This window comes from Mycobacterium sp. (assembly GCF_025965855.1).
Taxonomy (GTDB): domain Bacteria; phylum Actinomycetota; class Actinomycetes; order Mycobacteriales; family Mycobacteriaceae; genus Mycobacterium.
Window position 1 is genome coordinate 1 of the sequence record NZ_JAOPWB010000301.1, and the last position, 55,711, is coordinate 55,711.

Sequence of the window (55,711 nt, forward strand, 5' to 3'; positions counted from 1 at the left end):
AGCGTCGGGAACCGGTCGAAGACGCCGTCGAAGATCAGGCTCATGACCTGGTTGGCGGCGAGCAGCGCGTAGGTCACCATGAAATCGTGGTTGTAGCTGGGCAGACCGACCGGCGGCGTCGGCAGCATCTCGTAGTTGCTGCGCGACAGGTGACAGCTCACCGTGATGTCGTGCTTGGTGGCGGCCTCCCAGATCGGGTTGTACTTCGGGTGGCCCCATGACGGCCGCGGCTCGGCTTTGATCAGGATCTGCGCCATGTATGGATGGCCGGCCCACGTCTCGATCTCTCGGGCTGCGCCCTCGGGATCCTCGACCGCGGCGCAGATCGAACCGCGCCAGCGCTCATGCCAGTTGTTGTGGCTGTCGAGCCAGTGGTTCGCCTGCCAGTGATTGAGGGCGGTCGAGAACGCCTGGTGAGCCTCGGCCAGGCGCGGTGTGCGCCCACCGGGTTCCAGGATCGCGATGTCCGAACCCGCTTGCATGATCAGCTGCCGGAATGCCATGTCCGGGTCGCTGCCGGGGAACTCACCGTCGGGGGGGAAGGTGTCGGTGCGCATCGCGAAGCTGTGTGCGTAGTCGGGAGCGTCGTAATAGATCAGCTCGCCGACCCGGTGGTCGAGGAAGAACTTGCTGCGCCAGGGCTCGGGAATGTACTGGGTGATCTCGCCCCGTTTGGGCACCGGGTGGACATCCGAGTCGACGCACCGGACGGCTATGCGTTCGGCGGCGGGAACACGTTCCTGCATATGAGTCAGCGTCATCTCTGTCTCCTCAGTCTCCCTTGTCCTAATTCTGCGACTAGCCGGCTGCCAGGTCGACCGAAACGTCGATCCCGTACAGGTTGGCCGCGTTGCGCCAGCACAATTTCTCGCGCTGTTCGGCGGACAGCGCTTTGGGCACCTTCGTGATGTCACCGCATTGCCAGTGCGGATAGCTGGAGCCGAACATCACCATGTCTTCCTTGCCGGTGAAGCCGAACCACGCGCCGGCGAACTCGGTATCGCCCGGACCGTCGAGGCTGCCCTGCACGAAGTACACGTGCCCGGGGATGTAGTCGCTGGGGATTCGCGGTGCCCACGGCGTCTGTTCCAGGTGTGGCCGGCCGAACGTGTCCATCCGCCAGATGAATGGCGTGAGAAAGTCCGCGGCGCCGTCGGCCCAGACGAACTTCAGGCTCGAGAAGCGCTCGAACACGCCCTCGGCGATCATGTTCATCAGGTGATACAGGTAGTTCAGCGCCATGAAGCTGACGTATTGCTCGTAGGTCAGGGTGTGCCCGGACGGCGTCGGAGGAAAGCCGATGCCCTCGCCCGTTTCGATGTGCACGGCGACCGGAAGGCCCGCGTCCGCGGCGGCCTCCCACAGCGGCCAGAACTGGGGTTTGCCGTACAGCTCGCGGGATTGCAGCGGGACGCCGATCTGGACCACGCGCGGGTGGGCACGCCATTTCTCGATTTCGCGCAGCGCGCCGGCGATGTCGTCGGGGTTGACCCGGATGGTGCCGCGGAAACGCTCGCCGAACTCGGCGGACTCCAGCCAGCGCGACACCATCATTTCGTTGTGGGCGGCATGCAACGCGGTGCCCAGGTGGCGGTCGGGCATGATGCCGCGTCCCATCGGATGCAGGATCGCCACGTCCACGCCGCGCTTCGAAAAGAGTTCGTTGGCAACGAATTCCGGATCCGAACCCGGATACTGGCGGTCCGGCCCCTCGGTATTCGGCGCGTATTCGCCGCCCGGCGCGCCGTACCAGTCCATCTCGTAGTCGGGGAAACCGCGGCTCTTGAAGGGCTCGCGCAAGACGGAGCGCAGCTCCTTGTTGGACGGAAAGAAGATGTGCACGCTCGCGTCGATCATCGGCGTACGTGAACCGTCAGCCTGTTCGATCACGAAAGCCACCCCTCGGCTCGGCAAGCCAGAGTGAGCCCTGTGAGGGCATCTGATAGATAATCTAACATTCTCGTCGGTCGCCAATCAACGGTGTTTCGGTAAGCGTTTCGGTTAATCATCGGCCCTGGTAGCCATCGATATTGCCGCCACTCTGGTAAGTAGCGTTCTTGAAAAGGATAATAGCATTCTCCATCTTGGCGACGGACGCTGACCGTGTCCAAGCAGAAGGCCGAACCGGACCCCAGCGGACGTCGGTCTGACCACCTCGCCGGTACGATTCGTCGCGTGATCGCCGGATCGGGACGCACCTCGTGCATGCCCGTGTGTGCCAGATGCCGAGTCCGATCCCGGGTGAGTAACACGACCGCCGACTCAGCCGTTGCCAACGCCCGCAACGCCGCGCAATGAGGAACACGCGCGGACCGATGCCCAGACGTCGTCGCTATTTGTCTCACTCGATGGCCCCCGCGTCGTGAGGGCCGTGCACGCGTCCATGGTCCGCTGGGTCGGCCTCTTGTTCGTGGTCGGCGCGGCGCTGTTCGTGCTCGGTGTCCTGCTCTCGCTGCTACCCGCATTGCCGCCGCTGCTCTCGGCGGTGACCTACGCGGTTGGGGCGGTGTTCTTCACGACCGCCGCAACCCTTCAGTTAGTCCTCGCTCGACGAGAGCTGCCCGAGGCCGAGCGGCGCTCACTCCCTTTGCGCGCTCGCACGACCGACTGGCTGGCCGCGGCCATCCAGTTGATAGGGACGGTGCTGTTCAACGTCAACACGATGGACGCCGCGGTAACCATCGGTGCGCGCCCGGAGCTCATCGACGTCGAGGTGTGGGTGCCTGACATCGTCGGCTCCGTCGCGTTCCTGGTCTCCTCGGCCATCGCGATCGTTCCCGAGGTCCGGGCCCGGCGCCATTCCCACGTTGCAAACGCCTCGCAGCGCATCGCTTTCCTCAACTTCGCTGGATCCGTCCTGTTTCTCGCCTCGGCCGCGGGCGCACTGGTGCTGCGCTCGGGAGCCGACGTCAGTCTCCTGTGGGCCAACATCGGTACATTGTTCGGCGCCTTGTGCTTCCTGGTGGCCGCGTGGCTTTTCGGTTGGCCCCCTCCGCGGCCGCACCGCGCGCGGCGCCAGCTCAATTGCGAGGCACCTCCATCGTGAGTCGCGCCAAAAGCACAGAGCACGAACGTGATTCACGACCGATAATGAGTTACTAGCCTGGCGGCGGCGGGTCCGCCTGGTCCACCGTGACGCCGGCGGCCCTCTCGAACGGTTTGATCACCGTCGTGAAATCGGAATCCGGGCCTTCATCGCGGGCGGCGGCCTCCCTGGATGAGGCGACTTGCCATGGGACTGCCCATGTTCGCCAGCCCGATGACCATCGCGAACTCCTAGTCCTGGTCCACTTCGGCGAACGCCTCACGCGCGATGCGAAAGCTGTCGACCGCGGCCGGTACACCGGCGTAGATGGCGACCTGGAGGACTATTTCGCGAATTTCATCGCGCGTGACGCCGTTGGTCAGGGCCGCCTTGATGTGCGTCCGTAATTCGTTGGGGCGGTTCAGGACCGAGATCATGGCCAGGTTGAGCATGCTGCGAGTCTTGAGGGCCAGACCGTCGCGTCCCCAGACCGCGCCCCAGCAATACTCGGTGATGAGATCTTGCAGCGGCTTGGTGAAGTCATCCGCACCGGCTAATGCTTGGCTGACATACGCGTCACCCAGTACTGCCGAGCGAATCTCGAGTCCTCGTTGGTATGTGTCGTGATCCAATGGTTTTCCTCCTTTGGTGACCTGCGGCGCTGGGTTCGTTGCGAGGACGAATCGTACGCGTGCGCCGGTGCGTCACCGGCGCACGACGACGGTCTGGGTGGCGGTGAACATATCGAGCGCCCGGTTCCCCTCTCGCGGCCAAACCCCGGACTTCTTGCAGCCTCCGCACGGCAGCTCCACGCCGCCGCCGGCACCGTACGTGTTGACATAGACCTGGCCGGCACGGGTCTCGGCCGCGAGTCGGTGTGCGCGGGCAGGTCGGTGGTCCACACCGCGCCCAGTAGCCCATACTGTGTGCGGTTGGCCGGCCGCGCCGCTGGCCGATTGCGGCATCCGCCGCAGCGCCGAAGAAGGAGCGCCACTTGCAGCACGCCGTCAATCTGTTCCTTCGGGGCATCCTGCCCCGCGACTGAACCGCCACACAGACACCACCCGCAATGGCATTGCCCAGCCTCGTCCTGGTACACGGCGGCGCGCATGCCGCCGACTGCTGGGATCTCACCGTCGCCGAGTTGGCCAGCCAGGCACCCGAATTGCAAGTCCTCGCGGTCGACCTGCCCGGCCGGGCGGGCAGGCCGGCGGATCTGGCAACGGTCACGATCGCCGACTGGGTGGAGTCCGCGGTCGCCGACGTCGAGGACGCCGGGCTCGACGACGTTGTGGTCGTTGGGCATTCGATGGCCGGGCTGACCGTGCCGGGCATCGTCGCCAAGCTCGGGGCCGCGCGGGTGCGCGAGATGATTCTGCTGGCGGCGTTCGTCCCGCCGCAGGGAATGTCCGTAGTGGACACGCTGCGCGGACCCCTGGCTCCCCTGGCGAGATCGGCCGGCAGGGTCGAAAGAAGGTCGTTCCCAATGCCTGTCGCTCTGGCGCGATTCGCTTTCTGCAACGGCATGACGCGTGACCAGCGCAGGTTGACGTTATCCCGGCTGTGCATGGAGTCGCCAAACGTGATATTCGAATCTGCCGATCGCAGCGACCTGCCCGATGAGGTGCAGCGCACCTGGATCATGACGCTGCGCGATCGGGCCCTGTCGGTTCGGCAGCAGCTCACGGCAATCGAATCCCTCGGTGGCGTCGACACGATGGTCTGCGTCGACGGCTGCCACGACGTGATGTTCAGCGAACCCAAAGTGGTGGCCGCAATTCTGGCCGATCGCTGCCGGTTGCAGGCTGACAGCTAAGCCGTCGCCCGCTTTCCGAGTTCGTCAACCTCGACCTGGTGGGACGAACCGGCCGACCGGCTGCTGGCCACCAGCTAACCAGGGCGAACGCGCTTGTCGCACGCGGGCACACCCCAATAGCCGGTTCGGAGATTATTACTTCCGCGATAGAGAATGCTATTCTCGCGGTGGCGGTGACGACAGGAGGCGGCCCGGATGCTGTTGGAGTTCGATGCTGATCAGCGGCTGTGGCAGAAGACCGTTCGCGACGCCGTCGCCAAGCAGTGCCCGCCGTCGCTGGTGCGCAGCGTGGCCGAGGACGGCGTCGACCCGAGCCCGCTGTGGAAGTCCTATGTGGACCAGGGCTGGACGGAGCTGAACGACTCGGCCAGCGCCGTGGAGCTGGCCATCGCGCTCGAGGAGTTGGGGCGCGCGACTGATCCCACCCCCTTCCTGGCGACGATGAGCCAATTCGCGCCGCTGGCCGCGGATCGGTTCGACCCGCACGAGGCCGGAACGGCCGTGCACAGCGGGGTATCGGCGCACCGAGATGCCGACGGGTGGGTGCTGGACGGCACGGCACGCCACGTCCTCGACGGCGATCGTGTCGACCGGTTGGCCGTGGTAACCGACGCCGGCGTGTTCGTCGTCGCGGCCAACCAGGTGTCGGCCCGTCGCTCGGCGGTCTTCGACCCCGTCCTTCACATCGCCGACCTGTCGTTCGGCGAAGTCCGGGTGCCCGACAGCGCCCGGCTCACCGTCGACGCGGAGCGTGCGCAGCACGTTGCGTTGACGGGCATGGCGATCACGATGGTCGGGGCGTGCCAACGCATCCTCGACCTGGTCCTCGACCACGTCCGCAGCCGTCAGCAATTCGGTGTGCCGATCGGTTCGTTCCAGGCCGTCCAGCACAAGGCCGCCGACATGCATATCGCGGTGGAACGCGCCCGCGCGCTGGCCTACTTCGCCGCGTTGACGATCGCGGCCGACGATCCCCGGCGCCGGCTGGCGGCCGCGATGGCCAAGGCATCGGCGGGGGAGTGCCAGTCGCTCGTATTCCGCCACGGCCTACAGCTTTTCGGTGCCATGGGCTTCACCTGGGAGAACGACCTGCAGTTCGCGCTCAAGCGGGCCAAGGCGGGTGAGCTCATGCTCGGAGGCGCCGCGCAACACCGCGCGCGAATCGCAGAGGAATATCGTGCAGCTGACTTTTGACCCCGACGTCGAGGCGTTCCGGGCGGAGTTCGCCGCGTTCCTTGACGAAAACCTGCCTGACGCAAGCGAAACGCTGGAGCGCCCACGGTCGGTGTCGCATATGCCGCGGTGGGCGCGTCGTTGGCAGCGGCTGCTTTTCGAGAACGGCTGGCTGCTGCCGGGTCAGCCCCCGGAATACGGTGGGCGCAACGCGACGGTCATTCAGCAGTTCGTCTACCTTGAGGAACTAAGCCGCCGCCGGATCTACCACAGCTTCAACCCGCAGGGCGTGAATATCGTTGGGGCTTCGCTGTTGTCGTTCGGCAGCGACGAACAGAAGCAGCGCTGGGCGGTGCCGATCCTGCGAGCCGATATCACCGCTTCACTCGGGATGAGCGAACCCAGCGCGGGCTCCGACCTGGCGTCGTTACGCACTCGCGCGGTGCTCGACGGTGATCACTTCGTGGTCAATGGGCAGAAGGTTTGGACTTCGGGCGCCCACGATGCCGACGTCTTGCTGACATTCGTGCGCACCAATCCAGATGCGCCGAAGCACAAGGGAATCAGTGCGCTAATCATCCCCACCGACACCCCGGGCCTGGTGCGCCGGCCGTTCCCGTCGATCTGCGGTGCCGATGATCTGGATTTCAACGAGGTGTTCTTCACCGATGTGCGGGTACCGGCGGAGAACCTGCTCGGTGAGCTCGACCAGGGGTGGCGGGTGGCCAACGGGTCGCTGGGGCACGAACGCACGATGATGTGGTTGGGTTTCGCCGATCGACTAGACAACGTGATCGACGACTTCCACCCCAGCACCGAAGTCGAGCGCGACCAGTACGCCAGCACGATCATGGACAAGCAAGCGCTGCGCTTGTTGGGTTCGGTTGCCTTGGCGCGTGCCTCGCGCGGCGAAGACGACGTGGCCGCGATCTCGGTGCTCAAGCTGCTCGGGTCCGAGGCCGAGCTGCGTGGCATGGAGCTTGCGTTGACGTCCGCGGGATCCGACGGGCTGATCCACCCGGGGCAGACCGGCCCCTACGCGCCGATGAACCTGGACCACTATTTCGCCAGCTGGTTCGAGCGTTACGCCCGAAGCTTTTCCGGCACCATCGCCGGCGGCACCTCGGAGATTCAGCGCAACATCATCGCTCAGCGAGTGCTCGGCCTGCCCCGCGGCTAGCGCTGGTCGTGACCCACCACCTCCGTGCGGTTCGTGTGCGCGGCATCGGTCCCCGCGCGGTCGGAGCCCGCGGGCGCAGACGGCACGCCGGGCAATGGAATCCGGGCCAGGTCCGGAGTGCGCAGCTGGCCGGCCAGCCATGGCAACGCGGTGGCGAAAGCTGTGCCGGCGGTGGGCCAGTCGTGCTTTCCGGGCTGGGCGACCACCGCGCAGTCGATGCCGTTTGCCCGGCCCAGCGCGCACAGGGATGCGGCGGCCGCGGCCTGGTTACCCGGGTCGGCGCCGGCGCCGCGGCCGGCGAGAGCCATCGCGGCGGTATCGACAACCGTGATATCGCGATGCGGCATCGGGGAACTACCCGGCGAGATCGCGAACCAACCGGACACTCCGGTGTAGCGGCGATGGCGGCTGATCACCGTCGTCGGGTCAAATGCCGCCCACGCGTCGGCATTGCCGCCGAACAAGCCGGCGATGGTTTGTGCCTTGGTTCCCGTGTTAGGGGTCAAGTCGCCTTCGATGTCGACGAACGTGCTGAACAGCGTGGGATGCATGACGGTCAGATCCACCGCGCAGGTCCCTCCCATCGAGAAGCCCACGATGCCCCAGTGCGACGGGTCAGGGTTAACCCCAAAATTCGAGATCACATAGGGCACTACGTCTTTGGTCAGGTGGTCAGCCGCATTGCCACGGCTTCCGTTGACGCATTCGGTGTCATTGTCGAAGGCCCCGCCCGGGTCCACGAACACCAGCACCGGCGCGCTGCCGCCATGCGCGGCCGCGAAGGCGTCGATAGTGTCCACTGCGTTGCCGGCGCGCACCCAGTCGGCCGGTGTATTGATCATGCCGCCGATCATCATCACCGTCGGCAACTGTGGCGGCGGAGAACTCGCGAACCATGCCGACGGCAGGTAAACGAGTTCCTCGCGGTGCTTGAAATGCGATGCGTCGGAGGGGATCAGCACCGGCACCAGGCGGCCACGGGACGGCCTGGCGCCCTTCGCCGCCATCGCGGTAACGGTGGCCTTGTCGGTCTGGTCAGGCAGCGGAGCGGAGGTGAGCTGATCCCATGCGCTCTGCACCGTCTGCACGTACCCGACCCACTGGTTGAGCACCAGCAGCGAGCAGAGCAGACACAGCGGCAGGCACAGGATCGATACTCCGCGCCGCCACCAGCGCGCACCGCGCCAGCCCAGGATCAAGACAGCCGCGGCCGTTCCGGCCAACGCGATCCACACATAAAGTGTTCGCGGCGCCGGTTGGCTGGGCAGTCCGGCGGCGGCGATGTACCAGTGTGCCCCGCCCGCCGCCACGCCTCCCATGAGGGCAGCCAGGGGCAGCCATAACAGGCGCCAGCGGTGCGATCGCCATCCGACGGCCAGGCCGAGCGCGATCGCGGTGACGGCCTCGACCGTCATCGGCACCCAGCCGTTCATCAACGAGATGTGGTTACTCAGCAGCTGCATCGTGATTCCTCCTCCCAGCGGCTAGCGAGCCGTACGTGTGAGAAAAGGATTCAATGCCGGCCTCTACGAAGCCTCTACGAATTCTTGGAGCCTCGGCGCGTGGAAAGCGCCACGCTCCTAGACCGGGTCGAACTTGGTGATCAGCCAGCTGCCGTTGACGCGGGTCATGCTCACCAGCACGGTGCTGGCCGCCAGCGTGGGATCGGGCCGGTCCTTGCTTGTCGTGCTCTGGTCGACGTACACCAGAACCAAGGCGGAATCCGGATGCAACTCCTGCACCCCCGCCCCCATGATGTGCGCGGTGGTCTTGAGCGACTTCTGTTTGGCCGCTGGAGCCACGATCTGGTCGGTGAACTGGGTGTAGTACGACAGGAAGTCCCCCGACAGGTGCGACTTGGCGGTGGCGAAGTCCTTGTCGAGGGACTCGGGTGAGTAGGACAGCAACGCAACCGTTCCGTCGGTCGCCGCATTGACCACCGCCCGGGCGACGCTGGGGTCGGTGCGTTGCTTTGGCTGGTACCGCTCGAAGTACATCCACGCCGCCACCCCGCCGGATATCAGTAGCAGCACGACCAGGATCACGGGAACGACTGCCACGTGGCGCGGGATGCGGGGCAGGCCACGTCGCTGGCGCACGGTCCGCTTGGGTGACTCCTCAACCGCCGCGTCAGCTGCGTCTGCGTCCTTGGCTTGTTCGTCGGTCTCGGTGGTTTGAAGGTCGCGATCGGTCACGCTACGAAGTCCACTTTCGACATCTTGTACTGTCCGCCGTCTTTGGTCACGGTTACCCGGAGCCGAAACACGCGCGGTTCGTCCTTGGCGCCTGCGGCATTGGTGATCTTGGACGTCGCCGAGACCAGTACCGATGCGGAATTCCCGTCCATGGACTCGAGCGCCGCCGCGTTGACCGCCCCCTGGGTAGTCACTTTGGACTGCTCGACCACCGACGCGAAATCCTTTGCCCGCTGCTGGAAGTCGTCCCTGAACTGACCGGTGGAGCTGTCGATCACTCGCTGGACGTCTTCCTTGGCTCGGTTGAAGTCGAGGGAGGTCATGTTGATGACACCCTGCCTGGCCCCGGCCACGAAGTTGGCGGCGCGCTCCTCTCGATCGGTGGCTTCATGGTATTGCCACGCCATGTATCCGGTGACGCCGACAAAGACGCCGATGAGGACGATGGCCGCCACTTTGAGAGTTGCCGACAATGACGGGAACCGTAGTCGCCTTCTCGCCCGCCTGGATTCCGGTGCTGCGGCTGCGACGGTCTCCTCAGGGGTGTTCTCATCGGTCTCCGTACCGGAATATTCGACGGTATCGTCGGCGTCCGTGTTGTCCGCGTCCGAAGGTGACTTTTCGGTCTCGTCGGTCTCGGCAGCCTCGGCCTCGGCCTCGGCCAGCGCTTGACGCCGGAGCATGGCGGCGCGGGCCCGGGCACGCGCCGCGGCGGCCAGTGCCTCGGCTTCGGCGGCTTCTGCCTCCGCCTCTTCGAGCAACGCCTTCGTGTCGGCTTTTGATGTGGCCGAGTCTTCCGGCGGTCGTTTCGCCTCAGCCACCCCGCGTACCACCCGTCACCATCGTCATCGACCGAACTCCGATATCTCGTACTGTACTGACCAATCCTGATAGCGGAGTGGCCGGCGAATTGGTGCGCGAACGATTGGTTCCTACGGGCAACGGTGGTCGCGGCTACCATCGCACGAGCGAGAAGGGGTACGTGTTGGAGCCCCCGGGTGCGCCGCCGCATCCCGTGTCGAAGGTGGAGACCACCTCACCGCTCAGTGAGACCGCATCCCACGAATAGACATCATGTGAGGGAAAGAACTGGACCACGCAGCGCACACCGTCGGGAACGTCGACGGTCATGGTGTACCGGCCGTTGGACAGGTGAGCGTCTGCTTTGTAGGGCGCCGCTTGCCCGTTGGGTTGCGGAACCGCTTGGACGGTTAGGCATTCCGGCCCTTCATCATATCTGCACGCTCGAATCGCCCAAATCCAGCTGTGGCCAGGATCCCGGTTTGTGTCCAACCTGTAGTTGCCAATCAGCATGTCCGCGCGGGCGGTCGGCGTGAGGGTCAGCGCGGCCGTGGCAAGCGCAAGGCTCACAGTGAAAGTCTTCACCGATGCGTCTCCCATCTCTGCCAAGCGCTTGGCCCAAATATAAGGCGCGGTCACGCTGAACATGCCTACTCGGAAAAATTGCGGCGGTCAACGGCTCCTTTCAGGTGCGTAGCGTGACGCTGAGCTGCGAGCGGCTCAGTCGATGACCGCGGCTTCCTTGCGTTCGGTGATCGGCCTGGCCAGCTCTTGCTCGTCGCAGACGCGTTGCAGTTTCTCCAGCGTCTCGTCCAGGCCAACTCCGACCTTGCGGCCCGGCGTGAAGGTGGCCGGCAACTTCCGCATGCCCTGGATGACGCCGATGGTCTCGTAGTGGACCGTTCCTTCGCGGTCGCACGCGTAGTCGGGCATCCGGTCGAGGACCGCGGTCAGCATGGACTTGAACACCGTGCGCGCCACATTCGATCCGGCGCATCGGTGAAGGCCGAGTCCAAAGCTGAAGTGCCGGTTCCCTTTACGATCGAGAAGGATCTCGTCCGGGTCGTGGAACACCGCGGGGTCACGGTTGGCCATGGCCCACGAAATCCAGAGCCGCTCGCCCTCTTTGAAGTTGTTACCGTCGAGCTCGACATCATCGGAGAAGGTCCGGCCATCACCGGGTGCCGGGGTGAAGTAGCGCAGGAACTCTTCGGTCGCGGGATCAAGCAGCGTCTCGCGCTGCTTGCTGAGCAGCTCGCGCTGATCTGGATTCTGCGAAAGCCATTCCAGCGAATGGGCGGTCAGCGCCGTGGTGGTGTCGAAGCCGCCACCGATGATCAATCCGAGATTGCCGATGATTTCCAGGTCGGGCGCGGGCTCACCGTCGATCCGCATTTCGAGCAGGGCAGTGACCAGGCCGGGCCGCGGATTGTCGCGAATCTCGATCATGTTGTTGATCAGGTCGATCCCCATCTGCCGGTGCATCTCGGTGACCCGTTGGATGTCCGGGGAATGCTCCGGGGTGTACACCGCGGCATGGGTTGGCTCGCTGTACATCTGCCAGTTCTTCAGCGGGATACCCATCATCGCCAGTGTCAGCACGGCCGGCACGATGTTTGCCAGGTCGTCGACGAAGTCGATGCGGCCTTCCTCGATCCTCTCGTCGAGGCAGGCGCGCGTCACGTCGTGGATGAACGGCTCCCAGCGCTTGACGGCGGCCGGCGACAGGTAGGGGTTGAGCACGGAGCGGTAGGTTTTGTGTTCGGGGTTGTCCATCTCCAGGATGCCGCCCCGGATACCGTTGATGCGGCTGGCCGTCGGGATCGAAATGCCTTTGTAGCCACGGCGCACGTCATTCACGTCGTGATCGTTGGAGACCGCCGGGCCGCGGGCGAGTTCGAAGACCTCGTGGCTGCCGGCCGCCACCCAGTGTCCGCCGTAGGTGTCGCTCCAGGCCATCGGGCACTGGGCGTGCATCTCCTCGGTGATGTCCTTGAACTGCGAGCGGTACTCCGCGGAGTGCCGATCGAAGTGATACCAGTTCGGCTTGCGGTCGCTGTCGCTGACGACGTCGTCGACACTCAAGGCACTGTCTCCCTTTATGTTTCATCCGTGATGATGATGGCCTGCTCCGGACAGGAGTGGGCGGCCTCGCGGACCTGGTCCTCCTTGTCGGCCGGCACCAGCTCGTCGATCGCCGACGAGCTGCCGTCGATGTCGCTGAGCTGGAAAGAATCCGGAGCGATCATCGAGCACAGGGTGTGGCCCTGGCAGCGTTCTGAATCAACCCAGACCTTCACGGTGTCTCCTTGCGAGCTTCTGTGTGGCTCAACTGCGGTGGTCGTACCACTTGAGGTAGCCGCCGGCATCGACGCGCAACTGCACGCCGGTGACGTACCTGGCCTCGTCGGAGGCCAACCACAGGACGGCGTTGCTGATGTCCTCGGGTTCGATGTAGGGGATTCTCATCGCCTGCTGCACGCCGAAAACGGGCTCGGCGTCGGCTCGTGTCGGGTGTTCGAGGTCCGGCCGGAAGGAGCGGTACATCGGCTCGCTCTGCAGCATCGGGGTGTTGGTGTTCGTCGGGTGAATCACGTTGGCGCGAATGCCCAACGGCGCCAGCTCGGTTGCCAGGTCGTGGACGTAATGTGACAGCGCGCGCTTGGAGTGAATGTAGGCCATGCCCCCCGGGTCGTTGCCGGGATTGTCCTTCTTGGCGGTGTCCATCAGCGCGGCGGTGGATCCGGTGGCGACGATCGAGGCGCCTTCGCCCAGGTGCGGCAACGTGACCTGGATGGCGTTGATGGTGCCGATCAGGTTGGTGTTGATGACGTCGCACCACGCCTGGAGGGGCGGCTGGCCCTTCATGCCGGCGACGCCGGCCTGCGCGACCACGATGTCGAGCCTGCCGAACTCCGCAACCCCTTGCTCCAGCGCGGCGCGGAGTTGCGCGACATCGCGCACGTCGGCCTGGGCGATCACCGCGCCCTGGCCGGTTTTCTCGATGAGCCGGGCGGTCTCCTCGAGATCCTCGGGTACCGCCATCGGGTAACCGATGGTGTCGAGGTCACGGCACAGATCGACGGCGATGATGTCGGCGCCTTCTTCGGCCAGCCGCACCGCGTGGCTGCGGCCCTGCCCGCGCGCCGCGCCGGTGACGAAGGCGACCTTTCCCCTAACGCGCCCCTGTGCGCCGTCTCCCACCGCTTCTCCTTCTCGGTTGGTTACCAAGCATCGCCGACTGCCCGCCGGTGCCTAGGTGTTTCGTCCGCCGTTGACGCCCAATATCTGACCGGTGATGTAGCCGGCCTCCTCGGAAATCAGGAAAGCGCATGCGGCTGCGATGTCTTCCGGTCTGCCCATCCGGCGCACCGGGGTCCGGGCGATGGTCGCCTCGATGTCGCCGAGGTATCCGTGTTGTTCCGCGGCGCGCAGCATCGGGGTGTCGATGAACCCCGGCGGTACGGCGTTAACGGTGATGCCGCTGGGCCCGTACTCGAGTGCCAGCGACTTGGTGAGGCCGTTGACCGCGGACTTGGCCGCCACGTAGTGGCTCATGTAGGGCGCACCGGAATGAGTGCTCGACGACGAGATGTTGACGATCCGTCCCCACCCGGCCTCGACCATGTCGGGCAGCACCGCCTGGGTCACGTGAAAGACGCCGTTGAGGTTGACGTCGATCACCCGCTGCCACTCCTCCAACGTGATGTTGGCGAAGCGCTTGAAGCCGTCCAGGCCCGCGGCGTTGACCAGGACCGTCACCGGCCCCAGCTGCGCGCGGATGGCCGCAAGCGCGGCATCGACCTGCGCCCGGCCGGTGACGTCGGCGGTGAAGGCGAAATCGGTTTCGGACGGTCTGAGGTCGATCGTGGCGACATCAAGACCGTCGGCGCGCAGGCGTTGCGCGACTGCTTGACCGATGCCGGATCCGCCTCCGGTCACCACCGCGGTCTTCATGTTGAGACCTCACCTCCAAAGGTTGCCGTCTCGGCCAGAAAGAATCTCCCTTGCAATTATGAGAACCTTACTCTCGGCCCGAAGCGGCGTGCAACATCGTCGCGAAACCTCGCACGGCCTGCGCCGAGGGGCTTGCCGCCGCAAGGTCCGAGCCCTTGCACCGCTGGTCAGCAGGTCCATCCCATTCCTGAGACTTTCTTGAAATATCGAGACCCGAATGTAAGATTCCCCGGGGAAGAGAATGAAATTTTCGTGACCGTCAGCACATGAGGGAGTAGGCGATGCCAGTGCAGGACACGGCAGAGACCACCGCGGAGACGATCGCGGATGCCGCGCCCGAGTCACAGGTCGATCGCCGACTGCTGATCGACGGCCGGCTCGTCACCGTCGACAAGACGTTTCCCTCGATCAACCCCGCCACCGGTGCGGTGATCGGGCATGCTGCCGATGCCGGCACCGAGCAGGCCCAAGCGGCGATCGCGGCGGCCCGGCGCGCGTTCGACACGTCTAGCTGGTCGACCGACGTCGAGTTGCGGATCCGCTGTCTTGACCAGTTGCACCGGGCGCTGCTCGAGCACGCCGACGAGCTGCGTGAGCTGACCATCGCCGAAGTCGGCGCGACCCGCGCGCTGACCCAGGGCGCTCAACTCGACGACCCGATCAAGATCGTGCGTTTCTACGCCGACCTGCTGCGCACCTATCAGTTCTCCGAAGACCTCGGCGAGGTCGAATCGCGCGGCATGCGGCATCACCGCTGGGTGGAGAAGGAAGCCGCGGGGGTGGTGGCCGCCATCATCGCCTACAACTATCCGAACCAGCTCGCGCTGGCCAAGCTGGCCCCGGCGCTGGCCGCAGGATGCACCGTGGTGCTCAAGGGGGCACCCGACACCCCGCTGATCACGCTGGCGCTCGGCGAGTTGATCGCCAACCACACCGATATCCCGCCCGGCGTGGTGAACGTGCTCACTTCGTCGGACGCGTCCGTCGGGGTCGCGCTGACCACCAGTCCCGACGTCGACGTGGTGACCTTCACCGGATCGACCGCCGTCGGCCGCAAGATCATGGCCGCCGCGAGCGAGACCGTCAAACGCGTCTTCCTGGAATTGGGTGGCAAGTCGGCCGTGATCATGCTCGACGACGCAGACTTCACGGCAGCCAGCATGTTCGCGGCGTTCAGCATGGTCATCCACGCCGGGCAGGGCTGCGCGCTCACGTCCCGGCTGTTGGTGCCCACGTCGCACCATGACGAGATCGTCGAGCTGATCGCGCAGAACTTCGCCAAGGTGCGCCACGGCGACCCCGCCGATCCGAAGACGTTCATGGGGCCGCTCATCAACGAGCGCCAGCGCGACAAGGTCGACGGCGTGGTCCAGCGGGCCGTCGCCGCGGGGGCGACCCTGGTCACCGGCGGCAAGCGGTTGGATCCCGGCTACTTCTATGCGCCGACGCTGCTCACCAACGTCGACCCCGACAGCGAGATCGCCCAGGACGAGGTCTTCGGGCCGGTGCTGGTGGTCATCGGATTCGACGATGATGACGACGCGGTACGCATCGCCAACAACTCGATCTACGGACTGGCCGGCGCGGTCTTCAGTCGCGACCAGGACCGCGCACTGGCGGTGGCGCGCCGGATCCGGACCGGATCGTTCTCCATCAACGGCGGCAACTACTTCGGCGCCGACAGCCCGTTCGGGGGCTTCAAGCAGTCCGGTGTCGGACGCGAGATGGGTGTCGCCGGCCTGGAGGAGTTCTTGGAGGGCAAGACCTTCGCGGTGCCGGCCAACAGGAGCGGCGCATGACGCCGCTGGAGGGCATCCGCGTCCTGGAAGTCGCCATGTACGGGTTCGTCCCGTCGGCGGGTGCCGTGCTGGCCGAGTGGGGGGCCGACGTGGTCAAGGTGGAGCACGCCGTGACCGGCGACCCACAACGCGGGCTCCGGCAGACCGGCATGTTGCGCGTCGAGGGTGACCCCAATCCGAACATCGAACACGCCAACCGCGGCAAGCGCAGCATCGGACTGGACATGTCGGTGCCCGAGGGCAAGGAAGTGCTGCATGAGCTGGCCCGCCGGTCCGACGTCTTCTTGACCAGTTTTCTGCCCGATGCCCGCCGCAAGTTCGGCATCGATGTAGACGACATTCGGGCGGTGAACCCGAAGATCGTCTACGCCCGCGGGAGCGCGCTCGGCCCCCGCGGCGAAGAGGCGGCCAAGGGCGGCTACGACATGACCGCCTTCTGGTGCCGGGCCGGAACCGCCGCGACCATCACGCCGTCGGGAATGCCCGGCATGATCGCGCCGCCCGGACCGGCATACGGCGACACCATCTCCGGTACGAACCTCGCCGGCGGGATCGCGGCGGCGTTGCTCAAGCGCGAACGCACCGGCGAGCCGTCGGTCGTCGATGTGTCGCTGCTGGGTAGTGGCTTCTGGTCGATGGGACATACGGTTGCTTTGACGAAGCATCTGGGCCAGCGGCTGGAAGCGCCGCCGCCCGGTGTGCACGGCGCGCCGAATAATCCGTTGGTCGGGCTATACACCACGTCCGACGGCCGCTACATCTCCTTCGTGATGATGCAGCCCACCAAGTTTTGGGCCGACGTGTGCCGGCACGTCGATGTCCCGGAGCTGGCCGACGATCCCCGCTTCGCCACCGTCGAGACAATCGCCGCCAACACCGCGGATGCGGTCGAGATCTTGACCAAGGTGATCGCAACCCGCACGCTTGCCGAGTGGAGCGAACGGTTTGCCACGCTGGCCGGGCCATGGGCGCCCGTGCAGGACACCTTGCAGGCGGTCGACGACGCGCAGATTCGAGCCAACGAGTACCTGGTTCGCGCGGGTGAACTGGATTTGGTCGCCAATCCGGTCCAGTTCGATGTCACCGCGCCGCACACCGGCCCGGCGCCGGGATTCGCCGAGCAGACCGACGAGATCCTGATGGAAATCGGACTCGATTGGGACCGCATCATCGAACTCAAGACGGCCGGCGCCGTCACCTAGGGACCGGAGTTGCCTGAGATGTCCAAGTCGAACACGGACTGTCCGATAACGGTTTTAAATTTTTCGTTCCACCGGGACGCGGCATGAGTCATAATCGCCGGACGCTTCAAGGCGTGGGGCCCCTCGTTTTGGAGCGCCAACTCACGCGACAGAACGGAGGTGTGGCGTGGGGATGGTAGCGGTTGTCACACCGGAGGTGAATTCCGGAATGTGGCTGTCCGCTACGCATTTCGCGGTCGACTCTACGAATTCGTGGCCGGCTCGGCCGATTTTTCAGACTGTCGGTCTCGTGATGCCAGGAGGATTCGAGACACATGGCAGATAAGAGTGCCGACCACTGGTCACCGGGATTGCCTCCGCTGAAACTGAAATTGGACCTGTCTGGGCCCTTGCAGGCGGTCGGGGGTTTATTTGCGATGTCGGCGGACGCGATCAAGTTCGCGTTCCGCCGGCCCTTCCAAGGGCGCGAGTTCCTGGAACAGGCTTGGTTTATCGCCCGAGTTGCGCTGGCGCCGACATTGTTGGTGGCCATCCCGTTTACCACGCTGATCAGTTTTACGCTCAACATCCTCTTGCGTGAACTCGGTGCTGCCGACTTGTCGGGTGCCGGGGCGGCGTTTGGTGCGGTCACCCAGGTCGGCCCGGTAGTGACCGTGTTGATTGTCGCCGGTGCGGGTGCGACGGCTATATGCGCGGATCTGGGCTCGCGTACCATCCGCGAAGAAATCGACGCTATGGAGGTGCTGGGCATTAACCCGGTGCAACGCTTGGTCACGCCTCGAATGCTGGCCTCCGGGCTGGTGGCGTTGCTGCTGAATAGCCTGGTGTGCATCATCGGCATTGTGGGCGGCTACGTCTTTTCGGTGTTCGTCCAAGACGTCAATCCGGGTGCGTTCGCCGCGGGGATCACCCTGCTGACGGGCGTACCCGAAGTAATCATTTCCTGTGTCAAGGCAGCGCTTTTCGGCCTTATCGCGGGATTGGTCGCCTGCTATCGCGGCCTGATCATCAGCGGCGGGGGCGCCAAGGCCGTCGGCAACGCGGCGAACGAAACGGTGGTCTACGCCTTCATGTCGCTGTTCGTGGTAAACGTCTTGGTCACCGCGATCGGCATCAAGATGACGGCGAAGTGACGGCGGGAAGACGCGAATGATAACGCTGCGAGCCACCTATCCCAGGCTCTTCGGTCAACTCGAGCGGCCTGTCGGCACGTTAAGCCGAATCGGCGATCACACGCTCTTCTACGGGAAGGCGCTAGCCGCTGCACCATTCGCGGCGGTGCACTACCGCCGCGAAGTGATTCGGTTGATCGCCGAGATCAGCATGGGCGCGGGCGCTTTGGCGATGGTCGGCGGCACGGTGGTGATCGTCGGGTTTTTGACTCTCGCCACGGGCGGCGTGCTGGCGGTGCAAGGGTATTCGTCACTGGGCAATATCGGCATCGAGGCGCTGACCGGCTTTTTGGCCGCGTTCATCAACGTGCGGATCTCGGCGCCGGTGGTCGTCGGGATCGGGCTGGCGGCAACCTTCGGGGCCGGGGTGACGGCTCAGCTCGGTGCGATGCGGATCAACGAAGAGATCGACGCGCTGGAAAGCATGGCTATTCGCCCGATTTCGTACCTGGTCAGTACCCGAATCTTGGCCGGGATGCTCGCGATCACGCCGTTGTACAGCATCGCTGTCATCCTGTCGTTCGTCGCGAGCCAGTTCACCACGACGTTTTTGCTCGGGCAGTCTTCCGGTCTGTACGAGCACTACTTCGACACGTTCCTGAACCCGATCGATTTGTTGTGGTCTTTCCTGCAAGCCATCCTTATGGCACTCACTGTCTTGCTGATCCACACTTATTACGGCTATTTCGCTTCCGGTGGACCAGCGGGTGTCGGCGTGGCGACAGGAAACGCGGTGCGCACCTCGCTCATCGTCGTGGTTTCGGTGACGCTACTGGTCTCGCTGTCTATTTACGGTAGCAACGGCAACTTCAACCTGTCGGGATAGGCGACGATGGAAACAGGAAAGTGACGCGAAATCTCGGGCCGGGTCCCATCCATCGGTCCGAAACCACCAGTGCGGCAGGGCCGATCCGCGCCAGGCCGGGGCAGCACTTCGGTGCCCGATCATACGCACGCCCGTTGGCCGGCCTGGCCACCATTGCGGTGATCGCGGCCATCTTCGCGCTCGCGGTGGGCCTGTTCCAAGGCAGCTTCAACGACACCGTGCCAGTGACGGTGTTGTCGCCGCGTGCCGGCCTGGTGATGAACCCGGATGCCAAGGTGAAGTTGCGCGGGGTGCAGGTGGGCAAGGTCGCCTCGATCGAATCGCTGCCGAATGGGCAAGCGGCTCTTCACCTGGCTATGTACCCGTCGGAGTTGCGTTTCATTCCCGCCAACGTGCTCGTCGACATCACGTCATCAACGGTGTTCGGCGCCAAGTTCGTCGAACTGTTGGCACCCGCCGAGCCCTCGGTCCAGCGGCTCCACGCCGGCCAGACGCTCGAGGGCCAGCACGTCATGGTCGAAATCAACACGGTGTTCCAGCAACTGGTGTCGGTGCTGGCCCAGATCGACCCTGCGAAGCTGAACGAGTCACTGGGCGCGTTGGCGCAAGCGTTCAGTGGACGGGGCCCACAGCTGGGCCAGTCGCTGAGCGACTTGGATTCTTTCCTGGCCAGGCTGGAGCCGAGCCTTCCCGCATTGAGGCATGACCTCGCGGTCCTACCGGCGGTGTCCAACGCCTATGCCGACGCGGCGCCGAACCTGGTGAAGACCGCAGCTAACGCGACCCGGATCAGCAAGACGATTGTCGATGAGCAGCACAACCTGGATGCATTGCTGATCAGCGCGATCGGCCTGGCCGACATCGGCAACGATGTCTTGTCGACGAACCGCGAACCGCTGACGAATGTGCTGCATCTGCTGGTGCCGACCACCGATCTGACCAGCGAGTACCACGAGGTGTTCACCTGTGGTTTCGGCGGGCTGATAAACGTAGCGCACGGTCCGCCGTTGTCGGAACCGAGCATCAACATATCGGCGAGTCTCACTTGGGGCGGCGAGCGTTATCGGTATCCGACGAACCTGCCCAAGGTTGCCGCGACCGGCGGCCCGAGGTGCATGGGTCTGCCGAATCTGCCGTTCAACTCGGCTCCGCAGCAACTGATTACCGATATCGGCGCCGACCCGGTGGGGTACGGAAACCCACAGCTGCTGATCAACTCCGATCTCCTCAAACAGCTGTTGTACGGACCGATCGCCGGCCCGCCACGCAACTCCATTGGGATCGGACAACCCGGATGAGAACACGCGCCACGCTGATCAAGTTCGCGATCTTCGCGGTCGTGATGACGATGCTGACCGCCTTTCTGTTCTTCATCTTCGGCCAGTACCGGACGGGTTCGACGACCGGGTATTCGGCGGTGTTCACCGACGTGTCGCGTCTCAAGCCGGGGCAGTCGGTGCGGGTCGCCGGGATCCGGGTGGGCACGGTCAATAGCGTTTCGCTGCAGCCGGACAAAAAAGTCGTGGTGAAGTTCGACGCCGACCGCAACGTCGTCCTCACCGAGGGCACCAAGGCGGCGGTTCGCTACCTCAACCTGGTGGGCGATCGCTACCTCGAACTCGTCGATGGTCCGGGCCCGACCAAGCCTCTGCCGGCCGGCGGTCAGATTCCCGTCAATCGCACCGCGCCGGCGCTTGACCTCGATCTGCTGCTCGGCGGACTGAAACCCGTTACCCAGGGCCTGAATGCGCGCGATGTCAACGCGCTGACCTCAGGATTGTTGCAGGTCTTGCAGGGTCAAGGCGGGACCCTCGAATCGCTGTTCGCCAAGACGACGTCGTTTTCGAACGCCTTGGCCGACAACGATCAAACCGTGCAGCAACTGATCGACAACCTCAACATCGTGGTCGGCACGATCTCTAAGGACGGCACCAATTTCTCCGGCGCGGTCGATCGCCTCGAGCGGCTTGTCAGCGGGCTTTCCGACGACCGCAACACGATCGGGTCCGCCATCGACGCCCTGGACAGCGGAACCGCCTCGCTGGCGGATCTGCTGAGCAGCGCGAGACCGCCGCTGTCCGGCACCATCGATCAGTTGAATCGCCTTGCGCCGATTCTCGATAACGACAAGGACCGCCTCGACGCCGCGATCGGGAAGGCGCCACAGAACTACCGCAAGCTGGTCCGGCTCGGCGCGAACGGCGCCACCATCCCGTACTACCTGTGCATGTTGGAACTGCGCGGCACGGATCTTCAGGGCAAGACGGTGAAAGCCCCCATATTTAGGTCAGATGCGGGAAGGTGCACGGAACCCTAATGCTTAGGTATCGCGGAGCTGGGCTCGTCAAGGCCGGACTCATCGGTGCGGCCCTGATAGCACTCGTCATCCTGGTCGGCCTGTCGCCTGACCGGTTCATCTCGTGGGCGACGATGGTCAGGTACCAGGCGCTGTTTTCGGAAGCCGGCGGCCTTGCGACGGGCAACCCCGTGACTGTGTCGGGGATGAAGGTCGGCACGGTGTCGGATGTGAAGCTGCGCCACGGTGATGCTCTGGTGACGTTCGTGGTGAAGGGCAACATCCTGCTCGGGTCGCAGACTTCCGCGCACATCCGCACCGGCACGCTCCTAGGCGAGCGGATGGTGACGTTGGAGTCCGCCGGCACCGGCACGATGCGTCCGATGGCTCTGATTCCCGTCTCGCGCACGTCTTCGCCTTACTCGCTGACGGAGGCGGTCAGCGACCTGACAACCGACACTGCCGGAACCAACACGACGGCGCTGAACCAGTCGTTGGACACGCTGTCGGCGACGCTTGACCAGATCGCACCCCAAATGGGGCCGGCCTTCGACGCACTCACCCGGCTATCGCGCACCCTCAACAGTCGTAACAAGAACCTGGGCGAGCTATTCAAGAGTGCCGGCGACGTCACCGGGGTTCTTTCCGAACGCAGCCAGCAGGTCAACAAGCTCATCCTCAACTCCGACGATCTGCTCCAAGTCCTGGTGGCGCGCCGACAAGAGATCGTGGACCTGCTGGCCAACACGTCGGTGGTGGCCAAGCAGCTGACGGCATTGGTGCACGAGAACGAAAGCAAATTGGCACCGACGCTGGAGAGGCTGAATTCGGTGACCGCGATGCTGCAAAAGAACCGCGACAACATCAGCAAAGCGCTGCCGGGTCTCGCCAAATTCGAGATCACGGTCGGTGAGGCGATCTCTAGCATGTACGCCTATTCGGCGTTCGTCCCGAACTTCCTTGCCCCGCAGATCTTCCAACCGTTCCTCGACTACCTCTGGGGATTCCGCACCTTCGACACGACTCGCGGTCCGGGCTATCCTTCGCCGGTACCTCGGTCGCTGATTCCCTGGCCGTACAACGGTATTCCGGTATGCCCTGGCTGTACCTTGGGCGGCCGGGTCGGAGGATCGCAGTGACGTCCGGGATCCCCCGCAACAGGTTGACGGCCGTGGCGGCGGTTGCCCTGGTCGCGCTCATCGTTGCCGGCGCTGCCGTGCTCATCCGCAATACGTTCTTCGGCTCACAGACGATTACCGCATATTTCACCACCGCCACCGCGATCTACCCCAATGACGAGGTGCGCGTCTCGGGTGTCAAAGTCGGCCGTGTCAAATCGATTCAGCCGCAGGGCACACACGCCAAGATGACCCTCAAGGTCGACCACGGCGTGCCCATTCCGGCGGATGCGAAGGCGATCATCGTCGCATCGAATCTGGTGTCAGCCCGCTACATCCAACTCTCGCCGGCCTATCGAGACAGTGGGCCGGTCATGCGCGACGGGGCAGTCATACCGGTCGAAAGGACCGCAGTGCCCGTCGAGTGGGACGAGGTCAAAACCCAGTTGATGCGGCTGGCAACGGATTTGGGACCCAAGAGTGGCGTATCGGGCACGTCGGTGGGCCGGTTCATCGACAGCGCCGCCAATGCGCTCGACGGCAACGGCGAGAAGCTCCGGCAAACACTCGGTCAACTGTCAGGAGTGGGCCGGATCCTCGCCAACGGTAGCGGCAACATCGTCGACATCATCAAGAACCTGCAGACCTTCGTCGGCGCGCTGCGCGACAGCAACGTACAGATCGTGCAGTTCAACGACCGCTTGGCCACGCTCACCGGCGTGGTCGACGACAGTAAATCCGACCTGGACGCGGCGCTGACCGATCTGTCGACGGCGGTCGGCGAGGTGCAGCGATTCATCGCCGGGACGCGCGACCAGACCAGCGAACAGATTGCCCGATTGGCCGATCTCACGCAGGTCCTGGTCGACAAGCACATGGCTCTGGAAAATATTCTGCACGGCGCGCCGAACGCGCTGGGCAACTTCTTCAACGACTACAACGCCGACACCGGAACCATTGTGGGCGGGTTCGGGATCATGAACTTCGCGAATCCCACCTTTTCGGGGTTGCTGGCTCCCATACCCGTGCCCGGCTGCACGGCGGTCGGCGCCATCGAGAACGTCACCGCGGTTGAATCGGGCAAGCTGTGCGCCCTGTTCCTCGGTCCCGGGCTGCGGGTGCTCAACTTCAACAGTCTGCCGATTCCCATCAACATCTTCCTGCAGAAGTCGATAGACCCTTCCAAGATCCTCTACAGCGAACCGCGCCTGGCACCCGGCGGCGAGGGCCCGAAACCCGGACCACCCGAGATCCCGCCCGCGGTATCGGCCTACACCGGCTTGCCCGGTGATCCCGTGGGACCGCCCGGGGCGGTGCCACCCGCGCGGATACCGGGCGCCGCGATGCCGCTGCCGCCCCCGCCGTCGACACCGATGCCACCACCACCGCCCCCCGCGGCGAGCGTGTCAGACATGCTGCTGCCAGCCGAAGGGCCACAACGATGATCGCCAGGGTTGCGGCTCGGCGCGTGTTCGCCGTCGGCTGTTGCGTGGTGTTGACGGCGACGGGATGCGCATTCCACGGCCTTAATTCGCTACCACTGCCCGGCGCGGTCGGACGTGGGCCGAGCGCCAACATCTACCACGTCGAACTCCCGAATGTCGGTACGATGGAGTCGAATTCGCCCGTGATGATCGATGACGTCATCGTCGGCAGTGTCGGCGCGATGAGGGTGCAAGGCTGGCACGCCGACGTCGAGATCTCGATAAAGCACGATGTCGTCGTCCCGGCCAACGTGGTAGCCACCGTCGGTCAGACCAGCCTGCTGGGGTCGATGCATGTGGAGCTCAATACGCCACTCGGCCAACAGGGAAGCGGACGGCTGCAGCCGGGCGCCACCATCCCGCTCAGTCGGTCATCGGCATACCCGTCGACAGAGCAGACGCTGTCGTCGCTCGGGGCGGTCGTCAACGGCGGGGGACTGGGACAGATCGGGGAGATCATTCACAACTTCTCCGCCGCCCTGTCCGGGCGTGAGGGCGCCGTACGCGATCTGCTTACTCGCCTCGACACGTTCGTCGGAACACTGGACCAACAGCGGGACAACATCGTCGACTCCATCCAGGCGCTGAACCGGCTCGCCGGCGCATTCGCCGACCAACGCGACGTTCTCACCCAGGCGCTGCAGAAGATACCGCCCGCGCTCGATGTGCTGATCAAGGAGCGGCCGCGCCTGACGGCCGCCCTGGACAAGCTTCGCGTCTTCAGCAACACCGCCACCCGGTTGATCAACGACTCTCAGGCCGACCTGGTCAAGAATCTCCAAAACCTGGAGCCGACCATCCGCGCGCTCGCCGACGTCGGACCGGAGCTCGGCACGGCGCTCGCGGCGGGATTCGTGTTCCCGTTCAACCAGAACTTCGTCGACCGAGCGGTCCGAGGAGACTACTTCAACCTGCATGTCGATTTGGACCTGTCGATTCCACGGCTCAAGCGAGGACTGCTGCTGGGGACTCACTGGGGGCAGCTGGACCAGCCGTTGGTACCGGCGCCCGGGGACCCGTATTACTTGAATTACACACACGATCCGATGCATGACTCCGTTAGGCCACCGTGGGTCGACCCGGCGAGCCTCCCTCCGCTGCCCGGGCCTCCGCCGGGTGTCGCCCCGCAGCCTGCCGCGGGTCTCGGTCAAACGCCACCGCCCGCAGAGGCACCTCCGATGGGGGCGGGTGGATAGATGCTGACGCGCTTCGTTCGGATTCAGCTGGCGATCTTCACGATCGTCGGGGCCATTGGTGTGATCGCGATGGTCCTCTACTACATCCAAGCGCCCACCCTGCTGGGCATCGGTCGTATGACGGTGACGCTGGAGCTGCCGGCCACCGGTGGCCTGTACCGATTTTCCAACGTGACCTACCGTGGGGTTCAGCTCGGAAAGGTCACCGCGGTGGGTTTGACGCCGACGGGCGCGAAAGCGACGCTGTCGCTTAGCACTTCGCCGAAGGTCCCCGCGGACCTGACGGCGGAGGTGCTCAGCGTCTCGGCCGTGGGTGAACAGTACGTGGATTTGCGGCCCAAAACCGATTCGCCGCCCTACCTGCACGACGGCTCGGTCATCGCGGTGCGCGACACGACGATTCCGCAGCCGGTCGGGCCGATGCTCGATCAGGTCAGTGCCTTGGTCAACAGCATCCCGAAGACCAAACTCGGCCAATTGCTTGACGAGTCCTTCCAGGGCTTCAACGGTGCCGGCTACGACCTGGGGTCACTGATCGATTCGTCACAGACGTTGTCCCGCGACGCCAACGGCGTCGTCGATCGCACCCGAACCCTCACCGAAGACACCGGGCCGCTATTGGATACCCAAGCGCGCACCACTGATTCGATCAGGAAGTGGGCACGTAGCCTCGCGGGGATTTCGCAGGTGTTCCAAAACGACGATTCAAACGTCCGCACCATCCTGCAAAACGGACCCGAGGCGGCGAACGAGGCTTCTCGGCTTCTCGAACAAATCAAACCGACGCTACCGGTGCTGCTCGCCAACCTGACCACCATCGGGCAGATCGGCGTCACCTACCACCCCTCGCTGGAGCAGCTGCTGGTGTTGCTGCCGTCTGCGGTTGCCATCGAGCAGGCCGCCGCGGCGCCAAACCATCCCGAGGGCACGGCCCAAGGCGACTTCGCACTCACGATCGACGATCCGCCGATTTGCACGGTCGGCTTCATGCCACCCAACACGTGGCGATCCCCGGACGACCTCACCGACATCGACACGCCGGACGGGTTGTATTGCAAACTCCCGCAGGATTCGCCGCTCTCGGTTCGCGGTGCCCGCAACTATCCCTGCATGGGTCACCCGGGCAAGCGCGCGCCCACCGTCGAAATCTGCAACAGCGACAAGCCGTTCATGCCGCTGTCGATGCGCCAGCACGTCCTCGGTCCCTACCCCTTGGACCCGAACCTGCTCTCCCAGGGCATCCCGCCCGATGACCGGGTTACCGTGAACGACAGAATCTTCGGCCCGGTCGAGGGAACGCCGCTGCCGCCGGGGGCGGTGCCGCGCGGCACACCGCCGGGGCCGCGGGGAGAAAGTCCACCACCGGGCACGGTTGGAGCAGCGGTTCCGCCGGTGCCGTCGTCGGGACCCCCGCCCCTGGCGCCCATGTCGAGAATGTCGGCCGACCTTCCGCCGATAGCACCACTCGACGTCCCTTCAGGGGGCGAACTTCCCCCTCCGCCCGCCGCGCCTGCACCGCCCAGTCCTCCCGACCCCGCACCATCCGACGCGGCCGGCGGCGGAGGCCCGCAGGCGGCTCCAAGCTCATTCGGTGGTAGGGCCGGTAAGCGGGTGCCGTCCGTCACGATCGCCCGGTACGACCCGCGTACGGGTCGTTATGTCGGTCCGGACGGGAAGTTGTACCAGCAGTCGGATCTCGTTGCGCCCAATGCGCCCAAGACGTGGAAGGACATGCTTCCCACCTGAAGCAGCCTCGCGACGGAGCGATCTGAGAAGCAGCGGGAAAATAAAGCTACGAACGCCCGGTCAGCTCACCTTGTCTAGGCGTAGCGGCATCGCGATATCAAGCCATTGGTTCTGCCCGCAGGCACCGGTCGGGCCGATGGTCTTGTCCTTTCCGGCAAAGGTAGCCGACCCGAGTTGATATCCGCCGTATTCGTTCACCGGATAGAAATAGAAGGTCTGCTGTCCGGTGAACGCGGTACCGTCTTCGCACCGCTCCCAGTCCGGCACTTCGCGTTTGACCTTCCACATCTCCCCATCATTCATATATAGGGGCGCGCTCCATCCCTGGTCGCTGGTCACCATGCCGTGGCATTCCTGAAACGTGACGCACGACGAGCTGATGGTCCATATCTGGACGACTGTCGGCTCGCCGAAATACTGATCATTCCTCTGGGCCCAGTCGCCGATCGACGTGGCGCGGAACGTCCCGTTGACGGCCACTTCTTCCTTGGTTGTTGCCCGGGCTATGGATGCCGTGCTCAAGCCAAATACGGTGGTAGCCACCAGCGTTGCGGTAGTGAGCGTTCGAACTGAACGCATCAGGCGCTCCTCCACCCGCTGCAATTAACCGACATTGTTATGCGGTTTTCGACATTGCTTGCGGCTTTTCGTGCAATGAGATTAACACCGCTTCGGCTCCGACAAAATGCCGACTGAACCAAAAAGGCAGCGGTCACGACAGCGGATCCAACTTCGAGATCAGCCAGGAACCCTTGACTTTCGTCAACGTCACGCGGGCGCTGCTCGCGGTTGTCTGCGGTTCTGGCTTCTCCTTGCTTGTGGCGGTCTGGTTGATGAACACCAGTACGACGGCTGAACCCGGGTGCAACTCTGAGACGGCGGCCCGAACCACCTTGGCTGTCTCCGTGACTTGCTTCTGTGCTGCCATCGCCGCGATCTGTTCTGTGAACTTGGTGTAGTAGGCGAGAAAATTACCGGTGAGATATGACTTCGCCTTGGTGATATCACGGTCCAGGTTTTCGGGAGCGTACGACAGGACCGCGACCGCACCGTCTGACGCCGCCTGGATTGCACGGTACGCCGCCGCATCGCCGACCTGCTGATCGGGGCGGTACAGAATGAAGTACAGACCGGCAGCGACGCCCACCGCGGTAGCGACCAACACTGTCGCGACTATGGAACGCCACCGCGCCAAACACCGGCGGGCCCAGCGCTTGATCGTGGCCAGTCCGTCGGTGCGAGCCGATCCGGGGCAAGCGGGTGGCGACCCCATCTCATCGGACGGCGGGGTTTCCATGCCGTCCAGCGCCGAGTCATGCTCGACAGTCATTGCAGGAAATCGACTTTCGACATTTTGAGCTGACCGCCGTCCCGAGTGAGGCCGACGCTGAGCCGCCACACAACAGGTGGCCGCTTTGTGTTGTCTGGATTGGTGACATCGGATTTCGCCGCGACAAGCACGACCGCCGAATCATCGCTCAACGACTCGACGGCTACAGCTTCCACGGTGGCCTTGCTGCTGACCTTCGATTCCTCGGCCTGCTTGGCCATGAGGCCCGACATCACTGACAGTTGGTTCTTGAAGTCGCCCGTAGCGTCGTCGAGGATGCGTTGGATGTCGTCCTTGGCATGGTTGGCGTCAATCGACATCAGCGACGTGACCCCTTGCCGGGCTGCCGCAGCGAACTCAGCGGCGAGCTGCTGTTTGTGCACGGCGGTGCGGTGCTGCCACACCATGTAACCGCTCGCGCCGAGGGAAGCGGAGGCGAGCACGATGCCGACGCCGGCGGCTATTGTTTTCCGCCCTGGGCGTCGGAGCCACCGTGGTCGCCCGGGACGCCGCGGCAACCGCAGTCGTGCCCGGGTCGATTTTGCGGGGCGCTGCTCGGCATCTTGGGAAGCGTCATCCGGGTCCCTGGTCACGGCTGCCTCGCGCAGCCTTAAGAGGCGTGCGCGAGCCGCCTCGGCGCGCGTTTCAGCCTTGGCAACTTCGTCTTCTGCGTCCACTTCGGAGGCGGGCACCATGGCGTCGGAGTCGACCCTTGAGCACGACTGTGGTTCGTCGGGATCGGACATGGCCGCCGGGTCATCACAATGGTCGGCGTCAGGCCCATACGGATCGTGCACGGAGAAGCAGCTTATCACTTCGGTCCGGGCTCACCGCGTCATCGGGCGGCTGCCTTCGTGGCTCCTACATGCGGAAATGGTGGCTCGCCGGGGGATGGGTGAAGGGGATTGATTTGGGTTGATTTGGCGAGAAGATCGTTTTTGCTCAAACGATCTTCTCGGTAGTGGGTCAGTTCGAACGCGAGTAGCGTTAAGCGATCGTGTGCGACGTGGCTACATGACGTTTTGGGAGAAGACCACCATGCAGATCCCGAATCTCAGCAGCGGCCAGCGAGTAACTCGCCCCAGCTGTCAACGCCGTTCCATCTATGTCGCTGCGGTGGTCGGCATGGCCATCGCCGTCCTGCTCATCGCGCCGGTCGTGCTGATGGGGGCGTCGTCTGCTCACGCTGACACCGGCGTCAATGGATACGCTCGTTGCCTAGGAGGCGACGCCAAGCCTCCGCCGCCGGGGGTAAGTGCAGAAGATTGGTTTCCCAGCGTTCATGTGATAGCGACGGATCTCGATTCTGCTGTGCCGCCCGCCCAAGTAGCTCAGAGATTAGTGGAAATGGGAGTCAACCCGAACGATGCCGTTACCCGAGTGCAGTGTTTTCTGGCTAACCAGCCGCGCGGAGAAGGGCATTGACGCGGTCGAGACATGGCGTGGGCTGCGCGTGGCTGGGAAGTTCAAACCGACCCGCTACCATCTTCTCTAAGTAGGAGAATTTTCTTCTCAAGTGTGGCAAAGTAATCGAGTGCGATCAATCGTGGCCCTATTTGCCGCGTTAATCGGCGCTGGTGTGCTAGCGGCACCGCCTTCCTTCGCCGGGCCCACCGTCTGCGACTACCCCGAATGCACTCCGGGCATCATGGCGCATCAGGTCCTAGGCGCGCCGTGCGACAACACCACCTACTACGCCTTCGGCGTCGACGACAGTTACGTTCCCCCCGCCGGGCAGCCCGGACGGCTGATGTTCTGCGGCTCGCCCAGGAGATACCAGCCGCGATGGTTCCGGTCACCTCCAATGGCGGGAGTCAAGGACGAAGGCGCAGCGTGCCAGAACTACCAGAACTACGTCGCGCAGGCGCCCGATGGTCTCTTCCTGATCTGTTACGCCCACGACGGTATTTTGAGCTGGGTCCGCGCCGACACGTAGCTGCACTGGTCAGTCTTGAGCTTCCCGAGGCAGACCGAGCAGCCGCCGGCTCAAATCGGTAACCCTGGTGAGCAATGTGTCGTCGTCGATGTCGGCAACCAGCGGATGCATGACGGCGGTGCTGATCGCACCCGAGAACATGGCCGCCTCGATCCGCCCGTCCAGACCCGCATCGCTCAGCAGCACGTTATAGAGGCGCTCCATAAAACGTTGGAGCGGCTCGTGTTCGGCCAGCAAGCGAACCACGACGGGATCGAATTGCAGCGTCCGCACCAACCGGCGGTCCCGAACCGCCATCTCGACCATGCGTACCAGAAGTGCGTCGCGGGCTTCTAGCCGGTCGGCGTGTTCCTCAGCTTCCTCGAGTGCAGGACCCAGCCGAAAGAGTTCGCGCTCGGTGACCGCGAGCACAATCTGCTCTTTGGTGCGGAACTGGTGGTAGACAGCGGCTTTCGTGACCCCGACAGCGTCAGCGATCATTTGCAGCGACGTACCGCTGACGCCATGCTGGGCGAACAGGTCCAGCGCGGCATCGAGCACGCGCGTCCGGGCAGCGCTGTGCTGGACGACCCCCAACCGCCCGTCGGTGCCCGGCTGCCGTGCTGTTGTCACACAAGGAGACTAGACGATGACTATTGACCGAGGCTAGCCGATCGGCTAGTTTCGCTGACTAGCCGTATAGGCGGGCGACCGCGTGCGGGAAGGAGTACCGATGTCCGAGGTCGGCGGTGGCGATGCGGCAGCACGCCGCGGTGCCCTGCGGCGGACCGATGGCGAGCTGATCCTGCTGTGGACATTGCCGGCGACCGTGATTATCTGGATCGCCTGCTTTTTCCTGTTTCCGGGCTTCAATCCGCCGATGTCACCCAGCATGTCGGCCGAGCAGGTGGCCGCGTTCTATCGCGATCCGGCGCACCTGCCACAGATCCGGTACAGCATGATCGTGTTCAACTGGTTCGGCGTCTGCCTCGTCCCGATCCTGGCTCTGATCGTGCTGCAGGTCCGCCGAATGGCGCATCGCACGCCGATCTTCTCTTACGCGATGTTGGGTTGTGTGGCCGGCGGTCCGACGCTGTTTCTCGTCGCCAATGTCTGCTGGCTGCTGGCCGCCTTTCGTCCTGAAAGAAGCCCGGAGCTGACTCAGCTGCTCAACGATTTCGGCTGGATCACGTTCACCATCGTGGTCCCGTTTCTGATCGGACAAAGCGTAATCCTCGCCCTGGCAATCTATTTCGACGATCAGCCGCAGCCGATATTTAGCTGTTGGGTGGCTCATTTCAACCTCTTGGTGGCCGCTGCGCTGGTGCCCGCCGCCTTCGTCGGCGTGTCATTAACCGGACCGCTGGCGTGGGACGGCTTCTTGACGTTCTGGGTGAAAAACGTTGCCATTGCCGTCTGGATCATCGTGATGGGCGTGGTTCTGGGGCAAGCCATCTACCGGGAGCGCGCCGAGAACGCCGGCCGCGGAGAAGAACTGGTCAACGCGTGAGTGCGGTGGTGACACCGCCGACATCCCCGGCCTCGCTCCCCTCGGGGCCGCTGCCGCAGCGGATGGCCTGGCACCTGCGGCGCGGCCCCAAGCGCGAGCTGTGGCTGGCTTGGGCAGCAATGCTCTTCTTCTACAACGTCTTCTTCCCAGTGTTCTTCATCGTGGCGCAGGTCCAGCCGCCGCCGCAGCCCACCTGGGATCTCGCAACGCAGGTGCACTGGTTCCATGAACGCCACCTCGGGATACCCGTTGGATTCGGCGTCATCTTCGCCATCAGCGGCCTGATCGCGACCAACAACGCCCTCATCGCCTATTCGATGCGACGAATGTCGGTCAGCCGCGCGTTCGGGTACTCGTATCTGCTTATCTACTCATTCAGTGCGGTTCCCGGTATGCTGCTGCTCAACATCGCGCTGGTCGTCGGGACGCTGCGACCCGAGCGAGACCCCGAAGCGATCGGTTGGCTCTACGACTTCGCCTTCTTGTCCTTCGACGGAACCATGGGAGTGTTCCTGATCGGCTCGCTGATCTGGATGGTCGCGATTCTGCTCGACAAGAACCGGGTGTTCCCCAAGTGGTTCGGCTATCTCAACCTGTGCAACGCGCTCACCGAGGTCGTCGTGGCACCGTGCTGGATCTTCCGCCGTGGCGTGTTGGCGTGGAATGGCCAGATCGCATGGTGGCTGGACATGGTCGTATTCGGCATCTACCAAGTCACTTTCATTGTCATGCTCTTTCAGATGATCCGGCGCGAAGACTTCGGTACCGGGCCAATGCCCGACTTCGCCCGGAAGAGGGCGGTTGCGCAATGACAGACCTAGCCGACAAGAGCAAACGCGCCAGGTTCGTGCCGGGTCAGCCGGACATGTGGGCCTTCGTGTTGTTCGAGACCCTGGTCTTCACAGCGTATTTCGGCTTCTACCTGTTCTACCGCGCCCGAACCCCCGAGCTCTTCCTGCACTCCCAGGCGCAGCTGGACCTTCGCATCGGGGTTTTCAACACCCTCGTCTTGCTGCTGAGCTCCTGGTCGGTGGCGCGGTGCGTTCAGTCATCCCGCGCCGGCGCCCACCGCGCGGCCCTTAGAGACGTCTTCATCACGGCCGCATTCGCCGCAGCGTTCCTATTTTTCAAAGTGTTTGAGTGGGCCCGGTTGGTCCGCATGGGAAATGGGTTGGACAGCAACGACTTCTTCACCTACTACTTCTTTCTCACCGGGATCCACTTCGTACATCTGCTGATCGGCTTCGTCGTGCTCGGCGTCGTCATCTACCAACTTCGGAGTCCAGCACGGCGATCCCAGGAACTCGTCGAAACCTGCGCCACCTACTGGCACACCGTCGACTTCCTCTGGGTGCTCATCTTTGCGTTGCTGTACGTGGTGAGGTGATCAACATCAAATTCAATAAGAGGCTGTTGGTCGTATGGCTCGTGCTGGCGTCGTTGACGCTCGCCTACCTATGGATAGATCACTCGCTCGACGGACCGCTGAGGGCCAGCGCGGTGGTCACGACGAGCGTGATCGTGATCGCACTCGTCAAGGTGCGCATCATCTTTCGGGAGTTCATGGAAGTGCGTCAAGCTCCCGCCTTACTGTGCCGACTCACGGACGCCTGGGTCGTGCTCATGGCCGTCGCGCTGCTCGGCTGCTATTTCATCGGCAGGACGCTCGCGTAGGTCCACAGATTCGCCTGGCGCGCAAGCTCTGCGAGCGCGGAACAACCGGACGCCGATGTCAATGCGCTAGACGCGGGCGGGGACGATGTCGTTTAGATATACGTCTTGTATAACGGTTGAATAACGTTTATCTCGCGGTGCCTTGGGTGTTTTATCCACGGTCAATAGCATCGCCAGATCTCGTAATACGCCGACAAGCAGGTGGCGCCATGACGTTTCTAATCGCCGCACCCGCGACGGTGGCCGCGACGGCCTCGGAGCTGGCCGGTATCGGTTCGGCACTGAGCGTGGCCCACGCGGCGGCCGCGATCCCGACAACCGCATTGCTGCCCGCCGCCGGTGATGAAGTGTCGGGGGCGATCGCGTCGCTGTTTTCCAGCTACGCCAAGGCGTACCAGTCGCTCAACGCGCGGGCGGCGACCTTCCACCAGCGGTTCGTGCAGGCGCTGCACGGCGCGGGGAATTCGTATGCGGCCGCCGAGGCGGCCAATGCCTCGCCGTTGCAAACCCTGGAGCGGGACGTGCTGGGTCTGATCAATGCGCCCACGAACGCGGTGCTGGGTCGCCCGCTGATCGGCAACGGCACCGACGGGACGCCGGGAACCGGGCAAAACGGCGGGCCTGGCGGGCTCCTGGCCGGCAACGGCGGCAATGGCGGGTCCGGCGCTCCCGGTCAGCCAGGCGGCAGAGGCGGTGACGCCGGGCTGTTCGGCGACGGCGGTCGGGGCGGCGCCGGCGGGGCCGGCACGGTCGGCGCCGCGGGCGGCTCGGGCGCTCCAGGCGTCAACGGCGGCAACGGAGGGGCCGGCGGCGCCGGCGGCCCGGGCGGCCTGTTGTCCGGAAATGGCGGTATCGGCGGCAACGGCGGTGACGGCGGCGACGGAGCCGTCGGGGGCGCCGGCGGCGCGGGCGGGGCCGGTGGCCAGGGTTCGGCGATGTTCGGCAATCCGGGTGCCAACGGGGCCAAGGGCAACGACGGGATCAGCCTCCGCGGCACCGGCACCGGCGGCACCGGCACCGGCGGCACGGGTTCAGGGGAGTATTCGCCCTATGTCGACATAACACTCTGGCCCGGGCCTAACGGATATGACTTTGCGACCGCTGCCCAGAACGGAGTCAAAAACGCCACGCTCGCCTTTATAAACGCCGACCCGACCGGTCACGCGTCCTGGGGCGGCTATTCGGCGTACGACGCAACGGGCGGCTCCCAGAGCGCGTTCATCGATAACCAGATCACCAACATGAAAGCCGCTGGCATCACCGGGACCATCTCCTTCGGCGGCGCGTTTGGCACCGATCTCTCCGCCGTTAACGGTCAGACCCCCACCGCGCTGGCGCAGCAGTACGCGTCGATCGTGAACACCTACAAGATCTACAACCTCGACTTCGACGTCGAAGGCGCGTTGCAAGGCAACACTCAAGCAATGAACACTCAATCGAAGGCCATCGCCATCCTGCAGCAGCAAGAGGCGGCCGACGGCACGCCCGTGACGGTGTCGTACACCCTTCCGGTGCTGCCGACCGGCCTGGTAGAGGGGCAGGGCGGCGGGTTGAACGTAATCCAGACCGCCACGGCTAACGGCGTGAACGTCTCACGCGTGAACATCATGGCCATGGACTACGGCAACGGTTTCGACCAGACCGGCAACCCGGGCATGGGCGCGTACGCGATCGATGCCGCGACGGCCACCCACAGCCAGTTGATGACGCTCAATCCATCGCTGTCCAGCCAGCAGGCATGGCACATGCTCGGGGTGACGCCGTTGATCGGAATCAACGACGACCCCAGCGAAATCTTCAGCCTCGCCAACGCCCAACAGCTGACCACTTTTGCCCAGCAGAACAATCTCGGCGAACTGTCTATGTGGGAGCTCCCCCGTGACATCACGGGCACGTTGGGCGCCGTGGATGCCGTCGACGGCAGCGGAATCTCACAAACTCCGTTCGAGTTCTCCGGGATCTTCGAGCAGATCGATACCGCATCTCAATCGTGAGCCGGGACCGCCCCGGAAGGGCGAGCAGACGCAAAAGCCCCCATTTTCGTTGCGAAATGGGGGCTTTTGCGTCTGCTCGGCGGTTAGACCGGAACCGCCCTTACCCGTTCGGCGTGAAGGTGAGATGGAGTTCGCTGAGCCCACGCAGGATGTATGTCGGCTCGTAGGTGTATCGACGATCATCGGCGGGCCCGTGCTTGACCTCGTTGATCTTGATGTCGATCATCCGGTCCAGAATGCGCTCGATCGAGACACGTCCCTCCACCCGGGCGAGCGGTCCGCCCGGGCACGAGTGCACGCCGCGCGCGAACGCCATGTGCTCGCGGACATTCTTTCGGCGGAGGTCGAACTCGTGCGGGTTGTCGAACCGGCGTGGATCGCGGTTGGCCGCGCCCGGCAGCACCATGACGACGGTACCGGCGGGTATGTCGACGCCGCCAACGGTGGTGGCCTTGCGGGCCAGCCGCGAGTCGCTCTTGACGGGACTGTCCATCCGCAACGATTCCTCGATGAACCCGGGAATCAGGCTGCGGTCGTCACGCAGCTGCTGCTGGATGTCGGGCCGGTCGCCCATCACCTGCAGTGCGGCGCTGAGCAGCTTGGCCGTGGTTTCTTGTCCGGCGGCGAACAGGAACGTGGCGGACCGCACCACGTCGATGACCTCGGGTGTGGAGCCATCCGGGTATTTCGCCGTCGCCAGGAAAGTCAGGACGTCACCGCGCGGTTCGCGTCGCCGGTCCGCGATGTAGGCGCAGAACTTGTCGTCGAGCCACTCCAGCGGGTTGATGCCGACCGACTCGTGGTCCAGGGCGCCCACCCGCGCGTCGGGGCGGTCGGCGCCCAAGACAACGCGGAACTCCTTGTGGTCCTCCTCGGGAACGCCGAGCAGGTCGGCGATCACCAAGGTGGCGAAGGGCTTTGAGTATTCGCTGATGAACTCGCACTCGCCGTTGGTCAGAAACTCGTCGAGCTGACGGTCGGCGAGGCGCCACATGAACTCCTCGTTCTGCTTCAGCCTGCGGGGCGTCAGCAGCTTGCTCAGCACCGAGCGCGCGCGGGTGTGGTCCGGTGGATCCATCGTTACCATGTGCTCGTTCATCGGGAAGTAACTGCGGTGCTCGTCGATCTGCGGGCTGATGTCGTCGCCCTCGGGTTGGAACGGCAGCGGCGGAAACGGCCCGCCGAGCGCGACGATGTTCGAGAACGTGTCGGGGTCCTTGTAGACCTCGGTGGCCTCCTCGTAGCCGGTGACGGCGACGACCCCGTGGTGCGGCAACCGCAGCACCGGGTTCTGGCTGCGCAGGTAGTCGAAGTAGGGGTGCGGATCGGGCACCAGGGATTGATCGGTGAAGAAGTCAATGGTGTCGAAGTTGCTCATAGGATTGCGTCTTCCTGGGCTGGGTCTACCGGTGAGGCTCGGCGGCAAGCGGCACCGCCGCCCAATTCCGAAGTTCAAAATGTGCTGAGCACCTGCTTAGCATGGCGGTATTGTCAGGGTCAAGGTCGCAACGCCGTGCCGCGATACGATCCGTGTGGTCGGCACCGGAACGCAGAGGATACGGAGCAAAAGCATGACATCGGCCCGCAGGATCGGGGCGCCGGACGCGAAGAATCGCGTCCTGCTGCTCGACGCGGCCGAGCAGCTGATGATCGAAGAGGGCTACGCCGCCGTCACCTCGCGCCGCCTCGCGAACAAGGCGGGGCTGAAGCCTCAGCTGGTGCACTACTACTTCCGCACCATGGAGGAGCTGTTCCTCGAAGTCTTCCGCCGCCGCGGTGAAGAAGCCCTCGAGGTGCACGCACAAATGCTGCAGTCGCCCCAGCCGCTGTGGGCGCTGTGGCGATTCGGCACCGATCCCGCGTTCACCCGGATCTCCATGGAATTCATGGCGCTGGCCAATCACCGCAAGGAGATGCGGGCCGAAATCGCTTATTACGCAGAACGTTTCCGTGAAGAGGAGCGCCGAGCGGTGACGTCGGCGCTGCAGCGCTACGGCGCGGCCCGAGAAGAGATGCCGCCGGTGGTGGTTACCGTGCTCATGTCCAGCTTGTCGAGATTCCTGGTGCTCGAGCAGGCGATCGGCATGTCCAGCGGTCACGCCGAAACGGTGCAACTAGTCGAACGTCACCTGCGTCGCCTGGAAGGCGAGCCGCAGCCGATCGAGGGTGTAGCGGAGGCCTGGGTGGTTCACCAGTTCCGCAGCGAGCAAAGCACGCCTTTGAGGCCAGCGTTGGATACGACGACCGCTCCGTCCACCGCCAGAACACAGTGAAGCCCCGGCGTGCCGGGCTCCGTGCCCGTGCTCGCCACGACCATCGCGTAATCGTCGGGGTCCGACATGTCCAGATCGACGCTCCACGGCTTGCCCGGGCCAAGATCGACGTCGACATGCGGTGTGAACGAGTAGGGGTCGTGGCTGTAATCGGAGAATTTTTCCGGCTGGTGGTCCAGGTAATAGATGTCGGCGTAGATCGGATTCTCAGCGGTGACGGCATACTTGACGTGATGCATGATCGGGTCGGCATGGGCCCGCGGAGTGCTCACAACTAAACCGGCACTCACCAACAGCCCTGCCAGGGTCAGCGTCGAGCCGGCTCCCAACGTTCGGTACACGCCTGTCATGTCGCTCCTCCGGTTGCCTGGCGCGCACTGGCAGTGCGGTTCATCACCCGGTCTGCGGCCCGCCAATGTGCGTCGGCAACCCACAACCTTGCAAAGGATGCTATCGCCTCATCAGGCGAAACACCGCGGATTACCCGCTTTATCTCGTTTGCCGGGTGGCGAGCGAGATTTGTCGCGATCGAACGCCATCCTTCGTCGAACGAGGACCGTGGCAACACCACGTCAACCAATCCGATGCGGTGAGCCTCGACGGCGTCAACGGTGGTTCCGGTGCCAGCCAGCAGGAGCGCGCGACCCTTCCCAACCAGGGCGGCCAGTCGCTCGGCGCCTCCCCAGGCCGGCATGATCTCCAGCTCCACTTGATTAAAGGCGATTTTGATGTCGTCGGCGGCTACCCGAATGTCGGCGGCCACGGCCACTTCCGCGCCGCCGCCAAAGGCGTGGCCGTTGAGCGCGGCGATCACCGGGGCCGGGAAGGCGGCGAGCTGGTCGCAGATCGACCGCATCCGTTTGGCCATCGCCGAGGCGTCCTCCTCGGTCCGCAGCTTGCTCAGCTCCTTGAGATCACCGCCCGACACGAAAGCGCGATCGCCTGCACCCGTGATGACGAGGGTTCGCGCGCCGGCTGCCGCATCGAGTGCCTTCTCCATCTGCTCCATGGTGTCCAGCGAGATGGCGTTGCGGGCGTGGGGGCGATCGATAGTGAGCACCGCCAACCCGTCATCGAATTCCAGGTCCACCATGCGTTAACGCTCCAGGTATAAGGACAGTCGAGAACGTCCGATATTGGCATTCTCTTTGCCGGAGAATAACATCACCACAGCAGGCCCAAATAGTTTCGTGACCCAGGATCGAGGCGGCCCAGTGCGCAACCGACTCCCGGCGGCGGCCGCTGCCGCGCTCGCCGTTGCCCTCCTCGCGTCGTGCACGCCGCGGCCGCAAACCCAGCTCTCCAGCACGGCATCGGTGAACATCAACGGAAACGGTGCGGATTTCCATGTCGTCAAGTGCAGTCAGGTGGAATGGATCCGGATGATCGACATCGGCAGCGATTTCGCCGGGGCCAAGATCGTCGTCGATCACCGAGCGGAGCCGGCTACCGCCGAGTCCGTGCGGATCCAAAATCTGGATGGCTTCACCGGCATGTACTCGCAGGGCGGCGCGGGCGACGCCAAGCTGACTCTGAGCAGCGACAAGGTCACGATCACCGGTACCGCCAACGGCTACAGGACCGACAAACCAAACGAGCCGGCGACCGCCACCTTCAAAATCGTCGCTGCGTGCTGACCACGTCCAAGGCGGGGTGCACGTTGCGGTCAGCCGGCCGGAGAGAATAATATTCTCGCAAAACGCGAAGGAGGATCTCATGGGCCAATTGTCGCACCGGGAGGACGTCCCGTTTCCGCTGTTTGACGCGGATAATCACCTCTACGAGCCGCCGGAGGCGCTAATCAAGTTCCTGCCCAAGGAGTACAAGGACTACGTCCAGTACGTGCAGGTCAACGGGCGCACCAAGATCGCGATCCGCGGCCAGATCAGCAACTACATTCCCAACCCGACCTTCGAGGTCGTCGCACGGCCGGGAGCCTGGGAGGAGTACTTCAAGTTCGGCAATCCGGACGGCAAGACCAAGCGCGAGCTGTTCGGCGAGCCGATGCGTGCGATCCCGGCGTTCTTCGAGCCCGGCCCGCGCCTGGAGCAGATGAACGAGCTGGGACTGGACCGCACCCTGATGTTCCCGACGCTGGCCAGCCTGCTCGAGGAGCGGCTGCGCGACGACCCGGTCGCCATCCACGTCCTGGTCCATGCGCTGAACGAGTGGCTCGATGAGGTCTGGGGCTTCAACTACCAGAACCGCATCTTCACCACCCCGGTCATCACCCTGCCGATCGTGGAGAAGGCGATCGAGGAGCTGGAATGGGCGGTCAAGCGCGGTGCGCGTTGCATCCTGGTCCGCCCGGCGCCGGTGCCCGGCTTCCGCGGCCCCCGATCGTTCGCGGTACCCGAGTTCGACCCGTTCTGGGAGCGGGTCGTCGAGCACGACGTGCTGGTCGGCATGCACTCCAGCGACAGCGGCTACTCGCGGTACACCTCCGAATGGGACGGCGCCGACCAGGAGATGCTGCCGTTCCAAACCAATGCGATGGGCATCCTCAACGAGTGGCGGCCGATCCAGGACTCGGTGGGTTCGTGGGTGATCCACGGCGCGCTCTACCGCCATCCCAAGCTGAAGGTCGCGATCGTCGAGGCCGGGTCGAAGTGGATGGTGCCGCTGCTGGACGGCCTGGCCGAGGTCTACCGGAAGGCCCCGGAAGCCTTCCCGAGCGACCCCGTCGAGGTGATCAAGAACCGGATCCACGTGAGCCCGTTCTTCGAGGATGGCATCGACGATCTGGTCAACCTCGTCGGCGTGGATCAGGTGCTGTACGGCTCGGACTGGCCGCACCCGGAAGGGCTGGCGGAGCCCACCTTCTACATCAACGCGCTGGCGCACCTGCCCGTCGAGGATCAGGCAAAGATCATGGGCGGAAACCTGTCTCGCCTCGTCACGGTGTGACGGACCAGCCAACGGCCGGCTACGATGCAGAGCGCGAAGCGCGATGAGGAGGAGCCGGCCAATCGGCTATGGCAGACCATCCCCGAGATGGTCTTGAGCGCGGCGGACCGCTTCGGCGACGCGGAAGCAGTCGTCGACGGTCCGCTGCGCCTCACCTTCACCGAAGTTGCCGAGCGGATTCGTTGCGCCGCAGGCGCATTCGCCGACCTCGGCATCGACAAGGGTGACCGAGTCGCGATCTGGGCGCCCAACTCGGCCGAGTGGATCATCGCGGCGTTCGGACTGCTCACCGCGGGCGGCGTGCTGGTGCCGGTCAACGCCCGGTTCAAGACCGAAGAAGCCGGTGACATCATCGCCCGCAGCGGAGTGAAGGCCGCCCTGGTGCAGAAGGGATTTCTAGGCCAGGACTACACCGCGCCGGCGGGGATACCGGTCATCGACCTGAAATCCGACTTCCTTTCCAGCGGTTCGCCGTTCGAGCGGGCGATGAGCGGCGGCGAGATCTCGGACATCATCTTCACCTCGGGCACGACCGGCCGCCCGAAAGGCGCGATGATGAATCATCGTCAAACGCTGCGGATGTACGAGGAGTGGGCGACGCTCGCCGATCTGCGCGAGGGTGACCGTTACTTGCAGATCAACCCGTATTTCCACACGTTCGGCTTGAAGGCGGGACTCATCACGTCCTTCCTGCGCGGCGCGACGATGCTGCCAGTCGCGGTGTTCGACGTCGACATGGTGATGGATCTCATTGCGCGCGAAGGCATCACGATGCTTCCTGGGCCGCCTACGCTGTACCACTCGCTGCTGACCGTTCGCGACAAGACCAAGCTGTCGACTTTGCGGGCCGGCGTGACCGGCGCCGCCGACATCCCCGTCGAACTGGTCCGCCGCATACATAGTGAACTGCCGTTCCAGACGCTGATGACCGGATACGGGCTCACCGAGGCCGGCAACGTGACGCTGTCCCGCCCCGGTGATTCCTTCGAGGACGTGGCCACCACCGCGGGCCTGCCCTGCGACGGGGTCGAGGTACGCATCGCCGACGACGGCGAGGTGTTGGTCCGCGGCTACGGCGTCATGCAGGGCTACCTCGACGATCCCGTCGCCACCGCGAAGACGATCGATGCCGACGGCTGGCTGCATACCGGAGACCTGGGCAACCTGGACGACGCGGGCCGCCTGCGCATCGTCGGCCGCAAGAAGGACATGTTCATCGTCGGCGGATTCAACGCGTATCCGGCCGAGATCGAAGGCTTCCTGATAAACCACCCGGCCGTCGCGCAGGCGGCGGTCATCGGTGTTCCCGACGAGCGGCTCGGACAGGTGGGCAAGGCCTTCGTCGTCACCAAGGCCACGGTTTCGGAAGACGATTTGCTGGCGTGGTGCCGGGAGCGGATGGCAGGATTCAAAGCGCCGAGATCCATCCAGTTTCTCGACGAGTTGCCGCTCAACGCCACCGGGAAAGTGATGAAGGACCAACTCCGTTGAATAACAGCGACATTCACTCGATGGTGATAGCATCGGACTATCGCGTCCCGGATCCGACCCGAGTGTGGCCGCTGCTCGAGCGCAACAAGGCAGCGCTCGCCGACATCGGCGCCCACCACGTGCTGGTGTACACATCCACCCACGACCACGGCCGCGTGCTGGTGATGATTGGGGTGCACAGCCGCGAGCCCATCGTGGAACTCCTGCGCTCGCGGGTCTTCTTCGATTGGTTCGATGCCGCCGGCGTCGAGGACATACCCGCCGTCTTTGCCGGCGAGATCATCGACAGGTTTCTTCCGGAGCCGCCGCGGGCAGCGGGGGCGCCCGGCGTGGTGGTCTGCGCGATCGCCTCCGTCGAGGACGTGTCGACCCTGACAGCGGGGGTCCGCTCGGCGATGGACAGGTTCACCGCGGCCGGCATCCGAAAGACCTGGATCTTTCAGGCTTTTGACGATGAGCACGAGGTTCTGATTTTGCAGGAGTTTCCCGACGAGGAGGGCGCGCGGCGGTGGATCCAACATCCCGACGCGGCGGCGCACTGGATGTCGGGGGCGGGCGTCGGTGCCTACCCGCCGCTGTTCGTCGGCCGGTTCTTCGACATGATGCGCGTCGAGAGCGACTGAGACCGCCCGATGTTCGTGTGCCTGTGCAACGGCGTCACCAGCCAGACGGTGGCCGAGGTCGTGACGGCCGGGGCGTCGACCACCAACGACGTCGCCCAGGCTTGCGGCGCGGGCGCCGATTGCGGGCGCTGCCGACGCACCGTCCAGGCGATACTGCGCTCATCAACCCCGGACCGTTCGGCGCACCCGATTTAGGCTCGCTCAGCGGCGCGCGTTGCCCTCCGGCGACATGGGTCCGACGAGTTGACCGAGCAAATGCGGGATCTCCAGCCGCGGCAAGACCACCTCGACGAAGACCATGCGGTCCTGATGCTTGGCCGCCGCGGTGAACGCGTCGTCGAGTTCGCCGTAGGTCTGCGCCCGGAACGCCAGGTGATTGGCCACCCCCAGCGCGTGGGGGATCTCGGTCCAATTCCAGCCCACAATGTCGTTGTAGGGGGCCGTCTTTCCGTGAATTGCCCGTTCGACGGTGTAGCCGTCGTTGTTGACCACCACGATGACCGGGGATAGCCCTTCGCGGGAGAAGGTGCCGAGTTCCTGCACGGTCAGTTGCGCGGCGCCGTCGCCGATCAGCAACACCGTCCTGCGGTCGGGATGCGCCACCGCGGCGCCGACCGCGGCCGGCAACGTATAACCGATTGAACCCCAAAGCGGTTGACCGATGAAGGTGACCCCGTGCGGCAACCGGTGATCCGCCATGCCGTAGAACGACGTGCCCTGATCAGCCAGCACCACATTCCCCGGTGTGAGCGCGACGCAAAGCCGGTCCCACAACATCTGTTGGGTAAGTGGTTGATCGCGCGCCGGGGGCGGCGGAAGGGGCTCGGCCGGCGGGGAGGCCACGGGGGGCGAAGTGATCCCGCGCCGGGTCAGGATTGTGGCCAGCGCCTCCAACGCGGCCCCCATCTCCATCGGCGCGAAAACCTCACCGGCCACACTGCTTTGGTACTGTCCGACGTCGATGGTCCGCGCCGGGTCGATCCGCTGGCTGAAGAAGCCGCTGACCATGTCGGTGAACACCACCCCCGCGGTCACCAGCACCGGCGCGTCCTCGATCGCGGTGCGCACCCATTCGGCGCTGGCCGAACCGGCGTAGATTCCAAGGAAATTGGGGGAGCTCTCGTCGAGCAGGCTCTTTCCCCACATCAACGTCGCGTGCGGCACCACGTCCGCCGCCAGCAATGCCTCGAGCTCTTTGACGGTCTGCAGGCGGTGCACCAGCAGGTCGGCGAGCACGGTCAGCTGATGGTCGCCGATGAGTTCGGCGGCGGCCTCGACGAACAGCGACAGCGCGCGGGGGCTGGTGCCCCCGGTGTAGCGGGGCAGCGGCGCGTCCGTCGGTTCGGTGGGGAAGCGCGCCACGTCGGTGGACATCAGTATGTAGCCCGGCCGCTTTTGTTCGCGCACCTCGGACAGGACCCGATCGATCTCTCTGCACGCGGTGGCCGGCATGAGATTAGCTTGGGCGCAAGTGATTTCGCGGCTGATCCGAAAGAAATGCTCGAAGTCCCCGTCGCCGAGCGAATGATGCAGCGCACGCCTGGTGCCCTGTGCGTCTTTCGACGGGCCACCGACGATGTGCACGACGGGCACGTGCTCCGCGTAGCTGCCGGCGATGGCGTTGGCCGCCGAGAGTTCGCCCACCCCGAATGTCGTTACCACAGCTGACATTCCGCGCAGACGTCCGTACCCGTCGGCTGCGTAACCGGCGTTGAGCTCGTTGGCGCTGCCCACCCACCGAATGGTCGGATGGGCGACGATGTGATCCAAAAATTCCAGGTTATAGTCGCCGGGAACGCCGAAGATCTCGGAAACGCCGAGTTCGGCGAGGCGGTCCAACAGGTAGTCACCGACGGTGTAGACGAGGGGATCAGTCACAAGCACGACGGTACGCCCGGTCGAAACCATTCCGGCCGACACGCCGTTTCGCCTATCGTGCGGGCCATGGCAATCAAAGAATCCCGCGACATCGTCATCGAAGCCGGCCCCGAGGAGATTCTGGGCGTCATCGCCGATTTCGAAGCGATGCCCGAATGGTCGGACCCCCACCAGAGTGCGGAAATCCTCGAGACCGGGGACGACGGGCGGCCCAGCAAGGTGAAGATGAAGGTCAGGACCGCGGGCATCACCGACGAACAGGTGGTCGCCTACACGTGGAGCGGCAATGACGTGAGCTGGACGCTGGTCAGCTCCGGCCAGCAGAAGTCGCAGGACGGCAAATACACCTTGGTTCCTCAAGGAGACGCGACCCTGGTCAAGATGGAGATCAGCGTCGACCCGAACGTGCCGCTGCCCGGCTTCGTGCTCAAACGGGCCGTCAAGGGGACGATCGATTCCGCGACCAAGGCGCTGCGCGAGCGGGTGCTTCAGGTGAAGAAGGGCAAATAGTCACGGTGACGAGCGGGGGTCCCCTGGCCGGGGTGCGGGTGATCGAACTCGGCGGCATCGGACCGGGTCCGCACGCCGGGATGATGCTCGCCGACCTGGGTGCCGATGTGGTGCGGGTGCGGCGCCCCGGCGGCGTGGCGATGCCGCCCGAGGACCGCGACCTGCTGCACCGCGGAAAGCGGATCGTCGACCTGGACGTCAAGTCGCAGCCTCAGGCGCTGCTGGAGCTGGCCGGCAAGGCCGACGTGCTGCTCGACTGCTTCCGGTCCGGCACCTGCGAGCGGCTCGGCATCGGTCCCGAGGACTGCGCGGCGGTCAATCCGCGGCTGATCTTCGCGCGGATCACCGGCTGGGGACAGCACGGCCCGGTAGCGCAGACGGCGGGACACGACATCAACTATTTGTCGCAGACCGGCGCGCTCTCGGCGCTCGGGTATCGGGACCGGCCGCCGATGCCGCCGCTGAATCTGGTCGCCGACTTCGGCGGCGGTTCGATGCTGGTGCTGCTGGGCATTGCGGTCGCGCTGTACGAACGGGAACGGTCGGGCAAGGGCCAGGTCATCGACGCCGCGATGGTCGACGGGGTGAGCCTGCTCGCCCAGATGATGTGGACCATGAAGTCGACCGGTGCGCTGCGCGACGAGCGGGAATCTTTCCTGCTCGACGGCGGGGCCCCCTTCTACCGGTGCTACGAGACCTCCGACGGCAAGTACCTGGCCGTCGGCGCCATCGAACCGCAATTCTTCGCGGCGCTGCTGACCGGGCTCGGCCTGTCGCCCGATGAAGTGCCCAGTCAGCTCGACATCGGCTCGTACCAACGGATGTACGACGCCTTCGCGACGCGCTTCGCCAGCCGGACCCGCGACGAATGGACGGAAATTTTCGCGGGCACCGACGCGTGCGTCACCCCGGTGTTGACCTGGAGCGAAGCCGCCACCAACGACCATTTGAAGGCTCGGTCGACGGTGATCAACGCCCACGGCGTCGAACAGGCCGCTCCCGCGCCGCGCTTCTCCCGAACTCCAGCCGGCCCAGTCGGGCCGCCGCCCGCCACAACCACACCGCTTGACGAAATCGGCTGGTAAGTAGAGATTTACGGCGAACACCGTCCGCGCGTGGGTCGCTGGGGTTAGTTTGTCATCAGTGGCTGTAAAAGCATCACGGGAATTTGTCGTTGACGCGCCGCCGGAAGTGGTCATGGACGCGCTGACAGATGTCGGCGTCCTTTCATCGTGGTCGCCGCTACACAAACACGTCGAAGTGATCGACCGTTATCCCGACGGCCTGCCCCATCATGTCAGGGCCACGATCAAGATTCTGGGGCTCGTCGACAAAGAGATCCTGGAATATCACTGGGGTCCCGACTGGGTCGTGTATGACGCCAAGGGGACCGCCCAACAGCATGGGCAGCACGTCGAGTACAACCTCAAACCCGAGGGTCTCGACAAGACGCGCGTGCGTTTCGACATCACCGTCGAACCGGCGGGGCCCATTCCCGGATTCGTCGTCAAGCGGGCCACGGAAAACGTTCTCAACGCCGCGGTGAAGGGGCTCAGCGAGCTGGTGACGGGCGGTGGGGAATCGGGCGGTGCGACTTAACTAGTGGCCGTACAAGCGTCGTCGGAAATTGTCATTGACGCGCCCCCGGAAGTGATCATGGAGGCGCTCGCCGACATGGACACCGTGCCGTCGTGGTCCGCGGTGCACAAGAAGGCCGAAGTCATCGACACCCATCCCGACGGGCGACCGTGCCACGTCAAGGTGACGATCAGAGTGATGGGCATCATCGACACGCAGTTCCTCGAGTACCACTGGGGTCCGGACTGGATGGTGTGGGATGCCAAAAAGACCATCCACCAACACGGCCAGCACGGCGAGTACAACCTGACCCGCGAGGGGGATGACAAGACCCGGGTGCGATTCGGCATCACCGTGGAACCATCCGCGCCACTGCCTGAGTTCTTGATCAACCGGGCCCGCAAGAAGATCTTGCATGCCGCGCTGGAGGGCCTTCGGAAGCGGGTTATGGGCCCCGGCCCGGCTACGTAGCCGCTCGGTTCCGCAGCGCGGCCAGTCGCCTGATCGCCTCGTCGAGGGTGTCGTCGCGTTTGCAGAACGTGAAGCGCACCAAGTGATTCCACACGTCGGCGTGGGGTGCCGCAGGATCGCAGAACGCCGACATCGGGATCGCCGCCACGCCGACCTTCACCGGGAGCGCAGCGCAAAAGGCGGCGCTGTCGTCGTACCCGAGCGGGCGTGGGTCGGCGCACAGGAAATAGGTGCCGTCGCTGTCGTGCACCGCGAAGCCGATCTCGGTCAGCCCGGCGGCCAGCCGGTCCCGCCTTGCCTGCAACGAGCGCCGAAGCTCGCCAACCCAGGCGTCCTCGGTGTCCAGCGCGAGAGCCACCGCGGGCTGGAACGGGGCGCCGCCGACGTAACTCAGATACTGTTTGGCCGCGCGCACCCCGGCGATGAGTTGCGATGGGCCGCAGGCCCACCCGATCTTCCATCCGGTGCAGTTGAACATTTTGGCCGCGCTGGAGATGGTCACCGTGCGCTCGGCCATGCCGTCGAAGCCTGCCAGCGGGACATGGCGGTTGCCGTCATACACCAGGTGTTCGTACACCTCATCGGTGATCACCAAAAGGTCGGCGGCCACCGCGATCTCGGCGATGGCCGTGAGATCCGACGCGCTCAGCACCGTGCCGGTGGGGTTGTGCGGCGAGTTGACGATCAGCGCGCGGGTCCGCGGCGTCACCGCCCGCCGCAGAGCGTCGGCGTCCAGCGCGAAGCCGCGGCCATCGGGCACCAGCGGCACGGCCACCCGGTGCGCGCCGGCCATCGCCACCACCGGCGAGTAGGAATCGTAGAAGGGTTCGATGAGGATCACCTCCGAGCCCGGCTCGATCAGCCCGATCACCGCCGCGGCGATGGCTTCGGTGGCCCCGACCGTCACCAACACCTCGGTGTCGGGGTCGTAGTCGATGCCGAAGTGCCGCCCGCGATGGGCGGCGATGGCCTGGCGCAGCGGTGCGATGCCGATGCCGGGCGGGTATTGGTTGACGCCGGCGGCGATGGCGTCCTGCGCGGCTTTCAGCAATGCGGGGGGCCCGTCCTCGTCGGGGAAGCCCTGGCCGAGGTTCACCGCGCCGATCCGCGCGGCCAGGGCCGACATCTCGGCGAACACCGTGGTCGCGTACGGCCGCAGTCGCGACACCGTCATGGTGGTTGAGCTTAAGGCCGGGAAAGATGCGCGCCGCTGCCCGGCGTGGGGCGGAGGGCCCAGCTCGCGGGCAGAGCCGGGCATTCGAGCCTTGGGACGCTTTGTCACACCTGCCACATTGGCCCCTGGCCTGAGGAACACCTTTTGGTGCCCGCCTACGCGCGACAATGACCTGACACTAGAGTCGTGTCGCTATGAGGTGGGCAGTTTGTGCACCGACCGCCGCAGAGACTCGAGAGACTGATGTGGCGACCGCAGCTGGCCGCACATTCGGCGGTGTGCCGGCGGCCGGCCGCACACTTGGGTGCGATCCCCGCACGCGCTGACCAGCGACATCCCGCCCAACCAACAGGTTGGCCGGGGGCCCTGTTAGGGTGCTGGTACTGGACCTAGTGTTAAAGACGGATCCGAACCCCCATTTGTGAAGAGGAAGCCGACATGTCCGAAGAAGCCTTCATCTACGAGGCCATCCGCACACCGCGCGGGAAGCAGCGCAATGGATCGCTGAACGAGGTCAAGCCGCTGAACCTGGTCGTGGGCCTGGTCGACGAGCTGCGTAAGCGCAACCCCGACCTCGACGAGAACCTGATCAGCGACATGATTCTCGGCGTGGTCTCACCGGTCGGCGACCAGGGCGGCGACATCGCCCGCACCGCGGTGCTGGCGGCCGGGCTGCCCGAAACCACCGGCGGTGTGCAGCTCAACCGGTTCTGCGCCTCGGGTCTGGAGGCGGTCAACACCGCCGCCCAGAAGGTGCGATCCGGCTGGGACGACATGGTGCTGGCCGGCGGTGTGGAGTCGATGAGCCGCGTCCCGATGGGCTCCGACGGCGGCGCCTGGGCGACCGACCCCGAGACCAACTACCAGATCGGCTTCGTGCCGCAGGGCATCGGCGCCGACCTGATCGCCACCATCGAGGGTTTCTCCCGCGACGACGTCGACGCCTACGCGCTGCGCTCGCAGCAGAAGGCCGCCGAGGCCTGGTCGGGCGGCTACTTCGCCAAGTCAGTTGTGCCGGTGCGCGACCAGAACGGCCTGGTGATTCTCGACCACGACGAGCACATGCGGCCCGACACCACGATGGAGGGCCTGGCTAAGCTGAAGACGGCCTTCGACGGCGTCGGCGAGATGGGCGGCTTCGACGACGTGGCGCTGCAGAAGTACCACTGGGTCGAAAAGATCAACCACGTCCACACCGGCGGCAACAGCTCCGGAATCGTCGACGGCGCCGCGCTGGTCCTCGTCGGTTCGGAGGCGGCGGGCAAGTCGCAGGGGCTGACCCCGCGGGCGCGCATCGTGGCCACCGCCACCAGCGGCGCGGACCCGGTCATCATGCTCACCGGCCCCACCCCCGCCACCCGCAAGGTGCTGGACCGGGCCGGACTGACGATCGACGACATCGACCTGTTCGAACTGAACGAGGCGTTCGCGTCGGTCGTCCTGAAGTTCCAGAAGGACCTCAAAATCCCGGACGAGAAGCTCAACGTCAACGGTGGCGCCATCGCGATGGGCCACCCGCTGGGCGCCACCGGCGCCATGATCACCGGCACCATGGTCGACGAACTCGAGCGCCGCAACGCGCGTCGCGCGCTGGTCACGCTGTGCATCGGCGGCGGCATGGGTGTCGCCACCATCATCGAGAGGGTTTAAGACCATGGCAGAGAACACCATTGCGTGGGATAAGGACGCCGACGGCATCGTCACGTTGACGCTTGACGACCCCACCGGCTCGGCCAACGTGATGAACGAGCACTACGCCGAGTCCATGCACAACGCGGTCGAACGCCTTGTCGCCGAGAAGGATTCGATCACCGGCGTGGTCATCACCAGCGCGAAGAAGACCTTCTTCGCCGGCGGCGACCTGAAGGGCATGATCAAGCTCGGCCCCGAGAACGCGGGTGAGGCTTTCGACACCGTCGAGGCGGTCAAGCGCGACCTGCGCGCCCTCGAGACCCTCGGCAGGCCCGTGGTGGCCGCCATCAACGGCGCCGCGCTCGGCGGCGGCCTCGAGATCGCGCTGGCCTGTCACCACCGCATCGCCGCCGACGTCAAGGGCCTCGTCGTCGGTCTGCCCGAGGTCACGCTGGGCCTGCTGCCCGGCGGGGGCGGGGTAACCCGCACCGTGCGGATGTTCGGCATCCAGAACGCGTTCATGAACATCCTGTCGCAGGGCACCCGCTTCAAGCCGGACAAGGCCAAGGAAATCGGCCTGGTCGATGAGCGCGTCGGCTCGGTCGAGGAACTGGTGCCGAGGGCGAAGGCTTGGATAAAAGAGGAGCTCAAGGACAACCCCGACCGTGTCTTCGTCCAGCCGTGGGATGCGAAGGGCTACAAGATGCCCGGCGGCACCCCGTCCAGCCCGGCGCTGGCCGGCATCCTGCCGTCGTTCCCGGCGCTGCTGCGCAAGCAGCTCAAGGGCGCACCGATGCCGGCGCCGCGGGCCATCCTGGACGCGGCCGTCGAGGGCGCGCAGGTGGACTTCGACACCGCCAGCCGCATCGAGAGCCGCTACTTCACGCAGCTCGTCACCGGCCAGGTCGCCAAGAACATGATCCAGGCGTTCTTCTTCGACCTGCAGCACATCAACGGCGGCGGCTCGCGGCCGGAGGGAATCGGCAAGACGCCGATCAACAAGATCGGCGTGCTGGGCGCGGGCATGATGGGCGCCGGCATCGCGTACGTGTCGGCCAAGGCCGGCTTTGAAGTGGTGCTCAAAGATGTGAGCGCGGAAGCTGCCGCTAAGGGCAAGGGCTACTCGGAAAAGCTTGAGGCTAAGGCACTTCAACGCGGCAAGACCACCGAGGAGAAGAGCAAGGCGCTGCTGGACCGCATCACGCCGACGGCCGACGCCGCCGACTTCAAGGGCGTCGACTTCGTGATCGAGGCGGTGTTCGAGAGCCAGGACCTCAAGCACAAGGTGTTTGGTGAGATCGAGGACGTCGTCGAGCCCAACGCCCTGCTCGGGTCGAACACCTCGACGCTGCCGATCACCGGTCTGGCGACCGGCGTGAAGCGCCAAGAGGACTTCCTCGGGATCCACTTCTTCTCACCGGTCGACAAGATGCCGCTGGTGGAAATCATCAAGGGCGAGAAGACTTCTGACGAGGCGCTGGCCCGGGTGTTCGACTACACGCTGGCCATCGGCAAGACCCCGATCGTCGTCAACGACAGCCGCGGCTTCTTCACCAGCCGCGTCATCGGCACGTTCGTGAACGAGGCGCTGGCGATGCTCGGCGAAGGCGTCGAGCCCGCCAGCGTCGAGCACGCCGGTTCGCAGGCCGGCTACCCCGCGCCGCCGCTGCAGCTGTCCGACGAGCTCAACCTGGAGCTGATGCACAAGATCGCCGTCGCCAGCCGCAAGGGTGTCGAGGACGCGGGCGGCACCTACGAGCCGCACCCGGCGGAAGCCGTGGTCGAGAAGATGATCGAGATCGGCCGGCCGTCGCGGTTGAAGGGCGCGGGCTTCTACGAGTACGCCGACGGCAAGCGCACCAGCCTGTGGCCGGGCCTGCGGGAGACGTTCAAGTCCGGTTCCTCACAGCCACCGCTGCAGGACATGATCGACCGGATGCTGTTCGCCGAGGCGCTGGAAACCCAGAAGTGCCTGGACGAGGGTGTGCTGACGTCGACCGCCGATGCCAACATCGGGTCGATCATGGGCATCGGCTTCCCGCCTTACACCGGTGGTAGCGCGCAGTTCATCGTCGGATATCAGGGCCCGGCCGGCACGGGCAAGGAAGCCTTCGTGGCCCGGGCCCGGGAGCTGGCGGCCAAGTACGGCGACCGCTTCCTGCCGCCGGACTCGCTTACGTAGACCCCGCCAGCCCGCGCGAGCAGACGCGAAAGCCCCCAAAACACCCTGTTTTAGGGGGCTTTCGCGTCTGCTCGGCCGGGAAGGGTCAGGCGGGGCGTGCCCAACGGTATGCCTAATCAGCGTTACAGGCCGCGGCGATCCGGCGCCATTGCTCGCGGGGGAAGGCGCTCGGGTCGGCCAGCAGCACCTGGACGCAGACGTGGTCGGCGCCGGCGGCTTGATGCTCGGCGACCCTGCGCATGATGGCCCCTTCGTCGCCCCACGCGATGATCGCGTCGAAGAGTCGATCGCTCACCTGTGCCAGATCGTCCTCAGAAAACCCGCTGCGCAGCAGGTTGTTGGCGTAGTTGGGCAACGCCAAATACGCACGGAGCCAATCGGTTCCGATGCGGTGCGCCTCATCGGCGGTGTCACACAGGATCACGGTCTGCTCCGGCAGCAGCAAGGGTCCGTCGCCCAAAGTCGAACGGGCAGAAGCGGTGTGCTCCGGGGTGACGAGGTAAGGGTGGGCCCCGCGGGCGCGGGTCGCGGACAGCGTCAGCATTTTCGGGCCGAGCGCGGCGAGGACCCGCGCGTCGGCCGGCACTGGTTGCGGCGCGGCGTCCAACCCGTCCAGGAACGACGCCGTCGCCGCCAGCGGTTTGCGATAGCGCCCGGGCGCGCCGGCGTCGATCAGCGGCGCGTGGCTGACCCCGATACCGAGCAGGAAGCGCTCGCCGTGCTCAGCGGTCAGGGCAGCGTACGATGCGGCAACATCGCCGGCCGAATGCATCCAGAGATTCAGGATTCCCGTGGCGATGACTGCCCGCGTGGTCGCGGTGAGCAGCCGTCCCACCGCGTCGAACACCGGCCCGCCCACATCGGGAATCCACAGCGCCGTGAAGCCAAGCTCGTCCAATTCAGCTGCTGCGTCAGCGATTTCGGCTGGATCGCCGTAGCGCAGTTGACTGCTCCACACCCCGACACCGGCAAGGTCCATTGGCGATCATCCCTTTCTTGTCACGCCCCGGCTTCGCTGTAGTTGGGCACCTGCATCGAGTCGTGCATGCGCACACCCTTGGTGTTGGGCTTCGCCAGTGCCCTGGAAAGCGACCCGGGCATCAATGAGACTAACTGGGCCCCACGGGTTAAGGCCCAAACCCCGGCTCGGGAGCCGGGGATGATGCCCCTGGCGGCGCCCCGCGCGAAGGCCCGGCTGAGATGCACCGGCTCGCGCATCTGTAGCTCGTAGGCGGCGAACGCGCGCAGGTGATCGCCGTCGGCGCGGGCCAGCTCCCCGGCGAGCACGTAGGCGCCGAGGACCGCGAGGCTGGTGCTGCCGCCGACGGCGGGGCCGGGGCAGTACCCGGCGTCGCCGACGAGGGTGACCCGTCGGCGCGACCAGATGTTCATCCGTAGTTGGCTGATCGCATCGAAGTAGAACGCCTGCGTCCCGTCGATCTGCGCCAGCCAGCCGTCCACCTGGGAGTGCATGGCCGCGAAGGTGTCGCGCAGTAATTCCTTCTGCCGCGACGAATCGCGGTGATCGTAGTCGAGCTCCTCTTTGCTGCGGAACATGAACACCACCCGGGCATCGTCCAGATGCTCGGCAGTGTAGATGGCCGCGAGGCGACCGACGCCGATGTGCCCGACCATCTCGCCGGGGACGGCCAGTGCCTTGGGCGCCGACACCACCGCCAGGTATCCGCCGATGAAGCGGGTGAGCGCGGCTTCCTCGCCAAAGACCAGGCGCCGAACGTTGGAGTGCAGCCCGTCGGCGCCGACGACGACGTCGAAGCTGCGGGTGGGGGAGCGCTCGAAGGTCACCTCGCCGTCCGGCTCGATCGTCGTAATGGAGTCGCCGAAAAGGTATTCGACGTCGTCGCGGCCGGCGTCGTAGTAAATCTCGCTGAGATCGTCGCGCATGATTTCCACGTGCCGGTCCGATGCGATGCCGACGAGCTTGGTCAGGTCGATCTCGGTGGGCCGGGGCCGGCCTTCCCGATACATCGTCAGGCGGTTCGTGCCGGTGGCGAGTTCCTCGATGCGCGGCAAAACGCCCATCTTCGCCGAGATCTCCATCGCCGGGCGGAACAGGTCGACGGCGTGGCCGCCAGTCTTGCGCAGCGTCGCCGCGCGCTCGACGACGGTGACGTCGAAGCCGTGGCGGGTAAGCCAATACGCCACCACCGGTCCGGCGATGCTGGCGCCGGAGATCAGAACCCGCATGACGACCTTCCGCTTACCTAACCTTCGGTAAGCCTAATGGCCGGTGCTGGGCGCAGCGGACAGCGTTACGGGCTGCTCTGGTCCTGGGCATTCTGCGTGAAGATGTCGCCCGAGGTCTGGCCCTGGTCGTTGACGAAGTTGGTGTCGTCGGTGGCGAACGGCGCGGTGGCCGACGGACCGGATGCGACAACGGTTCCGGGCTCAACATGTGGCGAGGCGCTGAATAGCGCGAGCGCCGCGACGGTCGCGGCTCCCGCGAAGATCAGTTGCGCCACGCGGATTTGTCGACGCCGAACGTCGGATACAGCTGTTTCGTGCCGGAGGTCTGTCATCCATCCTGTTTAGGACTTCGTTGTCGGGAGCGGCTGGGCGCGAGCTATCGATACGCTGTGAGGCCGAGCCGTCACCGGGCTACAGTCCCTTGCTATGCGCTTCGGTCTCTTCATCCCGCAAGGCTGGCGATTGGATCTGGTCGGCATCGACCCCGAGAAACACTGGGCGGTGATGCGCGACCTGGCCGCCTACGCCGACAACAGCGCCTGGGACTCGCTGTGGGTCTACGACCACTTCCACACGGTCCCGATGCCAACGGGCGAGGCCACCCACGAGGCGTGGTCGCTGATGGCGGCGTACGCGGCGACCACCTCGCGGATCAAACTCGGCCAGATGTGCACCGCGATGAGCTACCGCAATCCGGTGTATCTGGCCAAGGTGGCCGCGACCGCCGACATCATCTCGGGCGGGCGGATTCAGATGGGAATCGGCGGCGGCTGGTACGAACACGAGTGGCGCGCTTACGGTTACGGGTTCCCGTCGGCTAAGGTGCGGTTGGCCCGGCTGGACGAAGGCGTGCAGATCATGCGCGACGCCTGGCGCGACGGCAAAGTCAGTTTCGACGGCGAGCACTATCAGGTCGACGGCGCGATCGTCGCCCCGAAGCCTTTGCAGGGCAACGGTATACCGCTGTGGATCGCCGGCGGTGGGGAGAAGGTGACGTTGCGCATCGCCGCCAAATACGCGCAGTACACCAACTTCACCCCGGAGCTCGAGGCATTCGCCCACAAGTCGGAGGTGCTGGCAGCGCATTGCCGCGACGTGGGCACCGACTTCGAGGGGATCGTGCGTTCGGTCAATGTCAACGCGGTCATCGGCACATCGGACGCCGACGTCAAGGATCGGCTGCAACGGGTGCGCGACCGGTTGGTCGGCTATGTGCCGGAGGCGGCTGCCGATGCGATGATCGCCGGCACCACCGGACCGGAGTCGGCGGTGGGTACAACCGAACAAGTGATCGAGCGGATCGCGAGGATCCGCGACCTTGGATGCGGGTACGCGATCTGCTATTTCCCGGAGGCCGCGTACGACCGCTCGGGTA

The 55,711-nt window shown here is 64.9% G+C and carries 57 protein-coding genes and 3 pseudogenes (1 of these 60 cut by a window edge); 35 read left to right on the plus strand and 25 right to left on the minus strand.

All coding sequences use genetic code 11. The features are described from left to right. Positions 1 to 761: amidohydrolase family protein (locus tag JWP83_RS25845; protein WP_297736947.1), on the minus strand; the 761-nt coding region annotated here is incomplete at its 3' end. A gap of 37 nt (positions 762 to 798) precedes the next feature. Further along, positions 799 to 1,890: an amidohydrolase family protein gene (locus JWP83_RS25850; RefSeq protein WP_297736950.1), complete on the minus strand. Its 1,092-nt coding sequence runs from the start codon at positions 1,888 to 1,890 to the stop codon at positions 799 to 801. A gap of 472 nt (positions 1,891 to 2,362) precedes the next feature. On the opposite strand from JWP83_RS25850, the gene JWP83_RS25855 reads away from it, so the two are divergent. After that, complete coding sequence (locus tag JWP83_RS25855) at positions 2,363 to 3,046, plus strand: hypothetical protein (RefSeq protein WP_297736953.1); 684 nt, start codon at positions 2,363 to 2,365, stop codon at positions 3,044 to 3,046. A gap of 52 nt (positions 3,047 to 3,098) precedes the next feature. Here JWP83_RS25855 and JWP83_RS25860 read toward each other — a convergent pair. The 3 genes and pseudogenes from JWP83_RS25860 to JWP83_RS25870 all read right to left on the minus strand — a co-directional run. Further along, positions 3,099 to 3,212: pseudogene (locus tag JWP83_RS25860) on the minus strand (NAD(P)-dependent oxidoreductase); the annotation flags it as partial. 64 nt (positions 3,213 to 3,276) lie between these two features. Then, positions 3,277 to 3,657: a carboxymuconolactone decarboxylase family protein gene (locus tag JWP83_RS25865; RefSeq protein WP_297736955.1), complete on the minus strand. Its 381-nt coding sequence runs from the start codon at positions 3,655 to 3,657 to the stop codon at positions 3,277 to 3,279. Between the two features lie 72 nt (positions 3,658 to 3,729). Further along, on the minus strand, positions 3,730 to 3,927 hold the full coding sequence (locus JWP83_RS25870) for an aldehyde dehydrogenase family protein (RefSeq protein ID WP_297736958.1): 198 nt from the start codon (positions 3,925 to 3,927) through the stop codon (positions 3,730 to 3,732). A gap of 167 nt (positions 3,928 to 4,094) precedes the next feature. Between JWP83_RS25870 and JWP83_RS25875 the strand changes: the two genes are divergently transcribed. The 3 genes from JWP83_RS25875 to JWP83_RS25885 all read left to right on the plus strand — a co-directional run bounded on the left by JWP83_RS25875 (position 4,095) and on the right by JWP83_RS25885 (position 7,194). Continuing rightward, on the plus strand, positions 4,095 to 4,841 hold the full coding sequence (locus JWP83_RS25875; protein ID WP_297736961.1) for an alpha/beta hydrolase: 747 nt from the start codon (positions 4,095 to 4,097) through the stop codon (positions 4,839 to 4,841). Positions 4,842 to 5,036: 195 nt separating this feature from the next. Further along, complete coding sequence (locus JWP83_RS25880) at positions 5,037 to 6,035, plus strand: acyl-CoA dehydrogenase family protein (protein ID WP_297736965.1); 999 nt, start codon at positions 5,037 to 5,039, stop codon at positions 6,033 to 6,035. Further along, entirely contained in the window at positions 6,019 to 7,194 is a 1,176-nt protein-coding gene (locus tag JWP83_RS25885; protein WP_297736968.1) for an acyl-CoA dehydrogenase family protein, read from the plus strand. The genes JWP83_RS25880 and JWP83_RS25885 overlap by 17 nt, the downstream gene beginning before the upstream one ends. On the opposite strand, the gene JWP83_RS25890 is transcribed toward JWP83_RS25885, so the two are convergent. The 8 genes from JWP83_RS25890 to JWP83_RS25925 form a co-directional block, all read right to left on the minus strand. Beyond that, the gene (locus JWP83_RS25890; RefSeq protein ID WP_297736970.1) at positions 7,191 to 8,657 is read right to left on the minus strand and encodes an alpha/beta hydrolase-fold protein; all 1,467 of its coding nucleotides are present in this window, start codon (positions 8,655 to 8,657) and stop codon (positions 7,191 to 7,193) included. The two genes, JWP83_RS25885 and JWP83_RS25890, sit on opposite strands and share 4 nt — an antisense overlap. A gap of 117 nt (positions 8,658 to 8,774) precedes the next feature. Beyond that, complete coding sequence (locus JWP83_RS25895) at positions 8,775 to 9,293, minus strand: hypothetical protein (RefSeq protein WP_297737112.1); 519 nt, start codon at positions 9,291 to 9,293, stop codon at positions 8,775 to 8,777. A 92-nt stretch (positions 9,294 to 9,385) separates the two neighbouring features. Continuing rightward, positions 9,386 to 10,210, minus strand: a complete 825-nt coding sequence (locus JWP83_RS25900; RefSeq protein WP_297736973.1) for a hypothetical protein — start codon at positions 10,208 to 10,210, stop codon at positions 9,386 to 9,388. A gap of 133 nt (positions 10,211 to 10,343) precedes the next feature. Then, the gene (locus JWP83_RS25905) at positions 10,344 to 10,790 is read right to left on the minus strand and encodes a hypothetical protein (RefSeq protein ID WP_297737115.1); all 447 of its coding nucleotides are present in this window, start codon (positions 10,788 to 10,790) and stop codon (positions 10,344 to 10,346) included. Between the two features lie 120 nt (positions 10,791 to 10,910). Continuing rightward, complete coding sequence (locus JWP83_RS25910) at positions 10,911 to 12,275, minus strand: cytochrome P450 (protein WP_297736976.1); 1,365 nt, start codon at positions 12,273 to 12,275, stop codon at positions 10,911 to 10,913. 14 nt (positions 12,276 to 12,289) lie between these two features. Further along, positions 12,290 to 12,490, minus strand: coding sequence for a ferredoxin (locus tag JWP83_RS25915; RefSeq protein ID WP_297736979.1), 201 nt, complete (start codon positions 12,488 to 12,490; stop codon positions 12,290 to 12,292). Between the two features lie 28 nt (positions 12,491 to 12,518). Next, the gene (locus JWP83_RS25920; protein ID WP_297736982.1) at positions 12,519 to 13,394 is read right to left on the minus strand and encodes a mycofactocin-coupled SDR family oxidoreductase; all 876 of its coding nucleotides are present in this window, start codon (positions 13,392 to 13,394) and stop codon (positions 12,519 to 12,521) included. 51 nt (positions 13,395 to 13,445) lie between these two features. Beyond that, complete coding sequence (locus JWP83_RS25925; RefSeq protein WP_297736984.1) at positions 13,446 to 14,147, minus strand: SDR family NAD(P)-dependent oxidoreductase; 702 nt, start codon at positions 14,145 to 14,147, stop codon at positions 13,446 to 13,448. 281 nt (positions 14,148 to 14,428) lie between these two features. Between JWP83_RS25925 and JWP83_RS25930 the strand changes: the two genes are divergently transcribed. The 10 genes from JWP83_RS25930 (at position 14,429) to JWP83_RS25975 (ending at position 26,986) form a co-directional block, all read left to right on the plus strand. Continuing rightward, on the plus strand, positions 14,429 to 15,946 hold the full coding sequence (locus JWP83_RS25930) for an aldehyde dehydrogenase family protein (RefSeq protein ID WP_297736986.1): 1,518 nt from the start codon (positions 14,429 to 14,431) through the stop codon (positions 15,944 to 15,946). Continuing rightward, on the plus strand, positions 15,943 to 17,148 hold the full coding sequence (locus JWP83_RS25935) for a CoA transferase (protein ID WP_297736989.1): 1,206 nt from the start codon (positions 15,943 to 15,945) through the stop codon (positions 17,146 to 17,148). The genes JWP83_RS25930 and JWP83_RS25935 overlap by 4 nt, the downstream gene beginning before the upstream one ends. A gap of 314 nt (positions 17,149 to 17,462) precedes the next feature. After that, entirely contained in the window at positions 17,463 to 18,281 is an 819-nt protein-coding gene (locus JWP83_RS25940) for an ABC transporter permease (protein WP_297736991.1), read from the plus strand. Between the two features lie 19 nt (positions 18,282 to 18,300). After that, complete coding sequence (locus tag JWP83_RS25945) at positions 18,301 to 19,146, plus strand: ABC transporter permease (RefSeq protein WP_297737117.1); 846 nt, start codon at positions 18,301 to 18,303, stop codon at positions 19,144 to 19,146. 83 nt (positions 19,147 to 19,229) lie between these two features. Continuing rightward, the gene (locus JWP83_RS25950; RefSeq protein ID WP_367185671.1) at positions 19,230 to 20,444 is read left to right on the plus strand and encodes an MCE family protein; all 1,215 of its coding nucleotides are present in this window, start codon (positions 19,230 to 19,232) and stop codon (positions 20,442 to 20,444) included. Beyond that, positions 20,441 to 21,463 carry an MCE family protein gene (locus tag JWP83_RS25955; RefSeq protein ID WP_297736994.1) on the plus strand — a complete coding sequence of 341 codons (1,023 nt, stop codon included), beginning with the start codon at positions 20,441 to 20,443 and terminating at the stop codon, positions 21,461 to 21,463. The genes JWP83_RS25950 and JWP83_RS25955 overlap by 4 nt, the downstream gene beginning before the upstream one ends. Next, positions 21,463 to 22,581, plus strand: a complete 1,119-nt coding sequence (locus JWP83_RS25960; protein ID WP_297736997.1) for an MCE family protein — start codon at positions 21,463 to 21,465, stop codon at positions 22,579 to 22,581. The genes JWP83_RS25955 and JWP83_RS25960 overlap by 1 nt, the downstream gene beginning before the upstream one ends. Then, positions 22,536 to 24,005: an MCE family protein gene (locus JWP83_RS25965; RefSeq protein ID WP_297737000.1), complete on the plus strand. Its 1,470-nt coding sequence runs from the start codon at positions 22,536 to 22,538 to the stop codon at positions 24,003 to 24,005. The genes JWP83_RS25960 and JWP83_RS25965 overlap by 46 nt, the downstream gene beginning before the upstream one ends. Then, the gene (locus tag JWP83_RS25970) at positions 24,002 to 25,240 is read left to right on the plus strand and encodes an MCE family protein (RefSeq protein WP_297737002.1); all 1,239 of its coding nucleotides are present in this window, start codon (positions 24,002 to 24,004) and stop codon (positions 25,238 to 25,240) included. Before JWP83_RS25965 ends, JWP83_RS25970 begins: the two co-directional genes overlap by 4 nt. Further along, the gene (locus tag JWP83_RS25975) at positions 25,241 to 26,986 is read left to right on the plus strand and encodes an MlaD family protein (protein ID WP_297737005.1); all 1,746 of its coding nucleotides are present in this window, start codon (positions 25,241 to 25,243) and stop codon (positions 26,984 to 26,986) included. 60 nt (positions 26,987 to 27,046) lie between these two features. Here the strand turns inward: JWP83_RS25975 and JWP83_RS25980 are convergent, their stop codons facing one another. The 3 genes from JWP83_RS25980 to JWP83_RS25990 all read right to left on the minus strand — a co-directional run bounded on the left by JWP83_RS25980 (position 27,047) and on the right by JWP83_RS25990 (position 29,011). Continuing rightward, on the minus strand, positions 27,047 to 27,565 hold the full coding sequence (locus tag JWP83_RS25980) for a hypothetical protein (RefSeq protein ID WP_297737124.1): 519 nt from the start codon (positions 27,563 to 27,565) through the stop codon (positions 27,047 to 27,049). Between the two features lie 133 nt (positions 27,566 to 27,698). Next, entirely contained in the window at positions 27,699 to 28,316 is a 618-nt protein-coding gene (locus tag JWP83_RS25985; protein ID WP_297737008.1) for a hypothetical protein, read from the minus strand. Continuing rightward, the gene (locus tag JWP83_RS25990; protein ID WP_297737127.1) at positions 28,313 to 29,011 is read right to left on the minus strand and encodes a hypothetical protein; all 699 of its coding nucleotides are present in this window, start codon (positions 29,009 to 29,011) and stop codon (positions 28,313 to 28,315) included. The genes JWP83_RS25985 and JWP83_RS25990 overlap by 4 nt, the downstream gene beginning before the upstream one ends. A 430-nt stretch (positions 29,012 to 29,441) precedes the next feature. Here JWP83_RS25990 and JWP83_RS25995 point away from each other — a divergent pair, with 430 nt between their 5' ends. Both JWP83_RS25995 and JWP83_RS26000 read left to right on the plus strand, forming a co-directional pair. Then, entirely contained in the window at positions 29,442 to 29,741 is a 300-nt protein-coding gene (locus tag JWP83_RS25995) for a hypothetical protein (RefSeq protein WP_367185672.1), read from the plus strand. Positions 29,742 to 29,862: 121 nt separating this feature from the next. After that, complete coding sequence (locus tag JWP83_RS26000) at positions 29,863 to 30,252, plus strand: hypothetical protein (RefSeq protein WP_297737130.1); 390 nt, start codon at positions 29,863 to 29,865, stop codon at positions 30,250 to 30,252. A gap of 9 nt (positions 30,253 to 30,261) precedes the next feature. Here the strand turns inward: JWP83_RS26000 and JWP83_RS26005 are convergent, their stop codons facing one another. Continuing rightward, the gene (locus JWP83_RS26005) at positions 30,262 to 30,864 is read right to left on the minus strand and encodes a TetR/AcrR family transcriptional regulator (protein ID WP_297737013.1); all 603 of its coding nucleotides are present in this window, start codon (positions 30,862 to 30,864) and stop codon (positions 30,262 to 30,264) included. Between the two features lie 100 nt (positions 30,865 to 30,964). Between JWP83_RS26005 and JWP83_RS26010 the strand changes: the two genes are divergently transcribed. From JWP83_RS26010 to JWP83_RS26035, 6 genes and pseudogenes are all read left to right on the plus strand, one after another. Further along, positions 30,965 to 31,741, plus strand: a complete 777-nt coding sequence (locus tag JWP83_RS26010; protein WP_297737016.1) for a hypothetical protein — start codon at positions 30,965 to 30,967, stop codon at positions 31,739 to 31,741. Further along, a complete protein-coding gene (locus JWP83_RS26015; RefSeq protein ID WP_297737019.1) occupies positions 31,738 to 32,553 on the plus strand; it encodes a hypothetical protein in 816 nt (271 codons plus the stop codon). The genes JWP83_RS26010 and JWP83_RS26015 overlap by 4 nt, the downstream gene beginning before the upstream one ends. Then, positions 32,550 to 33,128 (plus strand): cytochrome c oxidase subunit 3 family protein, encoded by a 579-nt coding sequence (locus JWP83_RS26020; RefSeq protein WP_297737022.1) that lies wholly within the window; start codon positions 32,550 to 32,552, stop codon positions 33,126 to 33,128. Before JWP83_RS26015 ends, JWP83_RS26020 begins: the two co-directional genes overlap by 4 nt. Next, complete coding sequence (locus JWP83_RS26025; RefSeq protein ID WP_297737133.1) at positions 33,128 to 33,415, plus strand: cytochrome C oxidase subunit IV family protein; 288 nt, start codon at positions 33,128 to 33,130, stop codon at positions 33,413 to 33,415. Before JWP83_RS26020 ends, JWP83_RS26025 begins: the two co-directional genes overlap by 1 nt. 209 nt (positions 33,416 to 33,624) lie before the next feature. Continuing rightward, positions 33,625 to 34,353 (plus strand): annotated as a pseudogene (locus tag JWP83_RS26030) (PE family protein); the annotation flags it as partial. A gap of 174 nt (positions 34,354 to 34,527) precedes the next feature. Beyond that, positions 34,528 to 35,409: pseudogene (locus JWP83_RS26035) on the plus strand (chitinase); the annotation flags it as partial. A gap of 100 nt (positions 35,410 to 35,509) precedes the next feature. On the opposite strand, the gene JWP83_RS26040 reads toward JWP83_RS26035, so the two are convergent. Continuing rightward, the gene (locus JWP83_RS26040; protein WP_297737025.1) at positions 35,510 to 36,787 is read right to left on the minus strand and encodes a cytochrome P450; all 1,278 of its coding nucleotides are present in this window, start codon (positions 36,785 to 36,787) and stop codon (positions 35,510 to 35,512) included. Positions 36,788 to 36,980: 193 nt separating this feature from the next. On the opposite strand from JWP83_RS26040, the gene JWP83_RS26045 reads away from it, so the two are divergent. After that, positions 36,981 to 37,682: a TetR/AcrR family transcriptional regulator gene (locus JWP83_RS26045; RefSeq protein WP_297737028.1), complete on the plus strand. Its 702-nt coding sequence runs from the start codon at positions 36,981 to 36,983 to the stop codon at positions 37,680 to 37,682. Here JWP83_RS26045 and JWP83_RS26050 read toward each other — a convergent pair. Together JWP83_RS26050 and JWP83_RS26055 are read right to left on the minus strand one after the other, a co-directional pair. Beyond that, positions 37,598 to 38,032 (minus strand): hypothetical protein, encoded by a 435-nt coding sequence (locus JWP83_RS26050; RefSeq protein WP_297737031.1) that lies wholly within the window; start codon positions 38,030 to 38,032, stop codon positions 37,598 to 37,600. The two genes, JWP83_RS26045 and JWP83_RS26050, sit on opposite strands and share 85 nt — an antisense overlap. After that, complete coding sequence (locus JWP83_RS26055; RefSeq protein WP_297737034.1) at positions 38,029 to 38,775, minus strand: enoyl-CoA hydratase/isomerase family protein; 747 nt, start codon at positions 38,773 to 38,775, stop codon at positions 38,029 to 38,031. The genes JWP83_RS26050 and JWP83_RS26055 overlap by 4 nt, the downstream gene beginning before the upstream one ends. A 121-nt stretch (positions 38,776 to 38,896) precedes the next feature. Here JWP83_RS26055 and JWP83_RS26060 point away from each other — a divergent pair, with 121 nt between their 5' ends. The 5 genes from JWP83_RS26060 to JWP83_RS26080 all read left to right on the plus strand — a co-directional run bounded on the left by JWP83_RS26060 (position 38,897) and on the right by JWP83_RS26080 (position 42,898). After that, positions 38,897 to 39,319, plus strand: a complete 423-nt coding sequence (locus JWP83_RS26060; RefSeq protein WP_297737037.1) for a lipoprotein LpqH — start codon at positions 38,897 to 38,899, stop codon at positions 39,317 to 39,319. 79 nt (positions 39,320 to 39,398) lie between these two features. Then, positions 39,399 to 40,589 (plus strand): amidohydrolase family protein, encoded by a 1,191-nt coding sequence (locus tag JWP83_RS26065; RefSeq protein WP_297737040.1) that lies wholly within the window; start codon positions 39,399 to 39,401, stop codon positions 40,587 to 40,589. 24 nt (positions 40,590 to 40,613) lie between these two features. Next, positions 40,614 to 42,080 (plus strand): FadD3 family acyl-CoA ligase, encoded by a 1,467-nt coding sequence (locus JWP83_RS26070; protein ID WP_297737043.1) that lies wholly within the window; start codon positions 40,614 to 40,616, stop codon positions 42,078 to 42,080. After that, positions 42,077 to 42,703 (plus strand): fatty-acid--CoA ligase, encoded by a 627-nt coding sequence (locus tag JWP83_RS26075; RefSeq protein WP_297737046.1) that lies wholly within the window; start codon positions 42,077 to 42,079, stop codon positions 42,701 to 42,703. Before JWP83_RS26070 ends, JWP83_RS26075 begins: the two co-directional genes overlap by 4 nt. Positions 42,704 to 42,712: 9 nt before the next feature. Then, positions 42,713 to 42,898, plus strand: coding sequence for a (2Fe-2S)-binding protein (locus JWP83_RS26080; RefSeq protein ID WP_297737049.1), 186 nt, complete (start codon positions 42,713 to 42,715; stop codon positions 42,896 to 42,898). A 6-nt stretch (positions 42,899 to 42,904) separates the two neighbouring features. On the opposite strand, the gene JWP83_RS26085 is transcribed toward JWP83_RS26080, so the two are convergent. Continuing rightward, complete coding sequence (locus tag JWP83_RS26085) at positions 42,905 to 44,611, minus strand: alpha-keto acid decarboxylase family protein (RefSeq protein WP_297737138.1); 1,707 nt, start codon at positions 44,609 to 44,611, stop codon at positions 42,905 to 42,907. Positions 44,612 to 44,647: 36 nt separating this feature from the next. Here JWP83_RS26085 and JWP83_RS26090 point away from each other — a divergent pair, with 36 nt between their 5' ends. Genes JWP83_RS26090 through JWP83_RS26105 form a run of 4 tightly spaced genes read left to right on the plus strand, consistent with a single transcriptional unit; the run spans position 44,648 to position 47,140 of the window. Continuing rightward, positions 44,648 to 45,091, plus strand: a complete 444-nt coding sequence (locus JWP83_RS26090) for an SRPBCC family protein (protein ID WP_297737052.1) — start codon at positions 44,648 to 44,650, stop codon at positions 45,089 to 45,091. Positions 45,092 to 45,096: 5 nt separating this feature from the next. Continuing rightward, the gene (locus JWP83_RS26095; protein ID WP_297737055.1) at positions 45,097 to 46,176 is read left to right on the plus strand and encodes a CaiB/BaiF CoA-transferase family protein; all 1,080 of its coding nucleotides are present in this window, start codon (positions 45,097 to 45,099) and stop codon (positions 46,174 to 46,176) included. Positions 46,177 to 46,234: 58 nt separating this feature from the next. Continuing rightward, a complete protein-coding gene (locus JWP83_RS26100; RefSeq protein ID WP_297737058.1) occupies positions 46,235 to 46,690 on the plus strand; it encodes an SRPBCC family protein in 456 nt (151 codons plus the stop codon). A 3-nt stretch (positions 46,691 to 46,693) separates the two neighbouring features. Beyond that, the gene (locus JWP83_RS26105; protein WP_297737060.1) at positions 46,694 to 47,140 is read left to right on the plus strand and encodes an SRPBCC family protein; all 447 of its coding nucleotides are present in this window, start codon (positions 46,694 to 46,696) and stop codon (positions 47,138 to 47,140) included. On the opposite strand, the gene JWP83_RS26110 is transcribed toward JWP83_RS26105, so the two are convergent. Continuing rightward, positions 47,133 to 48,314, minus strand: a complete 1,182-nt coding sequence (locus JWP83_RS26110; RefSeq protein WP_297737067.1) for a pyridoxal phosphate-dependent aminotransferase — start codon at positions 48,312 to 48,314, stop codon at positions 47,133 to 47,135. The two genes, JWP83_RS26105 and JWP83_RS26110, sit on opposite strands and share 8 nt — an antisense overlap. Positions 48,315 to 48,752: 438 nt before the next feature. Here JWP83_RS26110 and JWP83_RS26115 point away from each other — a divergent pair, with 438 nt between their 5' ends. Beyond that, positions 48,753 to 49,964 (plus strand): acetyl-CoA C-acetyltransferase, encoded by a 1,212-nt coding sequence (locus JWP83_RS26115; protein WP_297737070.1) that lies wholly within the window; start codon positions 48,753 to 48,755, stop codon positions 49,962 to 49,964. 4 nt (positions 49,965 to 49,968) lie between these two features. After that, positions 49,969 to 52,128 carry a 3-hydroxyacyl-CoA dehydrogenase NAD-binding domain-containing protein gene (locus tag JWP83_RS26120; protein WP_297737073.1) on the plus strand — a complete coding sequence of 720 codons (2,160 nt, stop codon included), beginning with the start codon at positions 49,969 to 49,971 and terminating at the stop codon, positions 52,126 to 52,128. A 112-nt stretch (positions 52,129 to 52,240) separates the two neighbouring features. Here the strand turns inward: JWP83_RS26120 and JWP83_RS26125 are convergent, their stop codons facing one another. From JWP83_RS26125 to JWP83_RS26135, 3 genes are all read right to left on the minus strand, one after another. After that, a complete protein-coding gene (locus JWP83_RS26125; protein WP_297737075.1) occupies positions 52,241 to 53,107 on the minus strand; it encodes an LLM class F420-dependent oxidoreductase in 867 nt (288 codons plus the stop codon). A gap of 20 nt (positions 53,108 to 53,127) precedes the next feature. Beyond that, positions 53,128 to 54,336, minus strand: coding sequence for an FAD-dependent monooxygenase (locus JWP83_RS26130; RefSeq protein WP_297737078.1), 1,209 nt, complete (start codon positions 54,334 to 54,336; stop codon positions 53,128 to 53,130). 65 nt (positions 54,337 to 54,401) lie between these two features. Next, on the minus strand, positions 54,402 to 54,611 hold the full coding sequence (locus JWP83_RS26135; protein WP_297737081.1) for a hypothetical protein: 210 nt from the start codon (positions 54,609 to 54,611) through the stop codon (positions 54,402 to 54,404). Between the two features lie 151 nt (positions 54,612 to 54,762). Between JWP83_RS26135 and JWP83_RS26140 the strand changes: the two genes are divergently transcribed. After that, on the plus strand, positions 54,763 to 55,711 hold the 5' portion of the coding sequence (locus tag JWP83_RS26140; RefSeq protein WP_297737084.1) for an LLM class F420-dependent oxidoreductase. It continues 41 nt past the right edge of the window; only the first 949 of its 990 coding nucleotides appear in the window; the start codon lies at positions 54,763 to 54,765; its stop codon lies off the right edge, out of view.

Excerpts from the sequence above, each read along its gene's own strand:
- JWP83_RS25875 (WP_297736961.1), top strand. The coding sequence starts at position 4,095 with ATGGCATTGCCCAGCCTCGTCCTGGTACACGGCGGCGCGCATGCCGCC.
- JWP83_RS25880 (WP_297736965.1), top strand. The coding sequence starts at position 5,037 with ATGCTGTTGGAGTTCGATGCTGATCAGCGGCTGTGGCAGAAGACCGTT.
- JWP83_RS25890 (WP_297736970.1), bottom strand. The coding sequence starts at position 8,657 with ATGCAGCTGCTGAGTAACCACATCTCGTTGATGAACGGCTGGGTGCCG.
- JWP83_RS25905 (WP_297737115.1), bottom strand. The coding sequence starts at position 10,790 with ATGGGAGACGCATCGGTGAAGACTTTCACTGTGAGCCTTGCGCTTGCC.
- JWP83_RS25925 (WP_297736984.1), bottom strand. The coding sequence starts at position 14,147 with ATGAAGACCGCGGTGGTGACCGGAGGCGGATCCGGCATCGGTCAAGCA.
- JWP83_RS25930 (WP_297736986.1), top strand. The coding sequence starts at position 14,429 with ATGCCAGTGCAGGACACGGCAGAGACCACCGCGGAGACGATCGCGGAT.
- JWP83_RS25935 (WP_297736989.1), top strand. The coding sequence starts at position 15,943 with ATGACGCCGCTGGAGGGCATCCGCGTCCTGGAAGTCGCCATGTACGGG.
- JWP83_RS25940 (WP_297736991.1), top strand. The coding sequence starts at position 17,463 with ATGGCAGATAAGAGTGCCGACCACTGGTCACCGGGATTGCCTCCGCTG.
- JWP83_RS25955 (WP_297736994.1), top strand. The coding sequence starts at position 20,441 with ATGAGAACACGCGCCACGCTGATCAAGTTCGCGATCTTCGCGGTCGTG.
- JWP83_RS25960 (WP_297736997.1), top strand. The coding sequence starts at position 21,463 with ATGCTTAGGTATCGCGGAGCTGGGCTCGTCAAGGCCGGACTCATCGGT.
- JWP83_RS25965 (WP_297737000.1), top strand. The coding sequence starts at position 22,536 with ATGCCCTGGCTGTACCTTGGGCGGCCGGGTCGGAGGATCGCAGTGACG.
- JWP83_RS25970 (WP_297737002.1), top strand. The coding sequence starts at position 24,002 with ATGATCGCCAGGGTTGCGGCTCGGCGCGTGTTCGCCGTCGGCTGTTGC.
- JWP83_RS25975 (WP_297737005.1), top strand. The coding sequence starts at position 25,241 with ATGCTGACGCGCTTCGTTCGGATTCAGCTGGCGATCTTCACGATCGTC.
- JWP83_RS25980 (WP_297737124.1), bottom strand. The coding sequence starts at position 27,565 with ATGCGTTCAGTTCGAACGCTCACTACCGCAACGCTGGTGGCTACCACC.
- JWP83_RS25985 (WP_297737008.1), bottom strand. The coding sequence starts at position 28,316 with ATGACTGTCGAGCATGACTCGGCGCTGGACGGCATGGAAACCCCGCCG.
- JWP83_RS25990 (WP_297737127.1), bottom strand. The coding sequence starts at position 29,011 with ATGGTGCCCGCCTCCGAAGTGGACGCAGAAGACGAAGTTGCCAAGGCT.
- JWP83_RS25995 (WP_367185672.1), top strand. The coding sequence starts at position 29,442 with ATGGCCATCGCCGTCCTGCTCATCGCGCCGGTCGTGCTGATGGGGGCG.
- JWP83_RS26010 (WP_297737016.1), top strand. The coding sequence starts at position 30,965 with ATGTCCGAGGTCGGCGGTGGCGATGCGGCAGCACGCCGCGGTGCCCTG.
- JWP83_RS26020 (WP_297737022.1), top strand. The coding sequence starts at position 32,550 with ATGACAGACCTAGCCGACAAGAGCAAACGCGCCAGGTTCGTGCCGGGT.
- JWP83_RS26040 (WP_297737025.1), bottom strand. The coding sequence starts at position 36,787 with ATGAGCAACTTCGACACCATTGACTTCTTCACCGATCAATCCCTGGTG.
- JWP83_RS26045 (WP_297737028.1), top strand. The coding sequence starts at position 36,981 with ATGACATCGGCCCGCAGGATCGGGGCGCCGGACGCGAAGAATCGCGTC.
- JWP83_RS26050 (WP_297737031.1), bottom strand. The coding sequence starts at position 38,032 with ATGACAGGCGTGTACCGAACGTTGGGAGCCGGCTCGACGCTGACCCTG.
- JWP83_RS26055 (WP_297737034.1), bottom strand. The coding sequence starts at position 38,775 with ATGGTGGACCTGGAATTCGATGACGGGTTGGCGGTGCTCACTATCGAT.
- JWP83_RS26065 (WP_297737040.1), top strand. The coding sequence starts at position 39,399 with ATGGGCCAATTGTCGCACCGGGAGGACGTCCCGTTTCCGCTGTTTGAC.
- JWP83_RS26070 (WP_297737043.1), top strand. The coding sequence starts at position 40,614 with ATGCAGAGCGCGAAGCGCGATGAGGAGGAGCCGGCCAATCGGCTATGG.
- JWP83_RS26080 (WP_297737049.1), top strand. The coding sequence starts at position 42,713 with ATGTTCGTGTGCCTGTGCAACGGCGTCACCAGCCAGACGGTGGCCGAG.
- JWP83_RS26085 (WP_297737138.1), bottom strand. The coding sequence starts at position 44,611 with ATGGTTTCGACCGGGCGTACCGTCGTGCTTGTGACTGATCCCCTCGTC.
- JWP83_RS26090 (WP_297737052.1), top strand. The coding sequence starts at position 44,648 with ATGGCAATCAAAGAATCCCGCGACATCGTCATCGAAGCCGGCCCCGAG.
- JWP83_RS26110 (WP_297737067.1), bottom strand. The coding sequence starts at position 48,314 with ATGACGGTGTCGCGACTGCGGCCGTACGCGACCACGGTGTTCGCCGAG.
- JWP83_RS26115 (WP_297737070.1), top strand. The coding sequence starts at position 48,753 with ATGTCCGAAGAAGCCTTCATCTACGAGGCCATCCGCACACCGCGCGGG.
- JWP83_RS26120 (WP_297737073.1), top strand. The coding sequence starts at position 49,969 with ATGGCAGAGAACACCATTGCGTGGGATAAGGACGCCGACGGCATCGTC.
- JWP83_RS26125 (WP_297737075.1), bottom strand. The coding sequence starts at position 53,107 with ATGGACCTTGCCGGTGTCGGGGTGTGGAGCAGTCAACTGCGCTACGGC.
- JWP83_RS26130 (WP_297737078.1), bottom strand. The coding sequence starts at position 54,336 with ATGCGGGTTCTGATCTCCGGCGCCAGCATCGCCGGACCGGTGGTGGCG.